This is a genomic window from Vibrio sp. 2-Bac 85, from assembly GCF_037546705.1.
Classification (GTDB): domain Bacteria; phylum Pseudomonadota; class Gammaproteobacteria; order Enterobacterales; family Psychromonadaceae; genus Psychromonas.
Map to the genome: position 1 here is coordinate 1 of NZ_JALAAB010000011.1, position 57,671 is coordinate 57,671.

At 36.9% G+C, this 57,671-nt stretch carries 50 protein-coding genes, 1 other RNA gene and 1 riboswitch; of the genes, 21 read left to right on the top strand and 30 right to left on the bottom strand.

The annotated features are described in order from the left end of the window. The coding region (locus MT390_RS12200) for a helix-turn-helix domain-containing protein (protein ID WP_499441387.1) at window positions 1-443 on the bottom strand (443 nt) is incomplete at its 3' end. Between the two features lie 337 nt (window positions 444-780). Between MT390_RS12200 and MT390_RS12205 the strand changes: the two genes are divergently transcribed. The 8 genes from MT390_RS12205 to MT390_RS12240 all read left to right on the top strand — a co-directional run bounded on the left by MT390_RS12205 (window position 781) and on the right by MT390_RS12240 (window position 8,982). Further along, window positions 781-1,329 (top strand): BON domain-containing protein, encoded by a 549-nt coding sequence (locus tag MT390_RS12205; protein WP_499441389.1) that lies wholly within the window; start codon window positions 781-783, stop codon window positions 1,327-1,329. Window positions 1,330-1,704: 375 nt separating this feature from the next. Further along, window positions 1,705-3,051: a sigma-54-dependent transcriptional regulator gene (locus MT390_RS12210; protein WP_499441391.1), complete on the top strand. Its 1,347-nt coding sequence runs from the start codon at window positions 1,705-1,707 to the stop codon at window positions 3,049-3,051. Between the two features lie 122 nt (window positions 3,052-3,173). Next, entirely contained in the window at window positions 3,174-3,398 is a 225-nt protein-coding gene (locus MT390_RS12215; RefSeq protein WP_499441393.1) for a hypothetical protein, read from the top strand. Between the two features lie 81 nt (window positions 3,399-3,479). After that, a complete protein-coding gene (locus tag MT390_RS12220) occupies window positions 3,480-4,958 on the top strand; it encodes a sensor histidine kinase (RefSeq protein WP_499441394.1) in 1,479 nt (492 codons plus the stop codon). Between the two features lie 10 nt (window positions 4,959-4,968). Then, window positions 4,969-5,421, top strand: coding sequence for a response regulator (locus MT390_RS12225; protein WP_166369884.1), 453 nt, complete (start codon window positions 4,969-4,971; stop codon window positions 5,419-5,421). 273 nt (window positions 5,422-5,694) lie between these two features. Continuing rightward, entirely contained in the window at window positions 5,695-7,839 is a 2,145-nt protein-coding gene (locus tag MT390_RS12230; protein WP_499441396.1) for a response regulator, read from the top strand. Between the two features lie 496 nt (window positions 7,840-8,335). After that, window positions 8,336-8,512, top strand: coding sequence for a DUF1328 domain-containing protein (locus tag MT390_RS12235; protein ID WP_166369880.1), 177 nt, complete (start codon window positions 8,336-8,338; stop codon window positions 8,510-8,512). Window positions 8,513-8,625: 113 nt separating this feature from the next. Beyond that, entirely contained in the window at window positions 8,626-8,982 is a 357-nt protein-coding gene (locus MT390_RS12240; protein ID WP_299664128.1) for a hypothetical protein, read from the top strand. A gap of 329 nt (window positions 8,983-9,311) precedes the next feature. On the opposite strand, the gene MT390_RS12245 is transcribed toward MT390_RS12240, so the two are convergent. The 7 genes from MT390_RS12245 to paeA all read right to left on the bottom strand — a co-directional run bounded on the left by MT390_RS12245 (window position 9,312) and on the right by paeA (window position 19,049). Beyond that, entirely contained in the window at window positions 9,312-10,118 is an 807-nt protein-coding gene (locus MT390_RS12245; RefSeq protein ID WP_499441399.1) for a DNA-J related domain-containing protein, read from the bottom strand. A 318-nt stretch (window positions 10,119-10,436) separates the two neighbouring features. Next, window positions 10,437-11,060 carry an alpha-ketoglutarate-dependent dioxygenase AlkB family protein gene (locus MT390_RS12250; RefSeq protein ID WP_499441401.1) on the bottom strand — a complete coding sequence of 208 codons (624 nt, stop codon included), beginning with the start codon at window positions 11,058-11,060 and terminating at the stop codon, window positions 10,437-10,439. A gap of 132 nt (window positions 11,061-11,192) precedes the next feature. Then, entirely contained in the window at window positions 11,193-12,041 is an 849-nt protein-coding gene (locus MT390_RS12255; RefSeq protein WP_166369852.1) for a DMT family transporter, read from the bottom strand. Window positions 12,042-12,305: 264 nt separating this feature from the next. Continuing rightward, entirely contained in the window at window positions 12,306-13,409 is a 1,104-nt protein-coding gene (locus tag MT390_RS12260; RefSeq protein WP_499441403.1) for an alkene reductase, read from the bottom strand. An 845-nt stretch (window positions 13,410-14,254) separates the two neighbouring features. Beyond that, window positions 14,255-15,223: an agmatinase gene (speB, locus tag MT390_RS12265; RefSeq protein WP_499441404.1), complete on the bottom strand. Its 969-nt coding sequence runs from the start codon at window positions 15,221-15,223 to the stop codon at window positions 14,255-14,257. Beyond that, the gene (gene speA, locus MT390_RS12270) at window positions 15,224-17,149 is read right to left on the bottom strand and encodes a biosynthetic arginine decarboxylase (RefSeq protein WP_499441406.1); all 1,926 of its coding nucleotides are present in this window, start codon (window positions 17,147-17,149) and stop codon (window positions 15,224-15,226) included. Window positions 17,150-17,771: 622 nt separating this feature from the next. Next, entirely contained in the window at window positions 17,772-19,049 is a 1,278-nt protein-coding gene (gene paeA, locus MT390_RS12275) for a polyamine export protein PaeA (protein WP_166369844.1), read from the bottom strand. Between the two features lie 400 nt (window positions 19,050-19,449). Between paeA and MT390_RS12280 the strand changes: the two genes are divergently transcribed. Continuing rightward, complete coding sequence (locus MT390_RS12280) at window positions 19,450-21,171, top strand: hypothetical protein (RefSeq protein WP_499441408.1); 1,722 nt, start codon at window positions 19,450-19,452, stop codon at window positions 21,169-21,171. Between the two features lie 395 nt (window positions 21,172-21,566). Here MT390_RS12280 and MT390_RS12285 read toward each other — a convergent pair whose 3' ends face one another. Continuing rightward, a complete protein-coding gene (locus MT390_RS12285) occupies window positions 21,567-22,397 on the bottom strand; it encodes a transglutaminase-like domain-containing protein (RefSeq protein WP_499441409.1) in 831 nt (276 codons plus the stop codon). Between the two features lie 896 nt (window positions 22,398-23,293). On the opposite strand from MT390_RS12285, the gene MT390_RS12290 reads away from it, so the two are divergent. Both MT390_RS12290 and MT390_RS12295 read left to right on the top strand, forming a co-directional pair. After that, on the top strand, window positions 23,294-24,136 hold the full coding sequence (locus tag MT390_RS12290) for a PAS domain-containing protein (protein ID WP_499441410.1): 843 nt from the start codon (window positions 23,294-23,296) through the stop codon (window positions 24,134-24,136). Then, window positions 24,133-24,843 carry a methyl-accepting chemotaxis protein gene (locus tag MT390_RS12295; protein WP_499441411.1) on the top strand — a complete coding sequence of 237 codons (711 nt, stop codon included), beginning with the start codon at window positions 24,133-24,135 and terminating at the stop codon, window positions 24,841-24,843. The genes MT390_RS12290 and MT390_RS12295 overlap by 4 nt, the downstream gene beginning before the upstream one ends. A 544-nt stretch (window positions 24,844-25,387) precedes the next feature. Here the strand turns inward: MT390_RS12295 and MT390_RS12300 are convergent. The 3 genes from MT390_RS12300 to MT390_RS12310 form a co-directional block, all read right to left on the bottom strand. Further along, window positions 25,388-25,993 (bottom strand): hypothetical protein, encoded by a 606-nt coding sequence (locus MT390_RS12300; protein WP_499441412.1) that lies wholly within the window; start codon window positions 25,991-25,993, stop codon window positions 25,388-25,390. An 87-nt stretch (window positions 25,994-26,080) separates the two neighbouring features. Beyond that, a riboswitch (cyclic di-GMP riboswitch) is annotated at window positions 26,081-26,169 on the bottom strand. Between the two features lie 496 nt (window positions 26,170-26,665). Then, on the bottom strand, window positions 26,666-27,139 hold the full coding sequence (locus tag MT390_RS12305; protein WP_499441413.1) for a helix-turn-helix domain-containing protein: 474 nt from the start codon (window positions 27,137-27,139) through the stop codon (window positions 26,666-26,668). A gap of 309 nt (window positions 27,140-27,448) precedes the next feature. Beyond that, a complete protein-coding gene (locus MT390_RS12310; protein WP_299664094.1) occupies window positions 27,449-27,733 on the bottom strand; it encodes an AraC family ligand binding domain-containing protein in 285 nt (94 codons plus the stop codon). A 92-nt stretch (window positions 27,734-27,825) separates the two neighbouring features. Between MT390_RS12310 and MT390_RS12315 the strand changes: the two genes are divergently transcribed. Then, window positions 27,826-29,235, top strand: a complete 1,410-nt coding sequence (locus MT390_RS12315; RefSeq protein ID WP_499441414.1) for an SLC13 family permease — start codon at window positions 27,826-27,828, stop codon at window positions 29,233-29,235. 373 nt (window positions 29,236-29,608) lie between these two features. On the opposite strand, the gene MT390_RS12320 is transcribed toward MT390_RS12315, so the two are convergent. Both MT390_RS12320 and MT390_RS12325 read right to left on the bottom strand, forming a co-directional pair. Further along, entirely contained in the window at window positions 29,609-29,905 is a 297-nt protein-coding gene (locus tag MT390_RS12320) for a hypothetical protein (RefSeq protein ID WP_499441415.1), read from the bottom strand. Between the two features lie 44 nt (window positions 29,906-29,949). Continuing rightward, window positions 29,950-30,306: a hypothetical protein gene (locus MT390_RS12325; protein ID WP_499441416.1), complete on the bottom strand. Its 357-nt coding sequence runs from the start codon at window positions 30,304-30,306 to the stop codon at window positions 29,950-29,952. Between the two features lie 1,324 nt (window positions 30,307-31,630). Here MT390_RS12325 and MT390_RS12330 point away from each other — a divergent pair. The 4 genes from MT390_RS12330 to MT390_RS12345 all read left to right on the top strand — a co-directional run bounded on the left by MT390_RS12330 (window position 31,631) and on the right by MT390_RS12345 (window position 35,944). Next, a complete protein-coding gene (locus MT390_RS12330; RefSeq protein ID WP_166369828.1) occupies window positions 31,631-32,941 on the top strand; it encodes a PTS sugar transporter subunit IIC in 1,311 nt (436 codons plus the stop codon). Window positions 32,942-33,057: 116 nt separating this feature from the next. Beyond that, the gene (locus MT390_RS12335; RefSeq protein WP_499441418.1) at window positions 33,058-33,423 is read left to right on the top strand and encodes a PTS lactose/cellobiose transporter subunit IIA; all 366 of its coding nucleotides are present in this window, start codon (window positions 33,058-33,060) and stop codon (window positions 33,421-33,423) included. 101 nt (window positions 33,424-33,524) lie between these two features. Then, window positions 33,525-34,904 carry a glycoside hydrolase family 1 protein gene (locus tag MT390_RS12340; protein ID WP_499441420.1) on the top strand — a complete coding sequence of 460 codons (1,380 nt, stop codon included), beginning with the start codon at window positions 33,525-33,527 and terminating at the stop codon, window positions 34,902-34,904. 140 nt (window positions 34,905-35,044) lie between these two features. Further along, a complete protein-coding gene (locus MT390_RS12345; protein WP_499441422.1) occupies window positions 35,045-35,944 on the top strand; it encodes an ROK family protein in 900 nt (299 codons plus the stop codon). Between the two features lie 410 nt (window positions 35,945-36,354). Here the strand turns inward: MT390_RS12345 and MT390_RS12350 are convergent, their stop codons facing one another. Then, entirely contained in the window at window positions 36,355-37,056 is a 702-nt protein-coding gene (locus MT390_RS12350; RefSeq protein WP_166369820.1) for a GntR family transcriptional regulator, read from the bottom strand. Window positions 37,057-37,502: 446 nt separating this feature from the next. Between MT390_RS12350 and MT390_RS12355 the strand changes: the two genes are divergently transcribed. Next, window positions 37,503-37,814: a PTS sugar transporter subunit IIB gene (locus MT390_RS12355; protein WP_166369818.1), complete on the top strand. Its 312-nt coding sequence runs from the start codon at window positions 37,503-37,505 to the stop codon at window positions 37,812-37,814. A 322-nt stretch (window positions 37,815-38,136) separates the two neighbouring features. Here MT390_RS12355 and MT390_RS12360 read toward each other — a convergent pair whose 3' ends face one another. From MT390_RS12360 to rsmI, 3 genes are all read right to left on the bottom strand, one after another. Beyond that, window positions 38,137-38,781 (bottom strand): SRPBCC family protein, encoded by a 645-nt coding sequence (locus MT390_RS12360; protein ID WP_499441424.1) that lies wholly within the window; start codon window positions 38,779-38,781, stop codon window positions 38,137-38,139. 637 nt (window positions 38,782-39,418) lie between these two features. Continuing rightward, window positions 39,419-39,792: RNase P RNA component class A (rnpB, locus tag MT390_RS12365), an RNA gene on the bottom strand. A 576-nt stretch (window positions 39,793-40,368) separates the two neighbouring features. Beyond that, a complete protein-coding gene (gene rsmI / locus MT390_RS12370) occupies window positions 40,369-41,229 on the bottom strand; it encodes a 16S rRNA (cytidine(1402)-2'-O)-methyltransferase (RefSeq protein WP_499441426.1) in 861 nt (286 codons plus the stop codon). A gap of 120 nt (window positions 41,230-41,349) precedes the next feature. On the opposite strand from rsmI, the gene MT390_RS12375 reads away from it, so the two are divergent. The 4 genes from MT390_RS12375 (at window position 41,350) to MT390_RS12390 (ending at window position 45,209) form a co-directional block, all read left to right on the top strand. Further along, window positions 41,350-43,431, top strand: coding sequence for a penicillin-binding protein activator (locus MT390_RS12375; protein WP_499441428.1), 2,082 nt, complete (start codon window positions 41,350-41,352; stop codon window positions 43,429-43,431). Further along, entirely contained in the window at window positions 43,400-43,768 is a 369-nt protein-coding gene (locus tag MT390_RS12380; RefSeq protein ID WP_166369810.1) for a YraN family protein, read from the top strand. The genes MT390_RS12375 and MT390_RS12380 overlap by 32 nt, the downstream gene beginning before the upstream one ends. 8 nt (window positions 43,769-43,776) lie before the next feature. Further along, complete coding sequence (locus MT390_RS12385) at window positions 43,777-44,364, top strand: D-sedoheptulose-7-phosphate isomerase (RefSeq protein ID WP_182690220.1); 588 nt, start codon at window positions 43,777-43,779, stop codon at window positions 44,362-44,364. 260 nt (window positions 44,365-44,624) lie between these two features. After that, on the top strand, window positions 44,625-45,209 hold the full coding sequence (locus tag MT390_RS12390; protein ID WP_166369808.1) for a BON domain-containing protein: 585 nt from the start codon (window positions 44,625-44,627) through the stop codon (window positions 45,207-45,209). A 183-nt stretch (window positions 45,210-45,392) separates the two neighbouring features. On the opposite strand, the gene MT390_RS12395 is transcribed toward MT390_RS12390, so the two are convergent. The 12 genes from MT390_RS12395 to MT390_RS12450 all read right to left on the bottom strand — a co-directional run bounded on the left by MT390_RS12395 (window position 45,393) and on the right by MT390_RS12450 (window position 57,622). Further along, on the bottom strand, window positions 45,393-45,620 hold the full coding sequence (locus tag MT390_RS12395; RefSeq protein ID WP_166369806.1) for a zinc ribbon domain-containing protein: 228 nt from the start codon (window positions 45,618-45,620) through the stop codon (window positions 45,393-45,395). Window position 45,621: 1 nt separating this feature from the next. After that, window positions 45,622-47,097: a ribosome biogenesis GTPase Der gene (der, locus tag MT390_RS12400; protein ID WP_499441431.1), complete on the bottom strand. Its 1,476-nt coding sequence runs from the start codon at window positions 47,095-47,097 to the stop codon at window positions 45,622-45,624. A 76-nt stretch (window positions 47,098-47,173) separates the two neighbouring features. After that, window positions 47,174-48,373: an outer membrane protein assembly factor BamB gene (gene bamB / locus MT390_RS12405; protein ID WP_299664063.1), complete on the bottom strand. Its 1,200-nt coding sequence runs from the start codon at window positions 48,371-48,373 to the stop codon at window positions 47,174-47,176. Between the two features lie 14 nt (window positions 48,374-48,387). Next, window positions 48,388-49,068: a YfgM family protein gene (locus MT390_RS12410; protein ID WP_299664061.1), complete on the bottom strand. Its 681-nt coding sequence runs from the start codon at window positions 49,066-49,068 to the stop codon at window positions 48,388-48,390. A gap of 34 nt (window positions 49,069-49,102) precedes the next feature. After that, window positions 49,103-50,380 (bottom strand): histidine--tRNA ligase, encoded by a 1,278-nt coding sequence (gene hisS, locus MT390_RS12415; RefSeq protein ID WP_499441433.1) that lies wholly within the window; start codon window positions 50,378-50,380, stop codon window positions 49,103-49,105. A gap of 228 nt (window positions 50,381-50,608) precedes the next feature. Beyond that, the gene (ispG, locus tag MT390_RS12420) at window positions 50,609-51,718 is read right to left on the bottom strand and encodes a flavodoxin-dependent (E)-4-hydroxy-3-methylbut-2-enyl-diphosphate synthase (protein WP_299664056.1); all 1,110 of its coding nucleotides are present in this window, start codon (window positions 51,716-51,718) and stop codon (window positions 50,609-50,611) included. A gap of 290 nt (window positions 51,719-52,008) precedes the next feature. Continuing rightward, the gene (locus MT390_RS12425) at window positions 52,009-52,596 is read right to left on the bottom strand and encodes a helix-turn-helix domain-containing protein (RefSeq protein ID WP_499441434.1); all 588 of its coding nucleotides are present in this window, start codon (window positions 52,594-52,596) and stop codon (window positions 52,009-52,011) included. Continuing rightward, window positions 52,589-53,371 carry a type IV pilus biogenesis/stability protein PilW gene (gene pilW / locus MT390_RS12430; RefSeq protein ID WP_499441436.1) on the bottom strand — a complete coding sequence of 261 codons (783 nt, stop codon included), beginning with the start codon at window positions 53,369-53,371 and terminating at the stop codon, window positions 52,589-52,591. The genes MT390_RS12425 and pilW overlap by 8 nt, the downstream gene beginning before the upstream one ends. A gap of 144 nt (window positions 53,372-53,515) precedes the next feature. Further along, complete coding sequence (gene rlmN / locus MT390_RS12435; protein WP_166369790.1) at window positions 53,516-54,634, bottom strand: dual-specificity RNA methyltransferase RlmN; 1,119 nt, start codon at window positions 54,632-54,634, stop codon at window positions 53,516-53,518. Window positions 54,635-54,862: 228 nt separating this feature from the next. Continuing rightward, entirely contained in the window at window positions 54,863-55,093 is a 231-nt protein-coding gene (locus tag MT390_RS12440; protein WP_166369788.1) for a FeoC-like transcriptional regulator, read from the bottom strand. Between the two features lie 11 nt (window positions 55,094-55,104). Next, a complete protein-coding gene (gene feoB / locus MT390_RS12445) occupies window positions 55,105-57,396 on the bottom strand; it encodes a Fe(2+) transporter permease subunit FeoB (protein ID WP_499441438.1) in 2,292 nt (763 codons plus the stop codon). 1 nt (window position 57,397) lies between these two features. Further along, a complete protein-coding gene (locus tag MT390_RS12450; protein WP_499441439.1) occupies window positions 57,398-57,622 on the bottom strand; it encodes a FeoA family protein in 225 nt (74 codons plus the stop codon). Window positions 57,623-57,671 lie beyond the last annotated feature (49 nt).

The window sequence follows — 57,671 nt, forward strand, 5'->3', positions numbered from 1 at the left end:
ACTTCTTGGGCTGCCAAGTCTTGCTTTGGGTGCTTCGAACGAGAAGTTATCCAAACGATACCTAGCTCTTTCATTAAACGGTAAATATTTCTTACACAGTAATTTACATTAAAGGTGTCTTGGATATATTTTTGAATGTCTTTACCCATTAAACGACCTCCCTGCGCTTTGACAGCATGACTTATTACGTATTCTTTTAATTGAGATTTTTGCTCATTACTTAAACGAGAAGGCTGACCAGTAGCTTTCTTTAATGCTAACGCATCAAATCCACCCGATAGATATTTTGTTATCCATTCGTTAACTAATCGACGACTTACATTTAATATCCCAGCAATGGATGTTCTAGAGTGACCATCATGGAACTTTTGCACAGCCAAATAGCGCAGTTTAAGGCTAGCATTATTTGTGTATGGAATTTTTATTTTGGAAATATTATTCATATGATAATCGAGCAATTAATGGTAAATGCATAATATCACATTAGATCACCAATTAAATTCCTTTGGTATAATAGGCAAAAGCACCCCTCTAGGATTACTCGTGAAGTTATCCTAGAGGGGTGCTATAACCGTGATCATTTAAGATGCAAAACCAGCGAGCCGTGAGGTCAATGCTTACCGGCGATACTCCCTTGTAATTTTTACATTAACGCATGTAATAAAAACAAAGTGAGTTTACTAAAAAGCCACCTAAAAAAACTATAACAATTAAAAATCAACAACTTACAGTTTTGGCATAATAATCGCTAATCTATATTACCTAATCAAAAAGGAGAAAATGATGAAAAACTCAATTCGTTCAATTATTGCACTTACTTTGTTCACTGCAGGTTCAACAGCCGTATTCGCAGACAATACATGGGAAGATAAATCTAAAGATGCATGGTTAGATGGTAAAGCAGAAACAACGCTTTTATTTAACAGTCATTTAAACTCTTTTGATATTAATACCGATGTGCAAGACCGTGTTGTGATCCTAACGGGTAAAGTAGATAGCACCGTAGATAAATCTTTGGCGGAAGAGCTAGTAGCAAGCCTTGAAGGTGTTGATTCAGTTGACAACAAACTTTCAGTGATTAATAAAGAACAAGATAGTGAATTGGTTGCTTCGTTAACCGACTCAAAAGTTGAAGCCGTGGTTAAAAGTAAATTATTAATGTCATCGGACGTGAGCGGAACAAGCATCGAAGTTGAAGTGCTTAATGGCGTAGTGATATTAACCGGTGAAGTTGACTCAGACAGTGAAGAAGAATTAGCAGTGATGATCGCTAAAAACAGCGAAGATGTGAAATCTGTTATAAACAAATTAGAAGTTGCTGACAGTTAAATATTAATCAGTGCTCAAGAATCAAATAAAGCATACTTCGGTGTGCTTTTTTCATGCACATAAAGCCATTACTAATTCAAAGCCATTTAAAAACTATTTAAAAGCTATCTAAACCTTTTGATTAAATCATACAAACCTCCCTATCAAATTCTAAAGTATTAATGCCTATATCTTAAGGAGTAATTTGTATAAAGATCTTTAACTAATTAATAATACACAATAAAAAATCTTCCTTTTAAACGAGGCAGGTTGTTAAAAAGTCGATATTTGAATAAAAATGTGTAATCACTTGCCGTTAAAAATTGCTAGTATGTGACATTATAAAATATTTTAGTGATAGGCAAAAAGTCTATTGAATGACCATAAAGGATGACCGTGTTAAATATATTATTAGTTGATGACGATGAAGAGTTTACAAGTGTAGCATGTCATATTATTGAGTTTCTTGGGCATGACATCATGACGGCTAATTCTTTACAGGAAGCGTATCAGATACTAGAAAATAATGACTTTGAGCATATTTTTTTAGACTTTATGTTGCCCGATGGAAGCGGCTTGCACTTAATTGATTACATTAATAAGTCTGATCAAACACCTTATATCACACTGATCACAGGACACCCCTTAGTAAAAGGGATGTTAGACAGCTTATGTGGCCCTAAAATAGACTACCTTGCTAAACCTTTACAACGTGAAGATTTAGAACAAGCGCTTTCACACAAAAGTCCCAAAGCAACAAATAAAAAACATAATTCATCGTTACCAAATAAACATTTTGGTTGTTTAATTGGTGAGTCCGATGCGATGAAAGCGCTTTATACCATGATTGAACGTGTTTCTTTGACACAGGCTAATGTGATGTTGATGGGAGAGAGCGGCGTTGGTAAAGAGGTTGTTGCACAAGCTATTCATAGCGCGACTAATAAAGTGAACAATACAGATCATCAACTGATAGCAACCAACTGTGGCGCTTTAAGCAAAGAGCTCATTGTAAGTGAATTGTTTGGTCATGAAAAAGGTGCTTTTACGGGAGCAATTGCTAAAAAAGAAGGCGTATTTCAACGTGCAGGTGATGGCACTTTATTTTTAGATGAAGTGACTGAAATGCCAATTGATATGCAACCGAATTTATTACGTGTATTAGAGAATAAAAAAGTCACCTCGGTAGGTGGTACCAAAGAAGTAACGGTTAATTGCCGTGTTATTTCAGCCTCTAATCGCAGCGTTGCAGAGATTGCAGAGAAGAAATGTTTACGCGAAGATATCTATTTTAGGTTGGCAGTTTTTCCTATTGCGATCCCTGCTTTACGCGAACGTAAAGAGGACATCCCTTTATTAGCCCATACTTTTTTGCATGAACTTAATGAAGAGAATAACCGCCAGTACCAATGGCAAGCGATACAATTACAACGCCTTATGGACTATGACTGGCCAGGTAACGTACGAGAATTGCGTCATGCCATTCATCGCGCTTTTATTATGTCAGATCCACAGTCGACATCGATTGAGTTACCAACAATATTCAGGTCGCCTTTCTCTTCGATATCAGAAAGTAGCCACAGTGTAAGTGCAGGGCAAACCATAGAAGATGTTGAAAAAGAATTAATCAAAGTCACCTTAAAAGATGTAAATGGTAATAAATCACTGGCAGCTGAGATGCTAGGCATTAGTACTAAAACCTTATACAACCGCCTGCATGCCTATGGCGAATTTAAAGAGTAAAGTATTTGAGCAAGCCATTTGTATAAGCGCTGAGTTAGCAACTAAAACGAAAGCTGAGTGAGGTTCTATTTTCAAAGACTTCTACGTTAAATCATTAACTAATAGATAAGGTTACTTAAGTAATGAGTGAGCAAGTAAACAACAGTGAAGCAAAAAAAATCAATGAACTAATTCATGATGCCCGTGCCCCATTAAATAGAATTTCAATGCAGGCAGAGATGATTAAATTAGTACTTGAAAATAATATGCCAATCGAAAAAGCATTAGAAGCCGCTGATAAAATTCTTATTTCGTGCCAACAATGTAGCGAGTCTTTAGAGTACATTGCAAATAAAAAATCGGATTAATTGTGGCTAGATAAATCTAAGGTAAATTAAGTTTTAACTTATCTTTAAAAACGCTTTTAAAGCAAATATATAGGAAAATAAATGACATCGATTGCTCGCCTATTAGATAACAAACGAATTTCATGGGCATTAATCTACTTTATCGTCATCGGCATGATCACTATTAATGTCGTATTAGCATTAAAAACAATCGATGAACTAGCAAAAACACAGAAAAGCTTAACCAACACAGGGGAAGTTATTTTAGCCTTAGATAAATTACATATACTTGTTTTATCAGCAGAAACTGGGCAACGTGGCTATTTATTAACTGAAGATGAAGAATATTTAGCACCCTACCAAGAAGCGCTTTCATTAGTATTAAGTCAAATTCTAAAAGTCAAAGCACTGCAGTTAGATATGGTCGCTAATAAAGAAAAACAACAAGTATTGTTGAAGCTCGTTGAAACAAAATTAGATGAACTGACCTACACCGTTGAACTCGCCCTAAACGACAAAGAAAAAAGTGCTATTCGCGCAGTAATGACGGGTAGAGGTAAAAACCTTTATAGCGAAATCAAAACTTATTTTGATGAATTACAAAGTGCTGAAGTTCAATATCGTTATAACCTATACAAAAAACTCAATAAAATTGAAAAAGAAGCACAGGTGACCTTTAGTATCTCCGCTATCACCAGTTTTTTATTATTATTTGGATTATGGTTTTTAGTACGTATTAATAATAAAACAGAGCAACAATACAAAGATAATTTAGAGCAACAAAATGAAAAACTAGCCGATGAAGTGAGAGAGCGCACCAAAGAGTTAACTCTGTACTCCGAAGAGTTATCACGCAGTAACCGAGAATTAGAAGACTTTGCTTTTGTGGCATCACATGACTTGCAAGAGCCGTTAAGAAAAATTAGGGCTTTTGGTGATCGCCTGATGACCACCTACGCTACTGAAATTGACCCTAAAGGTCAGGATTACCTTCAACGAATGTATAATGCGGCAGAACGGATGTCGAATTTAATCAATGACCTACTCGAATATTCTCGTATTAATACTCGAGGTAAGCAATTTGTAAATGTTGCGCTAGATGAAGTATTAGAAGCCGTATTAGATGATTTAGAAGTGGCCGTTGAAGAAAGTAAGGCGGAGATCATAGTAACCTCATTACCCGTGATAAATGGTGATAAATCACAACTTGATCAACTATTTTTGAACCTGCTAAGCAATGCAATAAAATTCAAAAAAGAAGCCGTTTCACCGCATATCAATATCAATTACAAAGAAACCATGGTCTACGACCCGCAATTAGAAACCGACAGTTTATGGTATGAAATCATCGTAAAAGATAACGGCATTGGTTTTTCACAAGAGTTTGAAGATAAAATATTTATCCCATTCCAACGTTTACATGCACGTACTCAGTATAAAGGAACAGGCATTGGTCTAGCGGTATGTAGACGTATCGTAGAGCGCCATGGCGGTATTATTTCAGTACAAAGTGAGGTTGATGTAGGCACTGAATTTACAATCAAAATCCCACATGATTTTACTTTTACAACAACCAGTTAAGGTTACATAAATGAATACAAAAGCAATTACCATTTTAATCGCAGATGATGATGAAGATGATCGCCTATTAGCTCAAGATGCGCTAGCAGAAAGCCGTGTATTAAATAAACTGCATTGTGTTGAAGACGGTGTTGAATTACTTGAATATTTAAACCGAGAAGGTCAATACCAAGATAAATGCAACTCACCAAGACCTGATTTAATATTACTAGACCTTAATATGCCGCGTAAAGATGGACGCGAGGCGCTTAAAGAGATTAAAGAGAACCCAAACTTAAAGGGTATTCCGGTAGTTATTTTAACCACTTCAAAACAAGAAGAAGACAAAATTAAGGGCTATAACTTAGGCGCTGCGTCGTATATTACTAAGCCCGTTAATTTTGAAGGTTTAGTTGAATTGATGAAAGTATTAGGGAAATATTGGATTGAGTTTGTTGAATTTCCTGTTTCTAATGATGATTAACCGCTTCTTGTAATAACCAATTTTTCTAGCGCTAATTGTTGTTCGTATTAATTGTTAGCGTTAGTTGTTAGTGTTAGTTGTAAACGTTAGTTATTTTAAAAATGCTTGAGTTACTTGTCCGTAAAGCAACAGAACTCATCACTTACTGTCTGAAAATATATGGCTAGTACTTAACTAGCCTCTAAATAGCGCCGAAGTAGTACTCTGTAACGCCTGAACCAAGCGCTTTAAAAGCTGAATTCAATTTAAATTATAATCAATGAAGACTTAGCCATGACTGAATCTATAAAAAGAGTATTGCTGGTAGAAGATGATGAAGATGATTACCTATTAACCAGTGACTATCTTCAACAGGTCTCCAATTATCAATTTGAAATTCAATGGACAGATAGTGCCGTTGAAGCTTTAGTCTTACTCAAACAAAATAAACACGATATCTGTTTACTTGATTTTCAACTTGGCTCATTGAATGGTTTAAAAGTGTTAAAGCAAGCGATTAATGCAGGCTGTACCATTCCTATTATTATGTTGACTGGGCAGTCGGATAGCCAATTAGATAATAATGCGCTGGATGCCGGCGCGGTTGATTACGTTATCAAGTCAGAACTTAATACCACGCGTTTTCACCGTGCGATTCGCTATGCACTTTCTCGTAAAGAAGTTGAAAATGAACGCTTAGAGCGCATTAAAGCAGAGACTAAAAACCGTTCCAAAGATAAGTTTGTTGCACATCTAAGCCATGAACTACGAACTCCCCTGACCTCTATTTTGGGGTATACGGAACTTTTATTATCGCACCAGGAAAATACCCATATTAAGTCTGAATTAAATACGATATTAAATAATGGTAAGCATTTATTAGGGCTGTTAAATAACGTATTAGACCTCTCTAAAATAGCCGCAGATAAATTAGAATTAAATAATGCAGATATTGCCTTAGACAACTTTATTACAGACCTGTACGCGTTAATGTCAGTGACCGCAGAAGACAAAGGTATTTCACTAAATATCAACACAACCACCCCACTACCACTTGAAATCAATGCCGATCCTATTCGTTTAAGGCAAGTATTTATAAACTTGATTCATAACGCCATCAAGTTTACCGATAATGGGGCCGTGACCATTGATATCTGGTTACAAACAGAGGCGGATAAAAATACCTTATATTTCACTATCACCGATACAGGTATTGGTATTCCTCAACATTTATTAAAAACCATCTTTAAACCCTTTGAGCAAGTTGAAGACATTGTTTCTCGTAATGAGGAAGGAGCGGGATTAGGGCTAGCCATTTGCTGCGAATTATTAAAAAAGATGGATGGCACAATAAAAGTTGAATCAGAGGAAAATGTTGGCAGTAAATTCATTATTAGTTTGAATCTTGGTGACTTATCTAATACACCTATTGAACCATTTGCCTTTAACCCTATCAACGCGCAAGCACCTGAGGCTACTCTGCCGCAAATAAGCGGACGTATTTTAATTGTTGATGATATAAAAGATATTAGAAACTTAATTGGCTTTATTTGCCGCTCCTTTGGGTTAAGTGTTTACTATGCAGTTAATGGTGGCCAAGCAGTTACTAAAATCATCGAAGCACAGGTACAAGGGACGCCCTTTGATAGCATCTTGATGGATATTCATATGCCAGTGTTAGATGGTAAACGAGCCATTGCCAAATTAAGAAGCATGGAGATCGCCACACCGGTTATCGCGGTTACAGCTGCCACCATGAAGGGTGTTGATCAAGAACTAAAATTGCTCGGTTTTAATGATGTAGTGGCAAAACCGGTAGATAGAGAAGTATTATATCGAGCATTAATAAATTGTTTAGGCATCAATATAAGCTCTTCTGATACTAAAACTGAAATTGAAGCTGAAACTGAAACAATTGGCAACGCTTCGTCAGCACTTGTTAATACTAAAGATGGCCATTTAATCGCGCCGCAACAAACAAAAAACAACTCAATCGATGATCAACTGAATACGAATAATCTGAGCAATACTTCAGCAATAAGCTCTCAATCGACAGCACAGAATTTAGAGGCTGCCGAGGTATCAAAACGGTTTTTAATTATTGAAGACGATCAAGATGCCGCTCAAATAACTGCATTATTACTGAATAACCTCAATGTACAAACGCAAATTGCGCACAGCGCCGCTGAAGCGATATCTTTATTAACCAGTAAAGATCAACCAACTAAAGATGATCTATACGACCGTATTTTACTGGATATCAATTTACCCGATGCAAACGGGTTAGCTTTTTCAAAGGAATTACGCTTGTTATTGCCAGATAGTAAAATAACCATCATCAGCGGTAATGAAATTAGCACTGAAACCTTAACCGAGTTTGCGATTGACCAAGCGTTATTAAAGCCCATCAATTTAGCGATGCTTAAAAGTATTATTTAACTTCTATTTAACTTCGAGTTAAATCTTGAAGTAGTTTTAACTTTTTAGCTAAATCGCTAAAGCTACTGCATCACTAAACTACTCCCCTATTACATCACTACACCGATAACCATTGCTTATTATTAGCGATGGTTATCGGTGCAATTTATTAACAATAAATTAAATGCCTCTAAAGATTATTCGACCTACTATTCCCATAACCTATCAACTCTCATAACCTATCCAATCTAACCAATCAAACCAATCAAGCTCACTAGCCTATCAATTTCAATAACAGCCTTCCTCGCAGTATTGAAACAGCAACGACAATAGAGTAATTCACGCCTTCTTTGCTCTGCAAACTTTACATTTTATCTTGTAAAGTTTACTTCAACTCATTTTCAAAAAAACAGGAAAAACATTTTAAAACTTTAAAATCAATCACTTAAAAACTGGCACGTATCTCGCAATATGTATATCAACAACATCATTCAACATACAAAAAAAGGAGCGTCACATGTTAGGTTGGGCATTAACTTTCTTTATCGTCGCAATTATCGCAGGTGTGTTAGGTTTTGCAGGAATAGCCGGAGCAGCGGCAGGAATAGCTAAAATAATATTCTTTGTGTTTGTCGTATTACTGGTGATTTCATTAATTGCTAATGCGCTAAGAGGTCGAACACCAAAGCTTTAAGGATTTGAATGTTACGCATTTAAGCAAATCTATTTTATACACATTAAACATTTGAACTTTAAACATTAAAGTGAATCTATATCACATAAATTAATTATTACTGGAGATCGACTATGAACTTTAACAAACAAAAAACACTATTAGTATTAACACTGGCTTCAACATTAGGTTTAGCGGCTTGTAGCGATGATAGCGCAGAAACAGCAGGCGAAAACATTGACGAAGCAGCTGCAGAAACTAAATCATTTGCAGAAAACGCTGGCGATAATCTTGATACGCTTGTCTCAGATACTAAAAATGCAGCGGGAGAAGCTGGCGATACACTAACCGAAGCTGTCTCTGATTCTAAAGATGCCGCTAGCGATGCAGGTGACAAAATAAAAGACGCAGCGACTGATACAGGTAATGCAATAGAAGATGCCTGTGAAGATGTTAAAGGTAAATTAGGCGCTGAAGATAAAGACTGTTAATCACTAAGCCATAACATATTAAGGTGAACTAAAAACTAACTACCTTTTAGCCTAATATAGCTTTAAGCATAGCCTTAAGAATAACTTCAAGCATGGCTTAAAATATCACTAAAATATGCTAATAGTTAACAAAAATGCATCGTGCTAATACACGATGCATTTTTTATTGGGCTTTGTAAGTTGCAAACATATCATAAAGCCAAAAATAACAATCTAGTATCGGGGAGATATACAAAGTTTTTGATGCCCTTTTTCACTTCACTTTTAATTCACTTTTCACTTTAGCTAGAATAACAGCGTTACCAGACAAAGCTTATTCAACTCAAACATTAAGCTGGATAACAACGCTTCAATACTGACATCGCATCATTCAATGCCTTAGTCGTTTCAACACACCCACCTTTATCGGGATGGTATTTTGCCAATAATTGTCGATAGCGCTTTTTAATAATCACTAAATCACAGGGTTCTTGTAAATCAAGTAAAGCTAATGCGCTGTCCTTTTCACTATTGTCTCCCATATTAAGCCAAAAACTGTCTAATAGATTATCGACATCTTCACTTGATGTATCGTGAAAATTTTTGATATCCAAATAATAATCCCTTAATGGATCATGATTTGCCAACTCAAGGTGTAGATTATACTTAGGGTCATTAGCTCTATTTTGCTGACCTTGCTCGGCAGGTAAAAATTGAATATTTAAGGCTTCGATAATAAGCATGCCCTCTTGAGCTGCTTGTAATTGATCATTTAACTTATAGAGTGCATGAAATAAAAGAAAGTGTTTCTGAAAGAGGTCTAAGTTATCAAAGAAGGTGGCATTTCTAGAAAAAGGTTCTTTTTTCGAGTAAGCCGTATCTATCGAATTTGCTTGCGGCTCTTGTTCTGGTGGTGTTTTTGGTGCCGATTCAGGCGTTTTTTTTGGAGATTCTTGTGGGGGTTGTTGTGGACATTGTTGCTGCTGTAACATTGTTAACAGATCATACTCTTTGATCCCTTGCGGATAACCTTTAAGCATTTTTAATAAACGACTGTTGTGATAGCTATTTTTTTGTTCCTTGTTTTTCTGCTCACTTTTATAATCATTGCTTTGTTGATAATCACTTTGCTGTTCACTTTGTTGATGCTGACTCACTAACACTGCTCCCTTTCATGAACTTATACCCCTTAAGCTAATATCATTAACCGCAATACAAGAAATATATGTTTAGCTCTTATTTATAAATTTGCACTTATACCACTACAACCATAAGCGTAGCAGATTTAAATCATCTTATAGTTAGATTAAAGAAGTCTTGAATTCAAGAAGTATAAGTCGATATCTCTTTCTTTAATAACAACTCTATTTCTTTAATAACAACAACGAAGGTGTTTGCTTTTCGGCATTATCAATTTTGAATCGGGTATAATAAAAGTGATTTGCAGGTTCCTTAGCTATTTAATCGCCTATAACTTAATAGTTCTGATCAATGGTACGAAACGTCAAATTAATACGTGCTGTAGTGACTTTTTTAGTCGGTGGTAATCGATGTAACCAGTGAGTTTGGGTTGCGCCTTTCATGACTAATAAACTGCCATGTTGTAAGAAAATCGACTTCGTATCTTGGTTTACTCTATGTTTAAAAGAAAACTTACGCTCTGCACCAAAACTTAATGAAGCAATTGCCCCATTCTTTTGTAAATCAGTTTCACTGTCGTTATGCCAAGCCATCCCTTCTTCACCAGTACTATAGAGGTTTAATAAACAAGAATTAAATTGATGCCCCGTTGCTTCTTCTACCCTCTTTTTTAATACTAGCAGTTCAGGCGTCCAGGGTAAGGCGACTTTCGTCATATTAGAATAAGTGTAATTAAAAGATTCATTAGCATACCAAGCGACCTTTCTTTTAGTCACAATCACTTCACCTAAAATATTTGCTTGGTCATGTTTCCATTGAATGGTGTTAAGCAAGATATCAAAGAAATCATTCGCTTCATCAAAGGGAATTAACAGTCCATGGTACTCTACGATCCCATCGTAATTGATAATGTTAATCGGCGACTCTTCTAGCGCTGAAAATAAGTCTAGATTGTACATTCTATTTCCTCTTTTAAAGCAAACTCATCACTAAGCTAATATTTGTAAAACTTCACTATTTTCTACAATACTTCACTATTTCCTACAAAACAGCACTATTCTCTACAAAACAGCACTATTCTCTACAAAACTTCAGTATCTTCTAGAAAGCTTAATATAAAGAAATAACGACAAAAATATAATAGCAGCCCCTATCAGCTTTTGTGTTTCAAGTATTTCTCCAAGCACCAGCATACTCATGAGCAGTGTCCAAATGGGTTCTAAAATCATGATTAATGCGGCGGTTTCGATCTTAATTGAAAGTTGTCCCATGGTTTGTAATAAATAACGGATTGAAGTCGCAACAACAGCAGAAATAACGAACCAAACTATCACGTAATTGGTTAATTCAAAATGAGCTTGTTCGCTAAACACAGCAAAAAGTGCAGTAAAAATACCTACCGTCAATAACTGTATAAAGATAGAGATAAGCGGTTTAACACTGCTGGACATCTTTTTATTAAATACAAAATGCATAGACAGTAACGCAGAAGCAAGTAAAAAACACCATTGGCTTTTCTCTACCTGCCAACCATTAGACAGTGTCATCAACATCATGCCAGCAATCGCAATAGGTAACGCGAACCAGAATGCTCTGCTAGGACGTTGACGAAAAAACAACCATGAAGTAAAAGGCGCAATAATCATCGCTAAACTCATGATAAAGGCCCCTTCAGAGACGCTTGCTGTAATAGACATCGCATATATCCAGACCTTCATTGAAGCGGCTAAAATAAGGCCAACGGAACACACTGATATAACTTGTTTGAAGTTTAAGCGTAATACTTTTTTGTAACAAAAAGGAAATAAGATAAGACTCGCGAACAAAAATCGAACCGATAAAAAGATGTCACCCGGTACTGACTCAATCACTATTTTAGAAGCAATCCAACCAACAGCTGCTAGCAATGTAGCTAATAATAAATGAAACTCTCCGCGCATCGGTTTTCTCTTTTTAGTTGTTTTATTTTTACGTTTTATAAACACAAAAAAGCAACCAGACTGTTCCGTAAGGTTGCTTTTAATAAACTGAATGACTAGTCACGCTAGTTTAACTGAGTCACAATAATTAGCTTAACTTATTTGTAACATTCAGATTAACTATGCTTAGATTTATTCTGGTTTAATTTCCGAGGTATAGCTTTTTAAAGTATAGTTTTTAAGGTATAGCTTTCTGAGGTATACCTTTTTAAGAGATAGCTTAGCTTACTCAGGCTGACTATATTCAGGATAATCCGTTAAGCCTTTTTCAGCGCCACCGAATAACGACTCTGGATCATGAGCTGCTAATGGGTATCCATTTTTAATACGATTTGGTAAGTCGGGGTTAGACACAAATGGACGCCCAAAACCAATCATATCAGCCAATCCACTTTTAATAGCTTGCTCGCCTTTTTCAGCATCATAACGTCCCGCGTAAATTAATGTACCTTGATAAGCTGCGCGAACATTTTCTTTAAATAATAAAGGTGTTTCAGGTGCATCATCCCAATCCACTTCTGCAATATGAATATAAACAATATTATGCGTATTCAATAATGCAGCGGCGGCGCTATAAGTTTCAACGGGCGTTGCATCAACCGTACCATTTAATGACGTAAACGGGGCTAAACGAACACCCACACGATCTGCGCCAATAGCATCAGCCATTGCAGCAACCACTTCACTTAAAAAACGCAGGCGATTTTCAATACTACCGCCGTATTCATCAGTACGATTATTAGCGTTTGAATCAATGAATTGATTGATTAAATAACCATTAGCAGCATGCAACTCAATACCATCAAATCCCGCTTCAAGAGCATTCAGTGCCGCTTGACGATATTCTTCAATAACAGCTTTAATATCCGCTTTCGTCATTTGACGAGGTTCAACTACATCAACAAAACCAGGCGCGCCAACACCGTCATCAACAAATACTTTTACATTTTCAGCTTTTAAAGTAGAAGAAGAAATCGGTTGAACACCGCCCGTGTTATCTGGGTGTGATACTCGACCAACATGCCAAAGCTGAGCAAACATAACACCGCCTTTTTCATGTACGGCATCTGTTACTTTTTTCCAACCTGCAATCTGTGCTGCACTATAAATACCCGGTGTCCAAGCGTAGCCTTGACCTAATGCAGAAATTTGTGTGCCTTCACTAACAATAAGCCCTGCACCTGTGCGTTGTGAATAATACTCAGCCATTATTTCATTCGCTTCATTTCCCGGTTGAGTAGCACGAGAGCGTGTCATCGGAGGCATTACAATACGGTTTTTTAATGAAATTTTGCCTAATTGAAGTGGTTGAAAGAGTAAATCTGTCATTATAATTTCCTTTAAAAGTTATTCAGCTTGGCATTAAGATTCACTTTGAATCAATTCTGTTTGATATTCATCGGAGTCTTTATTAAAAGTAATATGAGTGATTCCACCTTTAATAGTGCCGAGTCACTTTTTTACCTGTTGCATTTACCTTGCTGCAAGCTGCGTAAATATCTTCAACGCCAAGCGTAATGATTAATTATGAAGCGCAGTATCGCTTCGATAGGTAGCAATATACGCCTTCCTATTGATACATTAAAATTATGATTAATTATCATAATAATAATTAAACGTTATATATATCAGCTCAATTAACGACGGCTCTGCGACTCATTAATCTCATTAACCTAGCTTGCCCCAGCCCTACCTGTATTAATATTGTTTTGAGATGAAAAGAAATAAGATGAGAGAAAATAAGCTCAAAGCAAAGTACAGCCCCTTGCAATAAATCAAGTAACGTAAAAGAAGTATTAAGTGTTAGAGCAGATCAAACGATCTTCTCATTAGCTGAAAAGATGGTGGGTCCTCAACCAAAAACTTATCCAGTTATCAACGAAAACAATAGCTAAAATAATAAAGTGGTTGGTGTGATATCTCGCCGTCGCGTATTAAAAGCATTATTAGATAACAATTTTTAATGGCGTTTAAGTTCACTTTTAAGATGACTTTTCGGCAGACTAGCAGGCTAATATAGTTTACTAAGTTGGTTTATTAATCAGTTAATTAAACGGCAGATTCAACTTAGAAGTGCATAACGTCTATTTACAGGATTTTTTAAAATCCTACCGTAAATAGACGCTGTATTAGAAAGTAAATAGCAGTAATGCTAAGTAAGTACCAAGCAAATGCTAAGCAGTGACGTTAGACGCGTTTAATTTGTTAGCTGTCCAAACGTACAATAACTCTAGTGCGATTGTTGCAGCAGCAAGCGCAGTGATCTCGCTTTGGTCGTAGGCTGGTGACACTTCAACCACATCCATACCCACCAAATTAATCCCCTGCAGAGCTCGAATAATCTTTAACGCTCTATCGGAGCTAATACCGCCACAAACAGGCGTTCCAGTACCTGGCGCAAAAGCAGGATCTAAGCAATCAATATCAAAGGTTAAATATACCGGTTTGTCACCGACAATCTGTTTAACCTGAGACACAATCTCATCAACTGATAAATCATTCGCTTGCATTGCATTAATCACATTAAAGCCATGACCTTGCTGTTTATATTCAGTACGAATACCAATTTGTACCGACGACTTAGGGTCAATCAACCCTTCCTTAGGCGCATGGTAAAACATCGTGCCGTGGTCATAACGACTGCCGTTATTGTAGGTGTCCGTATGCGCATCAAAATGAATTAATGCCATCTCACCATGATGCTTCGCATAAGCACGTAACAAAGGAAGCGTAACAAAGTGATCGCCCCCTAAGCTCAGCAACATTTTACCACTGCTTAGAATTTGATCCGCTGCAGCTTCAAGGCGTTGTGTCATGTCTTCTGCATCACCACAATCAAATACTAAATCACCGGCATCAATCACCTTAGTATGATCAAACAGTTTAAATTCCCATGGGAATTTTTTACTTTCCCAAGATAAATTAACCGATGCGCGGCGCACAGCATCTGGGCCCATACGCGCACCAGAACGACCTGATGTCGCCATATCAAAAGGCACACCTAACACCACTACATCCGCACTTTCTGCCAATGGATCTTTCGCCAAAGGATTTTTCACTAACGGACGACGCATAAACGTCATCGCATTAGAATATAATGAGTAATCTTCTTTGGTGAATAAATCGTTAAAGGATGCCGACATTTAAAAACCCTCTAAGTAAGTGTAACCCGCTAAACCTTGCTCTAACTCATCTAAAATACTTTGCTGCTCGTCAACCGATATACGCGATGATGCCAATGCACGGTAATTATCACGAATCGCTTCAACGTCGATGTGTACGTATTTCATCACATCTTCAACCGTATCACCTTCATTAATCGATTCTATTTCCCATCCACCCTGCTCATCCACATTAACCACAACGCTGTGCGTGTCGCCAAATAGGTTATGCATATCACCTAAAATCTCTTGATAAGCCCCCACTAAGAAAAAGCCCATTAAGTAAGGTTTATCAGCAGACCAAGCTGGTACCGGTAAGGTTGTTTCAATGCCTTGTCCATCAACATATTGGTCAATCACACCATCAGAATCACAGGTAATATCTAACAATACAGCGCGACGCTCGCCCGCATTCTGCAAATTAGACAGCGGTAAAATTGGGAATACTTGATCAATTCCCCACGCATCTGGTACTGATTGGAATAGTGAAAAGTTAACAAAGAACTTATCCGCTAAACGCTCGTTTAAATCATCTAAAATAGGACGATGAAAACGATTTTTAGTACTCATTTGCGCACTTAATTCATGGTAAATGCGTAATGCAACTTGCTCACCCCAAGCGCGTTCTTGCAAACTTAATACACCCGTCGCAAATTGATTATGTACTTCTACAATGTCACTTTGTGTATCGTTATAAATCTCAATTAACGCACGGTCATCACTGCCGCCAGATAATAAGCTCCAGTTATTCCACATGTTTTGTAGTAATAACGAACCAGGTTCAACCGGTGCTTCAATTACTTCTGGTTTGTAAGTTTCTGCACCAATAACATTGGTGATTAACACCGCGTGATGCGCTGTTAATGAACGACCAGACTCAGAAATAATCGCAGGTTTAGGTTGATCATAAAGATTACAAATATCACTAATCGTGATCACAATATTACGTGCATATTCCGCTAAACTATAATTCATTGAATTATGAGATTGGCTACGTGTTCCATCGTAATCTACCGCTAAACCACCGCCGACATCTAAATAATCTAATGGCACACCCATCGTACGTAATTCACAATAAAAACGTGCCGCTTCACTCACACCATTACGTACATCACGAATATTCGCCATTTGCGAACCTAGGTGAAAATGTACTAGTTGTAATGTATCTAATTGGTTTTCTGCTTTTAAGCGTTCAACAACCGTTAATACTTGAGCAGCAGCAAGACCAAATTTAGACTTTTCACCACCACTTGATTGCCATTTACCGGCGCCTTGAGAAGCTAAACGAATACGCAAGCCCATACGCGGTTTAACGCCTAACGAACGTGCTTCTTCTAACACTAAATCAAGTTCAGATAATTTCTCTAATACGATCAGTACTTTATGGCCTAGTTTTTCACCAATTAATGCTAAACGAATATATTCTCTGTCTTTGTAACCATTACAAACAATCACTGAACTGGCTTTATGGGCCAACGCTAATACGGCTAATAATTCCGGTTTACTGCCCGCTTCAAGCCCAAGTTGCTTATGCTCTAATCCAGCTTGGCTTGCTAAAATTTCATCAACCACTTCTTTTTGTTGGTTAACTTTAATAGGGTAAACCAATAAGTAACGATTATCGTATTCAACTTCTTGAATTGCTTGGTTAAAAGCATCACAAATATTGTGTACACGTTGGTGTAATATTTGTGGGAAACGCACTAAAGCAGGCATGCTTAAATTACGCTCAGCCAATTGCGTTGCAATGTCACTTAATGCAAGCTGATGATCACTACCACTGCGCGGTGAAACATACACCTCACCTTGGTCGTTGATCCCATAAAAACCTTGGCTCCAGTAACGAACATTGTATTCCGCTCGAATGCGTTCCATATCAGTTGAATGTTGCAAATTTAGATCTCTCAATAATAATGTAGGAATAATGATGACTCAGTGAACTGAAATCACAGCTCGATGGCCGCCTTTTTATTTTTCTAATTAACAGGAATTAAATAGAATTAAAAACAATGGCTATCGCACAATTTATGGCGCGGATTATTGGGTAATAACGGCATCACGTCTAGATAATAATTTTGTGTTGTTTAACAAAAAAAATTGAACAGACAGCTAGTTCAACCATTTTTATTGATTGAAAACGCCAATATAGACTAAAAAGCAAGCAATTTAAGGAAATAAAAGTAATTGATTTAAAAAGCGTTATACAAAATAAACACACAAAAATTACAGGTTAAACTTACAAAAAAAGTGATGCTAAATAGTGTGTAAAATAAGAAGAGAATGGGCTGGATATAAGCGCACAATAATAAAATTTATTTTGTGCGCTTATTGTGTGATTGCTGTGTGGTGATGGTTATGTGGTTATGTGGTTATGTGGCGATGGTTATGTGGTTCTAGATATGTACTCGTATCTATCAAACAAGTTAAATGAACTACTTTATCTCTCAACAACTGGTTATTGAGAGAGTGTTTAACAAAGAAATCCGCGGAAATAACGGTGTTGTATCGCTTTGCTTATCCAGAACTGAGGTTACTTAAGCTTAGTCACCAGAATTTGTTCAACACGAACACCTTCCAGATCCAACACCTCAAACTTGTAACCTTGGTGGGTAAAATGGTCGGTGCGTTTAGGTAAACGTTTCAGTGTATAAATCATAAAACCAGCAATCGTTTCATATTGAATACGATCAGGAAACTCTTCAATCGCTAGGCAACGCATTACTTCATTAATTGGTGTTAAGCCCTCAATCAACCAAGACGAATCATCCCTTTGTACAATTTGCTCTTCATCTTGATGCGTGATCAATTCCCCCATAAAGCTGCTCAACAGATCTTTTACCGTCACAATACCGACCACAGTGGCGTATTCATTAACAATCACCGCAAAAGGTTGAGTCGCCACTTTAAAGGCATTCAATGCTTCAGAAAGCGTCAATGTTTCAGGTAAGTAGAACAAATCTTTATCCACCTGTGTTGGGTGAATTTGTGCCAACTCCCCTTTTAACACTAGGCGTAAAATCTCTTTTGATTCAATACTGCCACGAATTTTATCCAAGCCACCATCACACACTAGAAAGTCATTATGAGGCTGTTCAATAATTTTCTTGCTGATTTCATCGCTACTATCATCTAAATCAAAAAAGATGATCTGGTCACGCGGAGTCATCACACTGCCGATGGTACTAACTTCTAAATCAAACACGTTACCAATCAATTGATATTCTTGCTTTTGCAAACTGCCATCTTCCGCGCCCGCATCCATCATTGCGATAATATCTTCCGTTGTCACCAACTCCGTACGCTCGGTAGGAATACCAAACAAACGCAGCATAATATTAGTCAGGCCGTTAAACAAAAACACAGCCGGCATTAACAAAAAGGTTATCCAGCGCATCAAGGACACAATACGAATAGCCACCGCTTCCGGCATAATAATAGCCAACCGTTTAGGTAATAAATCAGCAAACAAAATAAACAAAGAAGTTAAGCAAATAAAAGAAAGGACAAAACTGACTTCACCCAATAACGGGCCTTGATAAAACAGACTGACCATCTTACGAATATAAGGAGTTAATGCTTGCTCACCAATAATACCGCCAAGAATAGAGATACCATTTAATGCAATTTGCATCATTGCAAAAAAGTTACCCGGTTGCTGTTGCAGCTCAATCACATCAAGTGCTTTAGCACTGCCTTCATCCGCCATCACACGCAGCTTAATCTTCCTAGCCGCCGCAACCGAAATCTCCGACATAGCAAATAAAGCACCTGCTAGTATTAATAAAACAATGCTCAACACATCACTCATCTTCCAACCCTTTCATCTCACTATAGCCACCCAAATTGATGACTATTTAACACATTATCAATACGCCTTAAGCAACCAATACCGGCTTTATAGCGCTAAAATTAGCCGCATTATAGAGCGAGTTTCAAGTTCGACAACGGTTATTTTTTTAAATATAGAAGTCCACTAGCGTGATTGGGTTAAGTGATTGAAAATATTTAGTAATTAGGAAGTTAAATATTGTGAGTTGGTTGTTTAGTAGGAGATGATTACTAAAAACGAACTTAAGGCTTAAGATGATTTAAGAAGATTAGACCAATGTAACTGATACTATTTATTATTGCTTCAATTGAGTGGTGCTGATACTTTAATTTAATGATTAGTAAAATTCCTTTTAATACTCAAAAAGTTAAAGATGATTATGTCACAAACAACTAAACAAATATTGGCCTTGCTTGAGGATGACTCATTTCCATCAATGGTTATGCTTGATGGCGAGTGGGGAGTCGGTAAAACTCATTACATTAAAACTGAATTGATCCCGTTTTTCGAAGTTAAAAAACAAAAAAAGGTTGTATTCTTTTCTTTAACAGGACTATCTAGCATCGATGACTTTAGAGATAAGTTAATATCTTCTGTTTATTTATCGGAAAAGGCAGATCAAAACTTTCTAGATAAACTCGCCGACAGTACTTTGTCCATATTAAAAAATGTAAGAGAAGATGGAGGAACAATAGCATCTATTCTTAAGGGATCAACCGGCGTGGTTAAACATGCAATACTGAATAGAATTACTGATGTTACTGATGTTACTGTAATACTGGACGATCTCGAACGTATTGGTAACGCTGACTTAGAAAAAATTATAGTTGGTGAATGCTTGCAACTCATTGAAGAAAAAAGCTTAGAATTTATTTTTGTGATGAATGGTAAGAAAGCAAAAATTGATGAAGCGATGGTTGAAAAGTCTTTTTCTGATAGGGTCTATTTCCAGAGAACAAATCAAGAAATATTACAAATCACATTTCAACACTACGACTACTTTGACAAGTACCAACATATCATAGAGAAAGAAGTTAACACGCTAGCTTTTACAAACCTCAGGGCTCTAAAAAGAGCTGCGAATAGACTAGCTAATATTTATAAATTAATAACTCATGATGAGCTTATTGATATTGATGCAAGTATGGAATTAATAATTGAAGGCGTTCTACGAATTTCTTATTTGCATTATTGCTTGGGGAAAAATTCAGAGGAAATAATTACAGGGTTAAGTTTAAAATCAAAAATAAACTCAATATCAGGTACAAAAAACAATCCTCAAGATATTGAAAAAGATGAGCTTAAAAAATATAGACTTATTAATGTACCATCGAATGAGATGGTCGAATATTGCAGCGGTAAAATACATATTCCTCCATCAATAAGCAAATTAGGTCGATTACCAGGCAAAGATGATCCAATCGACAAGCTTATTTTTTCAAGAGGTTATACGCTATCAAAAACAGAGTTTGCTGATTTGATACAAAAACTAAAAAAATTTATTTTTGAGGACATTGAGGTACCGATATCGAAATGGTTTGAAGGCTGTGATTTCTACCTTTATTTATTAGATCAAGAATTTATAGAAGGAGATAAAATAGGTTTTCTTAATCAAATTTCAGATTTATGTGAAGAAAAGAATTTTGACCTACTTTCTTTAGAAAATAGGCACCAATCATTGAAAATTTATACACAGGTAATACTTGATAAATTTAATAATCAAAAAGAAATATCGACGATTAAAAAAGTAGCAGAGGATAATGACTCACTTTTTGAAAAAATTAAACAATCATGGGTAGAGACAGATATCGAAATATATAATAAATTCCAACACTATGACTTTATTAATAAATACACTTCTGAACAATGGTTTAAAGTCATTAACAACTGGTCAATTAGAGATATTGGAGAGTTTGCTGATTTTCTTTTCAACAGGTATAAATCAATCAATATACGTGATTTTCTTGGGAATGAAAAAAACACTTTAATTGAACTATTAAATTTATTAGAGCCGGAGATAAAGATAATCCAGCCTTCTCAGAAAAAAGGCACCTTACAATTATTAATAAATGCGGTTAAAGCAGGGATAGAAAAATTATGATTACACACTGCTGAACAATAGGTTCAAATAAAACATAACTCAACATGGCTACATCCTCCCACCGTTGAGTTTTCCCAAGTCATCAATTCCTTTCAGCAAAGCCAAACAGGACGTTTGGCTTAAGTTCATTCAGCACATGACCGGTGAATATTCCGTATGAACTGGTGCGTTGAGAAAGGAATTTATTACTTGGATCAGAAAACGAATCGGTGACAGCTCTCTTTGCCCACTTTCTCTGCTGTTCAGAGAAAGTGAGGTCGCCGACAAGGCGAAACACCAAACAAATAATAATCAAAATGACAGGATGAGCGCAGACGAACATTAACCCCATAGCTATATAACTTCAAAGCCACACAGCTACATAATAAGATAACAACATAACTCAAAAAACTAAACTACGCCGTCGATACTGGTACACCATCACTATATAAAAAAGACGGATCAGCAGCGTCTGCCTGCACATTAATCGACAACATAGTTACTTGACCAACAATATTCGCAAATGACGCATCCGCTGCATCAAGGCCAATCCCCGCCCTAACCAACCCGCTAATGGGTGCCATTCGGGTTGCATCAAAAAGATACCAACGATCTTCCAAATAAACTTCAAAGAAACCATGAAAGTCAGGCGGTTTTAATCCAACCGCATAACCCGACACATAGCGTGCAGGGATACCCAAAGCACGACATAGCGCAATACTCACATGTGCAAAATCACGGCAAACACCCGCACGCTGAATAAGCACATCACAGGCACTTGTCGAGCTATCTGTACTGCCCGCAACATAATCAATATGCGTATTGACCCAGTTACAAATTTCCTGAACGCGCGAGTAACCACTGGCTAACTGACCAAACTCATTCCAAGCAAAGCGCCCTAATCGGTCTGACTCACAATAACGACTCGGACTTAAAAAAGGCAGAACAGAAGCCGGTAGCCTTTTATGTTCTACTTCATTTAAATAAAATACGCGTTCTATTTCTGGTGATAATTCGACGCTGGCATTATATCGAATGCTAAGTTCACAGGGCTCTGTTGTTAAACGCAGGCCACGACAACCAAAATCATTTAGTTGAAACCATTCACTGTCGATGGAAGGAGAGATAATAAGATTTTCTTGTACTGTTTTTTGATGCACAGTATTCGCAGCTGCGATGTTAAAAACAAAGCTTGAGGGGGATTCGACGGTATAAATAAGCTCTGAAGATATATTGACTAAATACATAACAGACGACCTCTAATGGATGTTCGCCATAACAACCAATAAATACAGATAAACCACCCTGTATCATTGAATCTTTTATCTAATTAAACGAAATTCTCCTGCCTACATTAATTGATTTAACTCGCCGAGTATATGCGCATTAAGTAATGAAAGCCTTTCATTTTTAACAAAAAAATAAAAACACCTCCTATAGGGTATGCGCCACACCTGAAAATAATTAAGCTTAATAAATAAGACACAAATTAAGATTAAAGCGATTAGAGTAGTTAAAGTAATTAAAATTAAACCAGTTAGACTTAAACCCATTAGAAACTAAAAGTGTTCTAAAAATAACGTTTTTATTTTGTAAGTGCGCCTGTTTCTCCGTTTAAAGCCTTATTCATCTAAGCAATTTAGGCAATATCCATCCCCGTTATGCTTTCTCAAAAGCATGGCTTTTAACAAAATCAAATCAGACATTTGACTAAATTACGTAATCTTCGCCTTACTAGGGAATAAATAATGTGCTTTAAATAGCGCCAACCTTCGTGCATGAATATAAATAAAAAGAGAAAAACCCGACTGCTTACCTACATTATTTACGTATTTAAAGAGTAATATTTTTATCAAAAAACAAGGCTAAATCACTATATAAGAAACAAATTCTTAACCGACAGATATAAGGTGTGTTTTTGTTAACAAGTCCTGTAAAATCCTCAAAAAAATACCTCGTAGGAGCTATTTAAATGCAAATTCATCAGAGCTCTTATTATGGTTTTACAGTAGTTAACGATTTAATTTCGTATTAAGTCCTTACAACTTATTTGACACACTACAGTTTACTTTTATCAAAAATCTATTGTATTTAATGGGTTTTAATATCAACCAAGTTTTAATATCAACCAAGGTTAAATTTAATGCGTAAAAATCTGCCCGTTATCGATCAACGAAAAACATTCTCTCCAGATTCCAAATTAATTTCAGTAACAAATAACGATGGCAATATAACTTATTGTAACGATGCTTTTGTTGAAATAAGTGGTTTTTCGCGTGATGAATTAATTGGCCAACCGCATAATCTAGTCAGGCACCCTGATATGCCACCAGCAGTATTTGAAGTAATGTGGAAGCACCTAAAGCAAGGTAAACCTTGGATGGGTTTGGTTAAAAACCGCTGCAAAGATGGGCAATATTATTGGGTTGATGCCTATGTCACACCCGTGACTGAAAATGGTGTAATTATTGGCTATGAGTCTGTTCGGTCATGCCCTAAACAGGAGAATGTCGAAAGAGCAGAAAAGCTTTATAAACGAGTAACTGCAGGAAAGGGACTAAAGAAACCTGCGCCTGTTTCAGCGCCAACTATATTTATAAGTGTCATGTTGATTTTGTCTATTGTTAGTTATATAGCAGGGTCAATACCAGTTGCATTTAGCCTTCTTGCTTGTTCAACTATTTTATATGGCATTTGGGTTAGCGCGGTAAAAAAGCGCATTATCACTAATTTGTCTCAATGTTTAAAACATAACTTTTCTCACGAACAAGCAGTGCAATCCTATACAAACAACACTGGTATGCTGGGTAGTTTAGAAGTGGCAACTCTTAGTCAACAGGCTCATTTAACAACTATTATTAGTCGTATTGAAGATGCGGCAAAAAAAGTTTCTGCAAGCTCTCATCAATCATCGACACTCGTGCAAAACTCTAAAATAGCCTGGAGCAACAACAGTCAGAAACCACTCAAGTTGCAACTGCAATGAATGAAATAACATCAACAATTGCAGAGGTCTCTGAACGAGTTAATGATACGGCAAAATATACTGAAACTGCATTTGGGCTTGCTACAGAAGGTAAACAACTAGCTAAAGTTACCAGTGATTCAATCAATGAACTACGAAAAACGGTGCAAACCATTAGTCAATCGGTTATTAGCGTATCAGAACAAGCAAAGTTAATTGCTACAGCGACGAATATGATTGAGAAAATTGCAAAACAGACCAATTTACTTGCATTAAATGCCGCGATTGAAGCCGCTCGAGCAGGCGAACAAGGCAGAGGTTTTGCGGTTGTTGCCGATGAAGTGAGGAACCTTGCCAAAAATACACAAGATTCAACCAGTGAGATTTATAATATCGTTGAATTATTAACCCAAAAAACAGACGATGCCGTCGCTCACGTACAAAAAGGCACCATTGAAGCAAATAACGGTTTAGAAAGGGTATTAGAGAGTGGGGAAATGCTTAATGGCATTGTTGACTCTGTTGGTAAAATTTCAGATATGTCTATCCAAATCGCCGCAGCTGTTGAACAGCAAACTCACGTATCTGAAGATATTAATCGCCAAGTAGTCAGTATTTCAGACTTAACCGATGACAATGTAACTATTACAAGCGATGCAGCCTCTTCTATTAATGACCTGAGTAAAACTGCTGACGATCTTCATGAGCTAGTGATCCGCTTTAAATAACTTCCAGTCTTTGAATAAGCAGGTAATAAAAAAGTATCAATGGATGGGGTCAGTATTGCCTTCCCCATTGATTTAAATCATCTTCAGTCATATATTTAATTTCAGCAGAATTGGCAAAATTAATAGTTAATAATAGGTACGAATTTGAATGCGCCAATTGTGTTATAATAACTTTATTTATCTAAGGCAATTTGCTCTACGTTTAGATTAGAATCTTATAATTGGGATAGGTTACTTTTAAGTGACTCATAAGAGTGTAGAGCTAACCGAGAAAGCATTACCTTTTGCACCATGATCTAAAAATCACTTTAAATAAGACCATGCTCAACATAGTTAGATCCCGCCACGTTAAGCCTTAGCAAATCATCAATTGCTTTTAGCAAAGCCAAACAGGATAAAATACTACGATAAATACCATGATCAGCGCAAACGTATAGTATTGATATCAGTGCGATGCCAGCACTGGGTTTTGATATGGAATAAGAAAGTGATTTATTTGCAAAGCCAAACAGAGTGTTTGGTTTGGCTTAGATTTGGACTGAAATTATAATTCTATACATTGTTCAGACGATGACGATTTACCAATACTGTTTGATGCACTAACACGATAGCAGTAAGTTTCACCTACTTGAACACCTTCGTCATTATATGATGTTGTATTTTCAGCAACATAATACGTAGTTCCATAATCAACATTAGATTGAATACGGCGCTCGATAATAAATTCTACTTCATTATCAGAATTATCACCCCAAGTGATATATAAATCGACTTCACTCGCTTGTTCTGACTCAGGAGTGCTGAGTAAATCATCGGTATTTGAAGACGTATCCGTTTGTTGTGTGCTTTCTTCTTCAAGAATAGATTCATTAACAATCGCTCCATTATCAATCGACCCACTAAGAATAGGAGTCTCACTTCTTGAGTCCTCAACTAGAGTGTTCTCTGAAGTAGAGTCTTCTACTGCATCATCTTCTGTGGCGATTATTGTATCTAATGACTCTTTAGCAGCAGATTCTTCATTTGAATCAGCTTGTTCTGATACTTTAGCTGACTCTGAACTTGATGAGCCAGATGAACCACAACCCATTAATAGAACAGGAAAAAGACATAACATCGCTTTAAATAGCGTGGTTTTTAAAATCATCATTTTTGTCTCCAACAAAAGTGATGATTCAGAAATTTTTATATATAACAGAAGAAAAAAATAAAGAGGATAAATGAGAAGTATCATGGCCTCGGTAACTCCGCTACCGTAGACAATAAATTGTCAATAGGCCGGTGGTTTTGCGTATTAAGGTTTCCCTTAAGTTGCCTTTTTCTAGCTAATAATATTGTAATTACTGAATCAGATGCATTAGCGCAATAGATTATTATTTATGATATTAATTTATCGAATTGATAAAAATTAAATTAGACAATTATTTATAGCACGCTTAAATTTTAATACAAATTCGAAACATCCTTTATAAAGCAATAAAATGTAAATATCATTATTTATCAACGCATTAAAATTAATTATTAATAAATCAAAAAAATATAACACTTATCTGTAGCAGTCTATTGTTTCAAATAATCGCAATCTAATTACTCTTTGGATTCGCGTAATAAGGACCAAGTTATTTTTTGAACGTCAGGAAAAATGGATAAAAGGGAAATGTTAATTTTGGTAACAAATTACCTTGGTTACGTAATCTATTAAATGATCAATTACGTAGTCTATTAAGTAGCCCAATAATGAAGCAGCCCTTTACATAAAAAATAACGAAACAGCATTTAACAGGTATCAATAGATAATGCGTTAGATTAGTTTATTAGCAACCTACAATAATTGGCGCCTATTGTATTCTTGCGGTGTACAACCAAACTGTATTTTGAACGCTTGGATAAAACTGCTGACACTTTTATACCCTAATTCATAGGCTACGGCCGTTGAACTTTCACCTTCAGATAATTGCACCAATGCATTCATTAATCGAAACCGGCTTCGCCATTGACGAAAGGTCATACCAGTTTCAGTTTTAAAGAGTCGTTCAATGGTTCTTACACTTGCGCCAGCTAACCTAGATAATTCTACTAATGAGAGCGACTGCTTAGGGTGCAGCACGATATAGCTAACTAGACGTTGCAACCTTGGATCATGTCCTGAATGTATACACGCGTTAACCGCGGGCAAGATTTCTAATTCATCGATTGCGACTAAACCCAATCGTTGTTTACGTATTTCAGATAATGTTTGTTTGGTATCAGTTAAACGCAATATTATTTGTTGTAATAGCGGACTAATAGCGACCATCACTATCGTTTGTTCTTGCTTCCGTACTTTATAACTGGGGTCGATACATACCCGTTATCATTCAAGATGCAAAAATCAGCAAGACGTGAGGTGAACAGGTTCTAGGCATAAAGTTGAAGATATAATGAGTTAAATCGAAACTTTATAACAACGAAGATGGTTATCTCACGGCATGCCCTGTGGGTCGCTAACTCGAAAACCAATACTGCGTTGTAACATTCGATAAGGATTAACCATTGTCGTCATGTTACGCCTTGTCTTGATGTCCGAGTTAGCGACTGAATAATGCATATTGAGTGGTAACGGGTATTAATTACGAATACGTGTATTGGTTTCGCTACTAACTTGATGGGTAATATCACCAGGGATCCACATTGCATGTGAAGAAGGAACAACCCAAACGTTTTCTTCTCCTGTCACTCGCAATACACCTTTCTCAGCCCATAATAATTGACCTCGAGGATGAGCATGGGACATGATGTTAGCTTCTGCCGGCATACTTCTTTGATGGGTAAGTACAGGTTTGGTCGAGTCTACAATAAAAGCGACATTGCTTGGAGGCAACATTGTCGCATTAGCGATATCTTTTGTCATAATAACCACTTAAAACGCCAACAAAGGTTAGATATCATAGACGCATCAACGTCTTCGTTGCAACATTTTTCAACATAACAAGGATCACTGTCGTGGCGCCTACACTTAATTTTAAAAGCATAGCTGCATTTACCGCTATTGCTGCTGCTCTCTATATGATGGCGTTTCCATTAGCAAACTATCCCGTTTCATTTTCATATAGCGCTGCAGTTATACTAATAACTCTGACCTGTTGGAGTGCTTCACTGCTCCCCCCTTTCTTAACTGGATTAATGTTTTTTGCTTTATCAGTGATATTGCAATTAATCGAACCTAGTGCTTTATTTTCAGGATTCTCATCCACCGCTGTTTGGCTGATTATTTCAGGGTTTATTATTGGCTCAGCTATTTCCACCTCAGCTTTAGATAAAAAATGTGCTTCATTCATTGCACCACATTTAACACTTAGCTATCCACGACTTATCTCAGGGTTAGTGTTTAGTGCCATTATTTTAGGGTTTATTATGCCCTCCTCAGTTGGTCGCGCCGTGGTATTAATTCCAGTGGGGATGGCGCTTGCTGAGCATGTGGGCTTTGCTCAAGGAAGTAATGGCCGTAAAGGTGTGGCAACGGCGTTAGCAATTTCATGCAACATGCCTAGTTTTGCGGTACTACCAGCAAATATTCCTAATATGATTTTAGTCGGATCCAGTGAAACACTGTTTAATGTACACTTTGGTTATATGGAATATTTACTATTACATTTTCCAATACTAGGAATTGTTAAATCACTCTTAATTATATACTTAGTATTGAAGTTTTTTCCTGCGTCAATTGTCGACAAACCTACTAAGAGCCTGCATGCTCAGGATACAAATGAACCGAGTGACCATATACATATCAATAAATTACAAAGAAAAGTTGTCATTATTCTCGGACTCACCTTACTGTTTTGGATCACTGACTCAATACATGGTGTGAACCCAGCTTGGGTCGGTCTTGTTGCGACTATCGTTTTATTATTACCACGATGGGGTGTACTTGAAACAAAGAAATTTAACAGTTCAGTTGATTTTGGTACCGTCGTATTTGTTGCTGCAGCACTCGGCTTAGGCACATTGGTTAATGTTTCAGGTGTAGGTGCGTTTATGGGAGAAGCATTCACTCATTTATTACCGAGCGCATCGGAAAACGGCTTTTTTAGTTTTATGTCGCTTTCACTTATTTCAACATTAACAGGATTAGTAACAACTGTTCCCGGTGTCCCTACCGTACTCTCACCGATGGCCACTGATTTTGCACAAGCCACAGGACTTTCATTACCCGCAGTATTAATGACACAAGTTATTGGCTTTTCAACTGTATTATTCCCTTATCAAGTAGCTCCTTTAGTGCTTGCCATGCAGTTATCAAGGGAGTCACTTACGAGCTTAGTAAAAATAACGATACCGTTAGCGATATTAACCATAGTGGTGTTAATGCCACTTGATTACTTATGGTGGCAACTATTGGGCTGGCTATAATTTTTTGAAAAAGAAAATAATCGCTTTTATACTTTTTGGCTAGGCAAGCACTTAAAGACAAGAACCGTCGTGAAGTGAACGCTATATGGCTAAGCATATAATTTAGGATTAGTTTCTGTTGTGGGGTTAAGTGTTATTGATCGGTATTGTTGTTAGACGCTGTTTTGGATAATTGTTAAGAGATTTTTTGATAGGTATTGTTGATAGGTATTGTTGATAAGCATTGTTGTTAGACGCTGTTTTGAAATAAAGTTGCGAGGAGGTAACTTAGCATGGCTAAGCTTACTACCTCGCAAAGAGATTAAGAGATTTTTAACTAATGCAAAATATAGCTGAAAAAGATAACAGCACTATTTACAGGGTCGAAAATCGATTAATACTCGTATTTTTGCTCAATCTTTCTTTTCTCAATAAGATAAGTTTTATTATCGATTTGATCAGCAATTAATAGTTCTTCTAAAGCAATTAATTCCTTACCCTTTTCTTTTCTTAAATATGTTTTAGTCATATCGTAGTTAATTGATTGAGCACCATCATAACCACTGACAGGATCCCACAAGATAGAGGCAGGCCAAAATAATAAATTAACAACGAGGTTGTAGAATTTCTCATTTTCAGCCTCAATGACCAAATAACAGGCTAAAACTCCCAAAGAACAAGCAATAGCCAACTATTTTTAATATTGCTGATTGCTTGTTAGGGTTACTCTTTATTTTATTTTTTTAAAGGCACTAAAACCTCACCTTCAACAGTAATAGTAGATTTTCCATAAATATATGGAATATAAAACCAAGAACTATGTAAGGTTGCATTTTTTAATGCAATGCCACCTTTTCTTTTTTCTATTGCGCGATCTAATGCTTCTTCAGCACTAGGAGTACCCGTAGGGATGAAGATAATTATATGGCTAGAATCCTCACCTGAAACCCTTACGTTATCTGATGTGGCCGTAGCTAACTCTTCTTGTGATATATTTTTCGTTGAAACATAAGTCAAGTCAGCAATGCGATTTGAACAACCTGATAAAAATATACCGATAAGAACAGATGAAGCTAATTTTACTTTTTTCATTTTATTTCCTTGCACTCGGAGTTAATTAATACGTTAGAATTTGGGTGCTTGTAACCCTAACGATTCTATATAATTTCTCTTTTTAAGGAAAAAATACATATTCTCGCATTTTATTATATTTTAAAAAATGGCTTATAAAGAATGGCTTACCTTAGATTTATAAAAATGGGGTTATTCTACAGCCTAAACAGCAAACCCAGCTAAAAGCTCCAACGCGGCAATAACTGTTATTTTAAAAAGCGGTATATTCCCCTTTTGAATTTAATTTTATCTACCTACACAACCAGATATTATTTAGATAAATTACGTTTTTTTTACTTTGAGATGTCTGAAATTAATATCAAAGTCTTAGCGTAATCTCTACGTGGTTATTTAAATCAAATATAGGAAACTGCACTTATGATGCGAATCTAGAAAAGGATATAAACACAATGAGTTAACCCAATAATGGATATCTTTCCATTAAATAAAGAAGCTATATTTAATTCGCGCACACAATACATTAAAAACATATTACAATCAAAAAAATACCACCATATGGGTGTGTCATGTATAAATGATTAGATGGGAAAATATAAAGTCGCATTGCTTAATTTGATAATAAAAAAGAATGGCTATGGAGCACCACCCTGAAAAAATGCGTTTAAAATGAATAGTTAGCTTGGATCAGAGAACGAACCGATGTGCCTTTTTCTTTGCTATTTTTAGATATAATTTTTATTTTTGGAAAGCAAAAGAAAGTCACTGCAAGGGTAAAACATCTAGTAAATAAGTATCAAAATGGCTGGATAAGCGCAGACGACTAAGAGTACTCATAAAAATAAGAGCCTCCGATTAAATTAAATAACATCGACATTATCGGGGACCATTTACGTTGCTATAAAAAGAGAGAACTTAAATAACAAACTTTAAGTGGATGATTTTTATCATTTAAATGTTAATTTTCAGATGTTCATTATTAATGAATATGATTCAATGCTTTATATGCTTATTAAAGTTTCTTTTAACCCTATCAGATCCAACTTTAACCCCTCCTAATAACATTATCACTTTAATTTAAAACCATATAGTTTTGTGATGGAAGTATTGTTTTTTAATTAACTCACTTAAAACCATATGGTTTTAATGTAATGATATTACTTATCAAAATTAGAACATGAAAACCTACTTAAGATCTATAAAACATATTTTAAATATGTATTCTTACTTTTAAAGTTCATGTTTAAGACTTGCTATTTATATTTTATTTTTTGGCTAAATAAATAACACCTTATACCCAACTGTAATATTAGTACTTACATTCAAATAGAAAAAGGATTCGCTAATGACTATAAAAGATAAATTCTTTGGATTCCTCCAAAGTACAGTAGCCCCCGTTGCTGGGCGAGTCGGGCAACAGCGACATGTGCAAGCCATTCGTGATGCATTTATTGGTGCAATCCCTTTTATCATTGTTGGTTCATTTCTACTGGTTATTGCTTTCCCTCCTTTTGGAGAAAATGCAACTAATATTTGGTCAACATTTGCCCGTGAATACCGAGAGCAAATTCTACACCCATTCAATTTTACAATGGGTATTATGACGCTTTGGATCGTTACCGGTTTAGGTTATAACTTAGCTCGTTTTTATTCTACTCTGAACCCATTTATGGCCGGTTTATTATCACTCTCAACATTTTTGATGATTTCAGCTCCAGTCTCTGACGGCGCATTATCAATGCAATTCATGGGAGGAACGGGTATCTTCACTGCGATTCTCATTGGTATATTTGTACCGGAAATGATGCGTCTACTACATAAATACAATGTGGGTATTAAGTTACCTCATCAAGTACCAGAGAAAATACGTGATTCATTTGACCTGTTAATACCCATTGCGATAGTGATGGTGACTATTTATCCTCTCAATCTTTTTATTCATGCAGAAACTGGTTTTATTATTCCAGAAGCTATCATGGAGATATTTAAACCGCTTATCTCTGCATCGGACTCGTTAGCTGCATTTCTATTAGTCTCTTTTATTGCTCAAGTTTTATGGTGGGCGGGTGTGCATGGCTCTGCTATTACCGGAGGGATCATTGCACCGTTTGTGTTATCTAACTTAGTTGCTAATCAAGATGCATTGGCAGCAGGTGTTGAAGGCACAAAATTACCTGCAATTTTTGCACAACCGTTGCTTGATTTTTTCATTATGTTCGGCGGCTCTGGTGCAACCATGGCATTAGTACTTTTATTCTTGCGATCACGTGCCATTCATTTGAGAACGATTGGTAAAATGTCACTTATTCCTGGGATTTTTAATATTAATGAACCCGTTTCATTCGGCACTCCAATTGTCATGAATCCAACTTATTTTATACCTTGGATTTTGGCTCCGCAGCTTTGTGGCATCTTTACTTGGTGTATGTTCAAGTTTGAGTTAGTGCATCGTATTATTGCTATACCACCTTGGACTGCACCTGCACCGATTGGCGCTATGTGGGCAACGAATTGGTCTGTTATGGCGTTTGTGACGGTAATGATTAACCTATGTATCGCTTATGTCATTTATTACCCATTCTTCAAAATGCATGAAAAAGAGTTACTAGAACAAGAAGCTGCTAACGCAAAAGCAGATAAAGCATCGGCGGTATAATGCATGTCTATGCTTCAACAATAGACGATGAAATCTGTAGAGCACTTTAAAGTATTTTTGGGGTGCTCAATAAAAAGTATTCACTTTTTACATTCATTAATCAGGAATTACACATCATGTCAGAAATTTTTGAAATAAATTCGGTCGAAGACATCTCTGAAACCTTTCTAATGACGCTACTTACACAGGCTGCAATGGGCGAGTCCGCTGCGAAGGAAGCAATGTTGGTTGCCCGAGATGGTGATTTTGAACGAGCATCATTACTCATAAAGCAAGCCAATTTAGCCTTCACTGAAGTACACAAAACGCAAACTGCATTAATTGGTTTTGACGAAGGAGAGGGAAAGGTGCCTATGACCTTAATTTTGACGCACATCCAAGACCATATCATGACAGGGGTGTTAGCTAAAGAAGTTGCAGAGGAGATTATTTTACTCCGTCAAGAGATGGCTGAATTGCAAAAATTAATGGTCGCAAGCTAAGCAGTTTAATATTGATTATTAAAAATTGATTATTAAAAATTGATTATTAAAAATTGATTATTAAAAAAATTGAAAATTAATTAATATCAGAGAGGCAAAAAATGAAAAAATTTCCTGAGAATTTTTGGTGGGGATCCGCTACTTCAGCACCGCAATCAGAAGGTGCATCATTACAGGATGGAAAATCGCCCAGCATTTGGGATCATTGGTTTAAAACAGAACCAAATCGTTTCCACAATAACGTAGGCTGTGCAGATGCTTCAACATTCTATGACAATTGGAAAGATGATATTGCATTGATGAAGCAGCTAGGACATAACTCTTTTCGTACCTCAATTAGTTGGTCTCGATTAATTCCAAATGGTACTGGTGAAGTCAATCCGAAAGCGATTGATTTCTATAATAATGTCATTAATGAGTTAATTGCGCATGAAATTGAACCATTTATCAATCTTTTTCATTTTGATATGCCGATGTGTATGCAAGATAAAGGAGGGTGGGAATCTCGTCAGGTTGTAGAAGCCTATGCTGTATATGCTAAAACCTGTTTTGAACTATTTGGCGATAGAGTTAAACATTGGTTTACATTCAATGAACCTATCGTACCCGTTGAAGGCGGTTACCTGTATGACTTTCATTACCCAAATATAGTGGACTTTAAACGAGCAGCAACCGTAGCTCATAACACGCTTATCGCACATTCTAAGGCTGTGATTGCTTACCGTGAATTAAAATTTGATGGCAAGATTGGCATTATTTTGAATTTAACGCCCTCTTATCCACGCTCCCAAAATTCTGCTGACTTGAAAGCTTCTGAAATAGCAGATTGGTTTTTTAATCGTTCATTTCTAGACCCTGTTACTAAAGGTCAATACCCAGCAGGCTTGGTTGAATTACTAACTGAACACAAACAATTACCCGAGACTGTGGAAGGTGATTCAACAATATTAAAACAGGGGATTGTCGATCTATTAGGTGTTAATTTCTATGCCCCGCGTCGAGCTCAAGCCCCTAAGTATGCTCGTCACGCTGATGCGATCTTTATGCCAGAGTTATTCTTTGATGATTACGTTATGCCTAATAGAAAAATGAATCCACATCGAGGTTGGGAGATTTATGAGAAGGGGATTTATGATATTGCTAAAATTATTCAGAATGAATATGACAATATTGAATGGTTTATCGCAGAAAATGGAATGGGTGTTGAGGGGGAAGAAAAATTCAATATCGATGGCCAAATTCAAGATGACTACAGAATTGAGTTTGTAAAAGATCATTTAACTTGGTTACATAAAGCTATCGAAGAAGGGGCTAATTGTCGTGGTTACCATTTGTGGACATTTATCGATTGTTGGTCATGGGCTAATTCATATAAAAACCGTTATGGTTGGATTGCATTAGATCTAAAAACACAAAAGCGAACGATTAAAAAATCGGGTGAGTGGATTGCCCAAGTATCAAAAGACAATGGTTTCGAATAAAGTTAATAAGTTATATTTTGAAGTGGGTTTTAATCGAATAGAGATAAAAGCCCCCTATTTTTCATCCCGTTAACTTAGGTGGAGAACTTAGGTAGATAAACCAGATAAATAACTTAGATAAAATAATTCAGGTAGATAAGATGATAGTTGGCTTAGATATTGGTGGGACGAAAATTGAAGGTATAGGTTTAGATTCAGTAACATACGACACTTTAATAACTTATAGATATGATACTGATACAGAGACTTATGAAGGTTTTTTATCATCTATAATGTCAGTTATTAATGAAGTTGCAAAGTATGGTGATATTGATTCTATTGGTCTTGGCTGTTGTGGCTCCATAGACAAAAATGGATTGATGCAAGGCGCTAATGTGCTCATTCTAAACGGTAAAGATTTTATTGGAGATATAAAACAAAAAATAAATGTACCGATTGCTATCGCCAATGATGCTGATTGTTTGGCGCTTTCTGAGTTTAAAGATGGAGCGGCAAAACAGGCAATGAATTCATGTGTTGCCATTATTATTGGCACGGGTTGTGGTTCTGGGTTGATTGTGCACAATAAATTAGTCACAGGCTTCAATAAACTGGGCGGAGAACTTGGGCATAATCCTTTGCCAGGCTATTCATCAAAGATTGATGGTGAACAAATTGATTGTTATTGCGGTTCTAAAAACTGCACAGAATCGTTTGTTTCTGGTACTGGTTTTTCACGTACTTTCTCGGAAAAGTATTTTCACGCAAATTCAAAACAAATAATGGAGTTGTATGCTCAAGGCCATACTGAAGCGAGGAAACATTTGGATTTATATTGTGACCAGCTCGCACGAGTTTGCGCCAATATTGTAAATTTTGTTGACCCAGAAGTGATTGTTTTAGGCGGCGGTATGTCTAATATTGATGAAATATATCCGTTAGTAAATGCTAAATTAAATAAATATACATTCACTAAGAATACAGTTACTCAAGTGCTCAAAAATGTTTATGGCGATTCGTCAGGCGTACGCGGAGCTGCATTTTTACATCAACAAGGATAAAGCACTACACACCTTGATATTAAGCGTGGCAATCAAGTTATCCTTATCAATATATACCCGTTACCATTCAAGGTGTAAAATTCAGTAAGCGGTGAAGTGAACAGATTCAAGGCAGAAAGAGGAAGATCTAGCGGATTAAATCGACACTTTCTAATAACGAAGATGTTTGCTTCATCTTTTGCCCTCTGGATCGTTAGCTTGAACGATAACGAGTATAAAGTAACTTGATTGCTTATTCAGATAGTTAAGTTTTGTGCTGCTTATTCTATTATCTAGAATAAGCACATAATACTTAACACCTAATATCCAGACCCTATGAATTAGTTAGGTGTAATTCGACTTCGAAAGATCATAGTATTTAATGGTAATCTGATTCGTTAAAATTAATATTTTTTACGTAGATTGCAAACTTATAATCTGACGAAATTAGTGGAGAAATGGTATGTATCAGTAGTATGTTTTGAGATTGAATATTCAAAAATATCCCCATTATCAAGATAAACTATTTGTTCTACAGCGACTAATTTATCATTTAACGGTACATTTAAGTTTTCAGATTCAATTTCATTCGCTTTTACAATACTGATTTCCATCGTCGAGCTATGTATTTTTAGCTTCAGCTGATTGGTAATAAAACTATAAATCGAGTCTTGGGTATGCTCAATCGTTAATCCATTCAAAATATTCACTGGCATATAAGTATCTTCAATAACAGTCGGTAAGCTATCAATAATCCGCACTCGAATGATGTGATAAATTAGATCTCCCCTATTACAATTTAAACGTTCAGCAATACGTTCATCTGCGGGAACAATTTCAAATTTTAAGTTGTTAGAGGTAACTTCTTTACCATGTTTGATTGCGTTTGCTTTAGTTCCATGTAAATGCGATGTAGTTGTATTCAGTGGACGTTTAACGAATGAACCAGAGCCGCGTTTTCTTACCACTAAACCGTCAGCAACCAAAATATCTAGGGCTTTTTTAATAGTAAGTTCACTGCAATCAAATTCTTTACCTAAAGAAGCACCATCGGGGAGTTTTTCATTTAATCGATATTCCATTTCTAGAATACGCTGTTTAATTGTCTCGTATATTTTTAAATATTTAACCATGTATTCCCTTTCATCAGTGCTATTTCTATTTTGTAAACAGACTTTTTTTATAGTTTATGGAGCATATTAAACCAAATTTCATATACGGTTCTCCAATAACAGTCTGTTGATTATATAAAACTATATGGTTAATAAACATAGTGCTTTCATATTAAAATTTTAAGTATATTGTTTTGTGATAAAAGCTTTGTTTTCGTTAAAGAAAATAAAAACCATATGGTTTTATTGGTATGCTGTTATTAAATCTAAACAACTATTTTAGGCTAAGAAAAAATACAATTTTTAAAATAAAATGGTCGTACATCTAAAGAAAATACACATTAACCGGTTTAGATTCTACAAAAGTGTTGTTAGAAAAATTTATAACAGAACACTGATAATAAAACACTGATAATAAACACAACTTATAAGCAGGCAATCTGTAACGATAATTAAAGAGGCATAAAATGGCTATAAAAATTTTTCTCGTTTGTTCAGCTGGCATGTCTACCTCAATGGTAGTTAATAAAATGAAAGAAGCAGCAATAGCAGAAGGTATTGATGCTGAAATTAAGGCATATTCACAATCAGAGTTTAACGATGTTGTTGATAAATATGATGTGTGTATGATTGCCCCCCAGATTTCGTATCAGTTCGATCACTTTAACAGTATCTGTGTTAAAAAAGGATTGGGTTGTGGAAAAATCGAAATGATCGATTACGGAATGATGAAAGGTGATGTGATCCTGAAGCAGGCTATTGCACTATCTAAAAACTAATAAATTGCATATAAATAGCATTAGCACTGTCATTCCGCATTTGAATAACGATTAAATTTCACCTTTAAAAGGTGAAATTTAATCGCGGAGTGATACGGTAGTGAAAAGTGATTGACCGCGATCCTACTTTTTGATCTATTACTCTCAGCTGTCATCATAAACTTTGTTGCGTTTTCCTTTATCACTGTGTACAACGGCTTTGATTTGTTTGTTGATGACAATGTCATAGGAAATAAAGTAGATGAGAGGAGAAAACTAGTATTAATAATGCCGCAATGAGCACATCCAAGCGTTAATAATGAGTAGTGAGTAATGAATAAACCTAATAGGAAAACTGTTCTAATGAAGCGTCATCGATAATAACGTTTAGTTTTTTCAGATCCCGTTCAGTGCTATCCACCAGTTCATTATTGAAGATAAATGCAGGTACGTTGCCAGCAGGATCAATCCACGTTTTATAATTGACTTCAACTAATGAGTCACTACGTTTTTTGATTACCCAACTCGATTCAACTTGTGAAACACGAACATAAAGATCATTAATTGCTACTTGTTCACTACAAGAAACAATATTAATAGTGATGATCGTTTCCTCAAAGGAAGTGTTAACACAGGTAATGAGCTCTCGATTTTTAAACGGCCAAGGGCTGTTTATGATGGTTCGCAATAAATATTTCTGGTTATTATAGACTGTCAATACTTCTACGCTATCCAACCGCTGCAACCATTGTGATGTTTGCTTAATATTTGATAAGACTCTAAACACGAGCTCTTTAGATTTGTAAGTATAAAAACGTGCTTCCACCTGTTTAAAATCGCTTTGCTTGTGTTGCTTTAAATCAACCTGAACACTCGCCATTGATTCAGCTACTTTTTTCTGTTGCAACTGTACATTGGCACAACCAGAAAGCCACAGAGTAGAAACTAACAAAAAATACACAGAAATTATGCTTAAACGATGTTCCATTAGTGCTCTCCATTCCATAAAAGAACAGTGACACAATAAAAACCCACTGTTTAACAAAAAAGAAGTATAACACACTGTATGTATTGAAGAGATTTTAGGTATTTTCATTTCAACCTCCAGTTAAATCAATGATGTATTCACTGGGTTAGCAGAATAAATTAAACCACGTCAGTTCTTAAAATGGTTGGACTTGATCTGTAAACACGTCCTATCGTTAGGTCGTCATTTACATAAATCTGTAAGTGCTCTGGCAATTATCAAGCGACTTCATGAAAGATTAAACTCCAATAACGAAAAAACCCTAGTTTATTTGCATAAACTAGGGTTTAGAATGGTTGGAGTTGGCCAATAGACTGGACTCTATCGTGTATAGTCTTTCGCGTACGTCTGTAAATGCCCTGCAATCATCAAGTAATTTAAATATAAAACTAAAACCCTATAAACGAAAAAGACCCTGTTCACATAAAGTAAACAGGGTCTAGAATGGTTGGAGTTGGCCAATAGACTGGACTCTATCGTGTATAGTCATTCGCGTACGTCTGTAAATGCCCTGCAATCATCAAGTAATTTAAATATAAAACTAAAACCCTATAAACGAAAAAGACCCTGTTCACATAAAGTAAACAGGGTCTAGAATGGTTGGAGTTGGCCGATAAGCCGGGTTCTGTCGTTGAATCGTCATTCGTCTAGGCCTGCAATCACTCACAGGCTCAAGCAACCTACCCGCTTCCAGCATGGGCCATGCCTCAGGAAGCCTATTTGGTTTTGCTTCGGGTGGAGTTTACCTTGCACTAATGATTACCCACTAGCCGGTGCGCTCTTACCGCACCCTTTCACCCTTACCTACTAATAAATTAGCAGGCGGTCTCCTCTCTGCTGCACTTGTCGTTAGCTCGCGCTACCCAGGCGTTACCTGGCACCCTGCCCTTTGAAGCCCGGACTTTCCTCCCCTTTTCAATACTCTAGAAATACATCTAAAGCAATCAAAGCGGCGACGATCTGGCCAACTCCGCGGCGTATTATACGGTAAAGCGATCACACTACAAGTAGTTAAAGCAATTATAATTGTTGTAATAATTCTTAGGTTCAAATAATAAGCAAACATGTAAGTTATTTCATTTTTCAAACGACTTGCATTAACAAATTAAATCATTTTATAGACTAAAGGTATTTATAGATTAAAAGCAGTTATATACCCATTATCAATCGAGATGCTTTATTCAGTCGTTAGCTTGGACAGTAAGGCAAGGCGTAACATGATGACAATGGCGAGTCCTTATCGAATGTTGCAACGCTGAATTGCTTTTCGAGCTAACGACCCACAGGGTAAGTTGTGAGGCAAGCATCTTCGTTGTTAGAAAGTATTGATTGAACTAGTTAGATCTTCAACTTTCTGCCTAGAAGCTACTCACCTCACAACTTGCTGAACTTTGCATCTTGAATGGTAACGGGTATAGATTAAGGGCTATCAAATATTTAAAGTAATACACGAACTAAACGAAGAACTATAAACCTGCCTTTACTTACTAAAGGCAGATTTATAGTTTGAAAGGTGATGTAGAAAAACTGGTACGGGCTTTATTCGACCTATAAATTTTCTAGGCCCCATTTATAAAGGTCATTTTTCTTAAGATGATGAATTTCAGCAGTGATAGCGGCAGCTTTTTTAAGTGGTAACTCTTTTTTCAATAAAGTCAGTGTTTTGATCGCCTCTACCGAGAGTGCATCTTTATCTTTGCTCGCACCTGCTACCATCAATACAAATTCACCACGGCAATGGTTGGTATCTTGTCCTAACCAATCCAACATTTCATCAGCTGGTAACACGTAATACGACTCAAACATTTTAGTTAATTCACGTGCAATCACTAATTTACGATCCGCACCCATGATATTAATGATATGTTTCACTGTATCTTGAATACGACGTGGTGATTCATAAAAGATCATGGTTTGTGTTTCTTCTGCTAATGCGGTCAGTTTCTCTGTTTTTGCTTTTTCTTTAACCGGTAAAAAACCTTCAAATGAAAATCTATCCGAGGGTAAACCAGCCGCCGAAAGTGCAGTAATAGCAGCGCATGCACCGGGGACAGGCACAACATCAACACCCGCTTCACGACATTCATTAACCAAATGGTAACCAGGATCACTAATTAACGGAGTACCTGCATCTGAGATCAAAGCAACAGACTGCCCTGCTTTTATCTTTTCAATCAACACACTGCCGCGTTGACGTTCATTATGATCATGTAATGGAAAAGTAGGCTTACTTATTTGGTAGTAACTTAATAGTTTACCGCTGTGGCGAGTATCTTCTGCTGCAATTAAATCAACGTTTTTTAATATTTCAATGGCGCGGTAAGTAATATCTCCAATATTGCCCAAAGGAGTGGCAACAATATACAGTTTTGCGCTTACTTCGTTATTTAATTGATTATTTTCAGACATATTCGACTCTATTAAAGTGTTAAGGATTGTTTAACTAAGTCGGCAATATTACACTATAGGCATCTTGATACCTATCTGAAAACTGATCTGAGATTGGTTTGATTAAAAAGGACAAAAAATTTGAACACTGCAATCTTATCTAAACGCGCTTTATACTTTCCTCTCATGGTTTTGAGCATGTTGTTTGTGTCTGCTTGTTCTGTCATTGAGCCAGATAAAAGTACTGCACCAACATTGTTTACTGAGTTTAATGAATCAGCACAATATTTATTAAAACAAGCCGATAAGCTCGATGAAGCTAACAATACGCAATGGCAATTAGCGGCTGTACAAGCATTAACACAGGAAAATAAATTTGTTTTAGCAGATTCTGTGATTGAACATTTACAAAAGAAAACGCTGACGACACAACAAAACAATCATTTATTGTTATTGATTGCTGAAAATGACTACGCGCTTAATCAATTTGATAACACCTATACGACACTTAAAAAGATTGATCAGAATGTATTAAGTGCACCTGCAAATTTCCATTACTTAAAGATAAAAGTTGATTTGCAAGTTAGTAATAAAGAACATCAAGCAGCGTCCGATACATTGCTGGAATTAACACCTCTATTAACTACAGGTCAAGAGAAACAAACTTACAATGATTTGTTATTAAATGAGTTATCGCTATTAGACCCAAGCATTTTAAACAAATTTAAAAAAGTTACCTCAAGCGCACAAATATTCTCAAATGAGGCACCAATCAGCGATGCGACTGGTGATAATGCAAATGCACAAACAGCACTTGTTACACAGCAAAAAGAGATGTTTGTACATGGTTGGTATGCATTAGCTAGCGTTTATCAACGCTATCAATTACGTAATAACCAATTACTGCAAGCGGTGGATGCTTGGAAGTTAGCTTATTCAACTCACCCTGTTATTGATTATATGCCAACGCAATTAACTAATATTGAAGAGGCAATTCCTTACGAAGCACATAAAATTGCGGTGCTATTACCGTTATCAGGTCGATTTAAGAAACCAGCAGAAGCAATACAATATGGCATCAGCCATGCTTTTTATAATAAATTAGCATTGGAAAAGCAGTTAGATAGCGAACAGGCACAGTTTAAAGAGTCTGATACGTCAATGGCTTATACACCTGAAATCATTATTCCGAGTGAGTTAAAAGCGCCTCCGGCCGATTTGCTGTTTATTGACACAACAAAACAAACTGCACAATCGATTGCGGACCAATTACATGCTCAAGGTATTGATTTTGTAATCGGCCCTTTAGTAAAATCTAATATTGATCAGTTATTACCTTTAATTACAGATATTCCCGTATTAGCTTTAAATCGCTTCCAAGAAGATGATGACTCAGCGGCGGCAAGCTCATCAATTCATTACGCATTTCCACTTTCTCCGGAAAATGAAGCAGAGCAAGCGGCAGAAACTATTTTTGAACATAATCATAAAAAGCCTTTATTGTTAGCGCCAAAATCTAAATTTGGTGAGCGTGTTGCCGCTGCATTTGAAGCGCGTTGGAAAGCGTTAAATGAAGAGCAACAAGCAGAATCTGATAATGGCATAGAGGGTTATCCAGCTGAAACGCATTATTTTGCAGCTAAATCAGAGTATCCAAAGTTAATATCAGCTGCATTACAAACAGATAAAAGCCAACAACGTATTAACCAGATGAGATCGGTCATTGGCTATGGTATTGACTCGGAGCTTAGAAGCCGTCGTGATGTGGATGCTATCTATATTATTAGTAGCCGTAGTGAATTAATTTTATTGAAACCTTTTATTGCAGTGACAGTGAGCCCTTTTGCAGAGAGTATTCCTCTTTATGCAAGTTCACGTAGCCATGCTTCTGATTTGGCCAATATTCAAAATAAAGAGCTTTCTGAACTGACTTTTTCAGATATTGCCTTTTTAATGGATGACGACAGTCAAATGAATAAAAATATTCAAGCAATCTGGCCACACCAAAGCTTTAGAACATTACGTTTATTTGCACTTGGGTATGACAGCTACAACTTGATTGAGCAGTTAAAACAAATGCAAGTTATTGAAGGATATAAATATCAAGGTTTGGTGGGCGAGTTAACATTAGATCAGCGCAATACCTTACGTAGTAAGTTACACTGGGCAAAATATCAACAAGGCGAACTCGTTGAAGTTACCTCGTCTGTTTCAGAACAGTAATAGCAGTGGCGTAAAATACGAACAACAAGCCTTGGCTTTTTTACAGAAGCAAGGCTTATTGCTCGTATGTCAGAATTTCTATTGCCGATTCGGTGAAATAGATTTGATTATGTCAGACCAAGATACATTAGTTTTTATTGAAGTACGGTATAGAAAAAATCAAGATTATGGTGGCGCAACGGCATCCGTAACCTATCAAAAACAACAGAAGTTAATTAAAACAGCAAAGCATTATTTATCGCAACTTAATAGTGAACCCTATTGCCGTTTTGATGTGGTCGCGATCAGTGAAAAAACATCAACACCGCAGTGGATACAAGATGCATTTCAAGAGTAACATGTCACATGATTAATGAAAAAATTCAAGCTCATTTTGCAGAGAGCATTCAAACTAAGATCGTTGCAGCAGAAGCGCTGCCAGAGCAGATAGAAGCAGCAGCACTATTGCTTAAAGATTGTTTAATCAATGGCCATAAACTGCTGGTTTGTGGCAATGGTGGCGCAGCAGGTTTAGCGCAGATTTTTGCATCACACTTGCTTAATCGCTATGAAACGGATCGCCCTGCTTTACCTGCCATCGCAATCACTTCCGATTCATCGTTGGTGTCAGCTATTGCCAGTGATAGCCATTTTGACCAAATTTATGCACGCCAAATATCTGCATTAGCACAACCGGGCGATGTATTAATTACTATCAGCCATGGTGGTAATAGCCGTAACATGGTGAAAGCAGTAGAAACAGCACTAAGTAAAAATATACAAATTGTTGCCATGACGGGAGTTGATGGCGGCGAAATTGCAGGCTTATTAGGAGCAGATGATATTGAAATACGTGCACCAAGTGATAAAGGTGCGCGCATTGAAGAGATTCATTTACTCGTAGTTAACTGTTTAAGTGACTTAATCGATCAACAATTATTCCCTCAGTATTAAGCCTGCTGATCGTTTTTGTTTTGTGCACCATGAGATGTTTTGATCGAAGCAGACAAAGAATGTCTGCTTATTCAAGTAGTGTTCGCCAATAAAGCTCAATACCTCTGTGGTGATGCGAAGTTTGTGGTTAAGTGACTATTTATACTGCATTTTCACTTATTTATGTGCACTAACTACCGGTCATCAGTCTAGGCTTATATAAAAAGCCAGAAACTCGTTGTAAAATATACTTGCAAGATTCACCGCCTCTAGGAAAAATTATGAAATTTATGACCCGTTTTTTACCCGCTTTATTGTGTTTTGCACTGTTACAAGGTTGTGCAAGTGGTTTGATTGTTGCTGCTGGTACCGCTGTCGCGGTAAATAGTGATGAACGCACTCTTTCTCAACAAATTGAAGATGATCGTTTATCCATGGTAGCCATTGATAAAGTCGTTAATTCAGATGTATATAACAAAAATATGCGTATTAATATCGTCACTAATAACAGTTTTATTTTATTAATTGGGCAAGCAGATAGTCAAGCGAATAGTAATAAAATAGAAGATATCTTGATTAATATTGATGGTATTAAAGGGGTTTATAACCAACTACGTATCGGTCAAACCATCGGCCTAGTAAGACAAACACAAGATACTTGGCTGACCACTAAAGTCAAAAGTAAGCTTACTGGACACGATAAAGTAGACCCTTTAAAAATTAAAGTGGTTACCGAAAATGCAGAAGTATTTTTGATTGGTCAAGTAACCAAAGAGATGTCTGACTTTGCGACCAACATTACCAGTAATGTTGAAGGCGTTAAACAAGTAGTCAGAGTGTTTGAAACGATACCAGATAAAAAATAAACAAGGATTGAAGACTCAGGTTACTAATCTTAGATACTGGGCTTAAAGATTGAGATTAGTAACGTCTGCCCTTATATAGTTCTTAAAATTGAAAGTATAAAAAAGGGAGTGACTACATTAATGTAGAGACTCCCTTTTTTTATCGCTATTTTTAGTTTAGTTTATTTTAAAATATAGCAAGCGCTATGCTTGTTTTACTAAGTTGTAAATGGCTGTCGATTTACTCTTCAGCTCATTACAATGATCACACCAAAAACTCACCGCACCACAGGCTTTTAGACGCTGTAATGGTTGCCCGCATTCACGACAACAAACGTTAACTACAAAGTCACTATTGCAACTTGGGCAGTGGCGTTTTAATTCGCCACTATTTGCTAACTCTGATTCACAATCTGGACAAGATAACTGCATATTACTTTTTATTTTTACTGTTAGCGTAGTTACGTAGTAAACGTTGACGTTTATACATTTGATGCGGCGTTAATTTGTTACGACGTCCTTCAAATGGGTTAGTCCCTTCTCTAAACTCGATACGGATCGGCGTCCCCATAATCTCTAATGTACGACGGAAGTAGTTCATTAAATAACGTTTATAAGAATCAGCTAATTTTTTAACTTGGTTACCATGAATAACAATTAATGGTGGATTGTAACCACCCGCATGCGCGTAACGTAATTTCACACGACGAGCGCCAACCATTGGTGGCTCATGGTCATCTGTCGCCATACCCATAATACGTGTCAACATTGCTGTTGAAATACGTTTAGTTGAAGAGGTGTAAGCTTCATCTACTGATTCAAATAAATGACCAACACCTGTTCCATGTAATGCTGAGATAAAGTGAATTTTAGCAAAATCGATAAAGCCTAAACGGCGATCTAATTCTGTTTTAACACGCTCTTTATCATACTCAGTCATGCCATCCCATTTGTTCACTGCAATTACTAATGAACGACCAGAGTTTAGGGTATAACCTAGTAGGCTTAAGTCTTGATCTGAAATACCATCGCGTGCATCAATAATTAATAGCACTACGTTTGAATCTTCGATCGCTTTTAAGGTTTTAATAACTGAGAATTTTTCAACGGTTTCATTTACTTTTTTACGCTTACGAACACCGGCAGTATCGATCAGGATATATTCACGGCCATCACGTTCCATAGGGATATAAACACTGTCACGCGTTGTACCAGGCATATCAAATACTAATACTCGCTCTTCACCTAAAATACGGTTAGTCAGTGTTGATTTACCAACATTAGGACGACCAATCAGTGCAAGTTTAATCGGTAAAGCAGCTAAACGTTCTTGCTCTTTAGCGATTTCATCTTCGTCTTCATCATCGTAATCTAGTGCAAATTCATACTCATCGACTTCATCTGACACTGGGTTTTCTTGATGAAACTCTTCTAGAGCAGCATCAATCATTTGACGTACACCTTTACCATGCGCTGCTGCGATTTGATAAACTTCGCCTAATGCTAGGGCATAAAATTCACCACACATTGAATCAGCATCAATACCATCAATCTTATTAGCAACGATCATAACTTTTTTATTTTGTTTACGTAAATGCGCTGCAATTGCTTCATCGGCAACGGTTAAACCTACTCGTGCATCTACTAAAAATAATACGGCATCGGCTTCTTCTATCGCAATTAATGATTGCTCTGCCATTAACGCATCAATGCCCTCTTCATCACCTTGAATACCGCCGGTATCAATCACGATAAATTCAAGTTCTTCAACTTTGGCTTGACCATATTTACGGTCACGCGTTAAACCGGGGAAATCGGCAACTAGCGCATCTCTGGTGCGAGTTAAACGATTGAAAAGCGTAGATTTACCTACATTAGGGCGACCTACTAAAGCGATGACTGGTAACATATTTTTTGAAATCCTATAAACTAAAAAAGCCCCATGCACAGCAAGGGGCTACAGTATAGCGTAAAAACGTATTAAATTATTCTACATTTAATATCGGTTTTTCAATGACGATTAAATCACCACTGCGTGTTTGTAAATAAAGATGCGTAGACGTTGCGATCGGTTCGATGTACAAACCATCAGAGTCTAGATCTTGTTGTGCAACAAATTGTCCGCTTTCACGGTCAATCCAATGTAAATAACCTTCTGCATCACCGACTACAATATATTCATTAGCGACGGTTACCCCTGTAACATTACGGTAAGCTAATTCTTTATTCATCCAACGTTGCTCACCGTCATTACGATTGACAGCAAACACATAACCACGGTAATCGGTTAAGAAAATATCACGACCAGATACCGTTAAATTCTTAAAGCCTGAATATTTTTTAGACCACAACAACTCACCTTTTAACAGGTCAATTGCGACTAAGTTACCATTGTAACCCAAGGCATAAACCGTACCATTAACAATAACAGGCTTCATATCAACGTCGGATAAACGATCTAACTCAGTTGCGCCATAAGGCCTTGAAACCGGAACTTGCCACAATGGTTGGCCATTTTTTAATAGTGCAGCAGCCAAATAACCATCAGCACGACCATAGATGATCCCGCCTTGCGAGATACTTGGTGTTGCGCTGCCACGCAAGGTAAGTTTAGGTTGAGCATTCGTTAAGCTCCACATTTCCTTGCCGGTTAAGCTATCAAGTGCAATTAATTCACCACGGGAAGTATGCACTACCACTAGGCTATTATCATAAATAGGTTGTGCGACCACTTCACCAGATACTTTGCTCATCCATTTAATGTCACCGTTAGTGGCATCAAGTGCAAATACTTGTGCATTTTCAGTACCGATATAAAGTGTATCGCCACCTAAACTAACACCACCAGATAAACGCGCAGAACGATTAGAGTCATTAGACTCATGGTCACTTAGGTCAATTGACCATAGTTTTTTACCATTTTTAACCGTCAACGCTTTTACTTCACCATCACGGGCAGCAATGTAAACGGCATTACTGTCCACGGCAGGCTGTAATTGTGAGTAGTATTTATCTACGCCATCACTAATACTGCTTGTCCAAGCAATAGATGGTTCATAAGTCGCTTCAAACTCTGGCAATTCAGCCATTTTAACAACATCATCTTCACTGCTGAAAATAGAGCAGCCACTTAACACGAGTGTTGTTGTGGTGATGACAGTTAGCTTTTTAACCCATTTAATCATTGTATTATCTCAATTTATTGCGCAGCATCTAACTTAGGTGCTGGAGCAACATCTGCTTTAGCAACGGCTAAATCATCTAATTGTAATTGTAATAAAGGATCAACACGGCCTTCACTTGCATCAACTGCTGTTTGAAATGCACTACGAGCAGCTTCAAGATCGCCTTGCTTTAAATAAACTAAGCCTTTACTTTGATTCGCTTTAACAATAAAGCCTTTTGCTGTGATTTTGTCTAACGTTGTTAATGCCGCTTGATAATCACCTAACTCACTATTTACTCGTGCAAGACGTAATTGAATAACTGGTGTTAACGGTTCATAGCTATTGCTGGCTAACAAATTAGTCAACTGTGTTTTTGCTAATGCAAAATCTTTAGCTTGAACGGCTTCTTTAACTAATAATAATGCACCTAATGTCGCGTAGTTATTGTCTTTGTTTTCGGCAATGAAGGTACGCATTTCAGTACTGCTTTGATCTTCACCGTCGGCTTCAAACTTGCTTAATACTTGCTGAAACTCAGTCGATGCTTTTTCTTGATTTGTCGTCACGGTTTCACCGTAATAACGCCATCCCCAAAGACCCGCTAAACCAACAACAGCGCCCACAACCAACATGGTTCCATTTTCGCTCCACCACTTTTTAATGGCATCAACTTGTTGTTCTTCTGTTTCGTAACCTTCAATAATATCAACCACGTGTGTTCCTTACTTATTCTGTTTTATCAATACACTATGCAAAGTAGGTAGGTAATACCTTAACTAAGCTGTCAATTGCAACGGTTTGTTGCTCTGAGTTTCCTTGCAAGTCTTTAATTGTGACGCAACCACTCTCTAATTCACTTTCACCAATAATTAACGCAACTTTTGCACCGCTTTTATCGGCACGCTTCATCTGTTTTTTAAAGTTACCTGCGCCACAGTGATGCATCATTTTTAATTGTGGTAATTGGTCTCGTATAATTTCAGCAGCTTTAAAGCCTGCGATATCAGTACCTTCACCAACAAGAATGCTATAGATATCAACATCACCTTTAACATCTTCATTTAATTCTAGGGTTTCTAGCATTAAAATAATGCGTTCCAGCCCCATTGCAAAGCCCACTGCAGGTGTTGCTTTACCGCCAAGTTGTTCAACTAAACCATCATAACGACCACCAGCACAAATTGTACCTTGAGAGCCTAGGCTAGTTGTTACCCATTCAAATACAGTACGGTTGTAATAATCTAAACCACGTACGATACGTTCATTGATCACGTATTTAACGCCCGCTGCATCTAAGTATGATTGTACTTTGGCAAAATGTGCTGCTGTTTCGTCACCAAAATAATCAGATAGTTTCGGAGCATCTTCTAAGATTGCTTGAACCGCTTCATTTTTGCTATCTAACACACGTAATGGATTGGTTAACATACGACGTTTACTGTCTTCGTCGAGTTTATCTTCGTGTAACTGCAAGAACTCAACTAATTTCGCTTTATAAACATTACGTTCTTCATTGCTACCTAAAGAATTTAATTGCAGTTCAACATGTTGCTCAATGCCTAGTGCTTTCCATAAACGTGCAGATAATAAAATAACTTCTGCATCGATATCTGCACTTGCAATACCAAAGGTTTCTATTCCAACTTGGTGAAACTGACGGTAGCGACCTTTCTGTGGGCGTTCATGGCGGAACATCGGTCCGATGTACCACATTCTACGTTCTTGGTTATAAAGTAAACCATGCTCATTACCGGCACGCACACAAGAGGCAGTCCCTTCTGGTCGTAAGGTTAAGCTGTCGCCATTACGGTCTTCAAAGGTGTACATCTCCTTTTCAACGATATCGGTCACTTCACCAATCGAACGTTTAAATAGATGGGTACTTTCTACAATCGGCATACGAATTTCAGAATAGCCGTAACTACTGACGGTTTGTCTAATTAATGACTCTAATTTCTGCCAAACAGGGGTTTGTTCAGGAAGGGTATCGTTCATACCACGAATAGCTTGTATCTTCTTTGCCACAATGATTTCCGAATTCTGTCGATGAATAAAAATACATACAGTATGTATTGTTAATAAAATTGTCAGTCATTATAAGGAAGTTTGTGTCTAGATGGAACAATACTGCAGAGGTTTGCCGCGTTTAAGGTAAATAAAAAGCCCAAATATTAAAAACAGTTGGGCTTATTACGAAGTTTTCACTAAAAGTGTTGATTAACACAGACTTAATTTATTAAGCACCGGTTATTTTTAACCTTTAACTATAATGTTACTTTGGTCAGTACGGCTGATACGAGCACGAATTTTTGCTTCAAGCTGGTCAATCACGTTGTCATTATCAAAGCGATCACGCTGGCGTGTTCCATCTTCATAAAAACCACTTTTGTTTTTGCCGCCAGTAATACCAATATCAGATATTAATGCTTCACCAGGTCCGTTTACAACACAACCAATGATCGATACATCCATCGGCATGACTACGTCTTCTAAACGCTCTTCTAAGGCATTAACCGTTGCAATTACATCAAACTCTTGACGAGAACAGGTTGGGCAAGCAATAAAGTTAATACCGCGGCTACGAATGCGTAAGGATTTTAAAATATCGAAACCTACTTTGATCTCTTCTACCGGATCAGCAGCTAACGACACTCGCAATGTATCACCAATGCCTTGCGACAATAACATACCAAGACCTACCGCAGATTTAACGCTACCGCTACGCAAACCGCCGGCTTCAGTGATACCAAGGTGTAGAGGTTGAATAATTTGATTTGCTAGTAGTTGATATGATTCAACGGCTAATAGTGCATCAGATGCTTTTACGCTGACTTTAAATTGATCAAAGTTAAGGCGATCTAGAATGTCCACATGACGTAACGCAGAGTCCACTAATGCCTGCGCAGTCGGTTCACCATATTTCTCTTGAATATCCACCTCTAAAGAACCACCGTTAACGCCAATTCGAATAGGGATATTTTTATCACGTGCACAATCCACAACACTGCGGATTCGTTGCTCATTACCAATATTGCCAGGATTAATGCGTAGGCAATCTACACCGTACTCAGCCACTTTCAACGCAATACGGTAATCAAAGTGAATATCGGCTATCAAAGGAATGTTGCACTGCTTTTTAATTTCACGAAACGCTTCAGCCGCATTCATAGTAGGAATAGAAACTCGCACCATATCGGCACCAACTGCTTCTAAGCGTCTGATTTGTGCAACGGTTGCATCCACATCTGTTGTTAACGTGTTAGTCATTGATTGCACGGTAATTGGTGCACCACCACCCACAGGGACATTGCCCACCATGATCTGTTTAGATACGCGGCGTATTATCGAAGAGGTATGACTCATTGTAATTACTCTTTAAAGTTAAAGGTTCAAGGTGATACGTTAGTATATCGCTTTTATTGTCGAATTATTATGACTGAATTATGACTGTACGAAGTAACAATTAGTTGCTTACTCGCACCAATTTAACATCATTTAATAGAAACTTCGCCGCAATATAGATTGCGCTAATTTTAGTTGAAATAGAGCCGCTCCTGCAAGTATTAACTAACGACTTTTCATTCACATATTAGTGCGTCAAATATTATTTATTAGTTAGATTGGTAGCCGCTATTGCTTTAGCTTGCTGATCATTACTGTGCGCTTTCTGTTTCAACACTTTGTTCATCAGCTGTCACAGGTTGCGCTGTCGACTCAGTCGGCAAAGTATCTTGGTCATTAAACAAAGGCTCATTTTCATCAGATTGTTCAGGCAAGCGCATCTCTCTATTTTCAGTTATAACACCTGGTTTTACCATAGAGAACAAAGCAGAATAATTCCAAAATACAGCCAATCCTGTGGCGGTGAGTAACATCAGTAGGAAGATTGTCCAGAGCACTTTTTTTGCTGAGCTTTTTTTTGCCCTGAGAATATGCGGACTTTTTAAGGTTGTTACACGTTTTTCAGGGTGTATTAATTGTTGGTATTCAGGATAAGATTTTAGATCAGTCACCCCCACCATTTTACTGTAATTGGCAATATAACCACGTAAATAAATGATCGGGTATCGATTTTCAGCAATCACTTGCTCTAAATTATTTTCAATATCTAAAATAACGGTTTCTTTCAAATTGAGTTTAAGAGCAAGCTCATCAATAGATAAATTAGCCGCTAATCGACTTTCTTTAAGAACTTTATCGAGTGTCATTGTCGTTTCCATCTGTAGAGTTTGATCAGTCATGGTGCTCATTATTTAAATAGCTCAAAGCTTGTTGGGAGGTAGGAAATTTATCTAAAAGTTGTGCCGAATATCTTGCTAAACTTGCTTTTTTGCCGGAAGCATAACTCAAACGTACCCATTGCCATAAGCTTTCTGCCGTTGCAGGTGAGCTACGTTGAAAGGTAAATAAGTTAATTGCAGCCGCTTTATAATTTTTTTCAGTAATATTTAACTTAGCTAAAGATAAATTAATACCAATACTATTAGGGCTATGCGATAAAGCGTAACCATAATAGAAAATGGCTTTCTTATTATCTTTTGCCTCTTCTGCACATACGGCCGCATTGGAGTAAGTACGGGCAACGCGCGTGTAATGTGGTAATGAAATTGCTTTTAAGAAAGCCTCTTCTGCTTTTTCATACTTACCTTGTGCGCATAAGAAAGTACCATAGTTATGATAAGTATCGCCATTATCATCATCTAAGGCTAAGGATTTTTTATAAAATTGCTCTGCTTTATCGTTTTCGTTTACTTTTTGATAATAATAAGCGTAGATACGAAAGACTTTGGCACTATTAGGTTGGTATTTTAAGGCGGTATCAAGATTTTCTTTGGCTTGCTGCATCTGCTTGTTTTCTAGATATAACAAAGCTAATTTTAAACGTGTATCCGCAGCGCGTTCAGGATTAAAAGCCATTTTTTGACCGTTGGGGCTATTAATGGTTTTAGTTGTTTCGCTTGAGACACAAGCTGAAATAAAAAATAAAGAGACTAAGCTAATCAATATAAAACGCATAAATTCCTCAAGAACGAAAAGTCGTGCAGGAAATGTCTTTCAAGCATCTCTATTGTGAAGTAACTTGTTGTTTGATGCATGCTTTTTTTAACTGTTCTTGAACTGGATCGTCTTGTTCAAGAACAGAATTTAGGCTTTCTGTTATTAACTCTGTTGAATATTGATGTTTTCGCCATGTTGGCGTTTGTTCATGGTGCGCTTAGTACGGTCAATAACATCACCCACTAATTGCCCACAAGCAGCGTCGATATCATCACCGCGTGTTTTACGCACGATCACCGTATAACCATACTCCATCAACACTTTATTGAATCGGTCAACACGACTATTACTTGGTTTAGTATAGTCATTACCAGGGAATGGATTAAATGGGATCAAATTAATTTTACACGGCGTATCTTTTAATAAATGCGCTAACTCATGAGCTTGATCCGTAGAGTCATTAACGTGATCTAATAATAAATATTCCACGGTCACTTTACCCCGGTTTGCATTCGACTTACTAATATAACGTTTTACACCCGCTAAGAAGTCGGCAATATCATATTTGTCATTAATAGGCATCATTTTAGAACGTAGCGCATCATTTGGCGCATGCAATGAAATCGCTAATGCCACATCAATACGGTCGCCTAAAATATCTAACGCAGGTACAACACCCGATGTAGATAATGTTACGCGACGTTTCGATAACGCATAACCTAAATCATCTAACATTAATTCCATTGCAGGAATAACGTTGTTTAAATTTAATAACGGTTCACCCATTCCCATCATTACCACGTTGGTAATAGGTCGAGTTCCACTTTCACCCATCACACCGATAATTTTAGCTGCTCGCCATACTTGGCCAATAATTTCAGACACGGTCAAGTTACGGTTGAATCCTTGCTGAGCTGTAGAGCAGAAATCACAGGCTAGAGCACAACCTACCTGTGATGAAACACATAACGTAGCACGATCTTTTTCAGGAATGTAAACAGTTTCAACCTCTTGGTTACCTACTGTCATTGCCCACTTAATAGTGCCATCTTCACTGCGTTGTTCAACTTTAACTTCAGGCGCAATTATCTCTGCACGTTGCTTTAATTTTTCACGCAATGCTTTATTAATATTGGTCATTTGATCAAAATCTTCACAACCAAAATGGTAAATCCATTTCATTACTTGTTCGGTACGAAACGGTTTTTCACCCATTTCGGTGAAAAAATCACGTAAACCTTGACGGTTCAAATCTAACAGGTTTACTTTTTTCTGACTCATGGAATGCCTCAACTAGACTAATTCTGGTATAAATTCGGAGGTGGATTGTACATATTTTGAATAACTGATGCTAGTCACAAATTTTAACTAAAAAAATACCTGAGCAAGTTACTGCATCAGGTATTTGTTGTGTAAGGTTTATTACCAAAATAATAAATTTAAAAGTTATGATCAGCGAAACAAGCTTAAACACCCTATTTCTGTTATTAAGCGGCTTATATTGTGTGGCTATAATAACGTTGTCATAGGGATAACTTGTTGTTTATGCCAACTATAGAAAACCTGTGGTGGTAGTTTATCACCGCGTTGATTGACTGTTTTTTGTATATGTCCTGCTCGGATCAGTATTTCAATCATCGGTGCGAGTCCATTTTTTTGTAATCTGAAATGCTTTAATATTGTGCCTTCTTCGACACGTTGTTGCGTTTCAATATAGTCAGATAAACGTTTTAAAATCATGTTTTACTCCTTTACACCAAAGATTGTTTAGAAGTAATAGAGACATCAGCCAACAAATTGCCTTTTAGTTTTAATTTATATAGCACGATTAAAATAATCAAAGCTGAACCTAATAGGTAAGCTAAGCTCGCCATTGGGTGCAATGCAAAAGTTGCCATTTGGTAATAAGCAACCGACACAATGTAAGCGATAGCGGTAGACCAAACGGCGATAAATCGTGCCCAGTTCATCCCAACTTCTCTGACGATCGCTCCCATAGCGGCAGCACAAGGTGCATAAAGTAGAATGAACAGCAGGTAAGCAAAGGCCGCTTCTTGGCTCACAAAGGCTTGCTGAATGTTGCCATAAATAGTCAGGTCAACACCTTGCTCATCTGCTGCAGTAGCTAAATCTCCTAATTCCCCGACATTTATACCTAATGGATCGCTAACATCAATGCCCATAAGGTTTTCAGGAATAGTGGCCAATGCTTGATTAAGCTTTTCTAATAAACTTAATTCAGCTTCAGACCCTGCAGTCTGACTTGAATAGAGATTATTGAGCGTGCCTACCACTGCCTCTTTAGCAAATATCCCCGTAACGATACCTACCGTTGCAGGCCAGTTATCGTCATTAATACCCAGTGGCGATAAAATCGGTGTGATAATCTGCGCCCCTTGGCTAAGCAATGAGCTTTCACTATCCTGATGACCAAAGCTACCGTCAATACCCACAGAGTTCACTACGTTAAGTAATGTCACCACTAAGACAATGGTTTGCCCAGCACCAAATATAAACCCTTTAAGTTTTTGCCAGGTTTTAATTAAGGTATTTTTAATCGTCGGTAACTCATAATCTGGAATTTCTAAAAACATATTTTCGCTTTTACCAGGTAAAATCGTTCGGCTTAATACGTAGCCCGTCAATACCGCCACTAAAATACCGATTAAATACAGTAAAAAAACGATATTCTGACCTTGGTCTGGAAAAAACGCACTGGCAAATAAAGCGTACACAGGTAACCGAGCACCACAGGACATAAACGGAGACATGATCACGGTTAATAAACGTTCACGCTCTTTCTCTAAGGTTCTTGCTGCCATCACAGCGGGTACTGTACAACCAAAACCAACAATCATCGGCACAAAAGACTTACCCGGTAAGCCAATAAATTGCATTGCACGGTCAATAACAAAAGCTGCTCGAGCAAGATATCCTGAGCTTTCTAAGACGGCTAAAAACAGATACAAACAAGCAATCACAGGAATAAATGTCATGACGGTTTGAATGCCATTTCCAACCCCATAAGCGAGGACATTAATAAGCCATTCAGGTGTATTCACAAGACTTAACCACTGCGCTGTTTGATCTACAAACAAGGCACCTGCAGCAATGTCAAAGAAATCAATAAATGCACTACCAATATTGATAGAAAACATGAACATTAAGTACATCACTAATAAAAACACAGGAATACCAGTGAATCGATTTAAAGTAATAGCATCAATTTTTTCTGTTAGAGTTTGGCTGAGGTGCCCTTTCGTTCTGACTGCTTGTTGTGTTAGTGCATAAATAAAAGTGTATCGTACATCTGCGACTTGCAAATCGACATCAATCGCCAATGAATCTCGCAGTTGTTGAATGTTCTGTTTATCTTGTTGATTAAAGCCTTTTAGTATTGAGTGGTCATTTTCAATACATTTAATGGCTAATGCTTGTCGTTTTAAGCGCGTGTTGGCAGGGAATAATTGCGATGTTTGTTCGATGACAGGACTTAATTGAGGACCATAATCAAGCGAGAAATCATTACATAGAGCAGTTAAATCCAGATCCATAAAGGTGCGTTTTAATTGCTTTATTGCTTGTTGATCATGCGCCGATAATGACACTACAGGACAACCTAATTGCTTACTGAGAGCTTTCTCATTAATCACTAAGTGTTGTTTATCTGCAAGGTCCATCTTATTGAGTACCACTAATACCGGCAACCCCAATTCCAATAGTTGTAAGGTTAAATATAAGCTTCTTTCTAAGCAACTCGCATCAATAATATTCATTACAATATCAGGTTCACTTTGCATCATGTACTCAAATGCAACGCGTTCGTCTAGTGATGATCCAAACTGGTCATGATCCAGATTATAAATACCTGGTAAATCAATGATTTTAACGGTTTGCTGTTTGTCTAAAGTAAAGTGACCCGTTTTTTTCTCAACCGTTACACCACTCCAGTTACCCACTCGTTGATTACTACCAGTGAGCGCGTTAAATAACGTTGTTTTCCCTGAATTAGGGTTACCAATAGTTGCGATATTTAAGTTCATTTTAGCGCTCCACTATGATTTGATTAGCGATGCTTTTACGTAGCGCGATAGAACTGTTTGCACAGCGAATTGCAATCGGGTCCCCCATCGGAGCAACACGTAATAATTGTATTTTTGCTTTTGGTAAAAAGCCTAAATTGAGTAATTTTTTGCGCATCATAGGCTCAATAGCATTGATGTTCACAATACTTGCCACTTGGCCTATTTTTAATTCAGATAATACCATTTTTATACCTCACCACTGCTGCACTGAATGCATCAATCAGTGCTTGTTA

What these genes read in the sequence shown, in the direction of transcription:
- MT390_RS12230 (WP_499441396.1), top strand. Translation starts at nt 5,695, where the DNA reads ATGACTGAATCTATAAAAAGAGTATTGCTGGTAGAAGATGATGAAGAT.
- feoB (WP_499441438.1), bottom strand. Translation starts at nt 57,396, where the DNA reads ATGAACTTAAATATCGCAACTATTGGTAACCCTAATTCAGGGAAAACA.
- MT390_RS12390 (WP_166369808.1), top strand. Translation starts at nt 44,625, where the DNA reads ATGAAATTTATGACCCGTTTTTTACCCGCTTTATTGTGTTTTGCACTG.
- MT390_RS12290 (WP_499441410.1), top strand. Translation starts at nt 23,294, where the DNA reads ATGCGTAAAAATCTGCCCGTTATCGATCAACGAAAAACATTCTCTCCA.
- MT390_RS12335 (WP_499441418.1), top strand. Translation starts at nt 33,058, where the DNA reads ATGTCAGAAATTTTTGAAATAAATTCGGTCGAAGACATCTCTGAAACC.
- MT390_RS12280 (WP_499441408.1), top strand. Translation starts at nt 19,450, where the DNA reads ATGTCACAAACAACTAAACAAATATTGGCCTTGCTTGAGGATGACTCA.
- MT390_RS12225 (WP_166369884.1), top strand. Translation starts at nt 4,969, where the DNA reads ATGAATACAAAAGCAATTACCATTTTAATCGCAGATGATGATGAAGAT.
- MT390_RS12325 (WP_499441416.1), bottom strand. Translation starts at nt 30,306, where the DNA reads ATGAAAAAAGTAAAATTAGCTTCATCTGTTCTTATCGGTATATTTTTA.
- MT390_RS12250 (WP_499441401.1), bottom strand. Translation starts at nt 11,060, where the DNA reads ATGTACAATCTAGACTTATTTTCAGCGCTAGAAGAGTCGCCGATTAAC.
- MT390_RS12300 (WP_499441412.1), bottom strand. Translation starts at nt 25,993, where the DNA reads ATGATGATTTTAAAAACCACGCTATTTAAAGCGATGTTATGTCTTTTT.
- MT390_RS12255 (WP_166369852.1), bottom strand. Translation starts at nt 12,041, where the DNA reads ATGCGCGGAGAGTTTCATTTATTATTAGCTACATTGCTAGCAGCTGTT.
- ispG (WP_299664056.1), bottom strand. Translation starts at nt 51,718, where the DNA reads ATGAGTCATACCTCTTCGATAATACGCCGCGTATCTAAACAGATCATG.
- MT390_RS12260 (WP_499441403.1), bottom strand. Translation starts at nt 13,409, where the DNA reads ATGACAGATTTACTCTTTCAACCACTTCAATTAGGCAAAATTTCATTA.
- pilW (WP_499441436.1), bottom strand. Translation starts at nt 53,371, where the DNA reads ATGCGTTTTATATTGATTAGCTTAGTCTCTTTATTTTTTATTTCAGCT.
- rlmN (WP_166369790.1), bottom strand. Translation starts at nt 54,634, where the DNA reads ATGAGTCAGAAAAAAGTAAACCTGTTAGATTTGAACCGTCAAGGTTTA.
- MT390_RS12310 (WP_299664094.1), bottom strand. Translation starts at nt 27,733, where the DNA reads ATGACAAAAGATATCGCTAATGCGACAATGTTGCCTCCAAGCAATGTC.
- MT390_RS12330 (WP_166369828.1), top strand. Translation starts at nt 31,631, where the DNA reads ATGACTATAAAAGATAAATTCTTTGGATTCCTCCAAAGTACAGTAGCC.
- MT390_RS12450 (WP_499441439.1), bottom strand. Translation starts at nt 57,622, where the DNA reads ATGGTATTATCTGAATTAAAAATAGGCCAAGTGGCAAGTATTGTGAAC.
- MT390_RS12345 (WP_499441422.1), top strand. Translation starts at nt 35,045, where the DNA reads ATGATAGTTGGCTTAGATATTGGTGGGACGAAAATTGAAGGTATAGGT.
- MT390_RS12240 (WP_299664128.1), top strand. Translation starts at nt 8,626, where the DNA reads ATGAACTTTAACAAACAAAAAACACTATTAGTATTAACACTGGCTTCA.
- bamB (WP_299664063.1), bottom strand. Translation starts at nt 48,373, where the DNA reads ATGATTAAATGGGTTAAAAAGCTAACTGTCATCACCACAACAACACTC.
- rsmI (WP_499441426.1), bottom strand. Translation starts at nt 41,229, where the DNA reads ATGTCTGAAAATAATCAATTAAATAACGAAGTAAGCGCAAAACTGTAT.
- MT390_RS12235 (WP_166369880.1), top strand. Translation starts at nt 8,336, where the DNA reads ATGTTAGGTTGGGCATTAACTTTCTTTATCGTCGCAATTATCGCAGGT.
- MT390_RS12215 (WP_499441393.1), top strand. Translation starts at nt 3,174, where the DNA reads ATGAGTGAGCAAGTAAACAACAGTGAAGCAAAAAAAATCAATGAACTA.
- MT390_RS12395 (WP_166369806.1), bottom strand. Translation starts at nt 45,620, where the DNA reads ATGCAGTTATCTTGTCCAGATTGTGAATCAGAGTTAGCAAATAGTGGC.
- MT390_RS12305 (WP_499441413.1), bottom strand. Translation starts at nt 27,139, where the DNA reads ATGGTCGCTATTAGTCCGCTATTACAACAAATAATATTGCGTTTAACT.
- MT390_RS12385 (WP_182690220.1), top strand. Translation starts at nt 43,777, where the DNA reads ATGATTAATGAAAAAATTCAAGCTCATTTTGCAGAGAGCATTCAAACT.
- MT390_RS12205 (WP_499441389.1), top strand. Translation starts at nt 781, where the DNA reads ATGATGAAAAACTCAATTCGTTCAATTATTGCACTTACTTTGTTCACT.
- speB (WP_499441404.1), bottom strand. Translation starts at nt 15,223, where the DNA reads ATGTCGGCATCCTTTAACGATTTATTCACCAAAGAAGATTACTCATTA.
- MT390_RS12440 (WP_166369788.1), bottom strand. Translation starts at nt 55,093, where the DNA reads ATGATTTTAAAACGTTTATCTGACTATATTGAAACGCAACAACGTGTC.
- MT390_RS12220 (WP_499441394.1), top strand. Translation starts at nt 3,480, where the DNA reads ATGACATCGATTGCTCGCCTATTAGATAACAAACGAATTTCATGGGCA.
- MT390_RS12350 (WP_166369820.1), bottom strand. Translation starts at nt 37,056, where the DNA reads ATGGTTAAATATTTAAAAATATACGAGACAATTAAACAGCGTATTCTA.
- der (WP_499441431.1), bottom strand. Translation starts at nt 47,097, where the DNA reads ATGTTACCAGTCATCGCTTTAGTAGGTCGCCCTAATGTAGGTAAATCT.
- MT390_RS12355 (WP_166369818.1), top strand. Translation starts at nt 37,503, where the DNA reads ATGGCTATAAAAATTTTTCTCGTTTGTTCAGCTGGCATGTCTACCTCA.
- MT390_RS12425 (WP_499441434.1), bottom strand. Translation starts at nt 52,596, where the DNA reads ATGACTGATCAAACTCTACAGATGGAAACGACAATGACACTCGATAAA.
- MT390_RS12285 (WP_499441409.1), bottom strand. Translation starts at nt 22,397, where the DNA reads ATGTATTTAGTCAATATATCTTCAGAGCTTATTTATACCGTCGAATCC.
- MT390_RS12295 (WP_499441411.1), top strand. Translation starts at nt 24,133, where the DNA reads ATGAATGAAATAACATCAACAATTGCAGAGGTCTCTGAACGAGTTAAT.
- MT390_RS12360 (WP_499441424.1), bottom strand. Translation starts at nt 38,781, where the DNA reads ATGGAACATCGTTTAAGCATAATTTCTGTGTATTTTTTGTTAGTTTCT.
- MT390_RS12340 (WP_499441420.1), top strand. Translation starts at nt 33,525, where the DNA reads ATGAAAAAATTTCCTGAGAATTTTTGGTGGGGATCCGCTACTTCAGCA.
- paeA (WP_166369844.1), bottom strand. Translation starts at nt 19,049, where the DNA reads ATGAGTGATGTGTTGAGCATTGTTTTATTAATACTAGCAGGTGCTTTA.